Here is a 57,671-nt window from a genome sequence, read left to right on the forward strand (position 1 = left end):
TAAAGGTAGCGCCAAAAATTAACTATTGACGCCATAGTCTCTTGTTATATTATTTCACCATAGATGGGCACTTCTGCTTCCAAACCAAGTTGTCTGATTTTGAAATTTCAGAAATAATAGCATTTACTAATTTTTTACTCCCTTCAAATGGCAGATAGATCCCTACAATTCTTGGAGATTTTATGGTTTCCTCGTCATAAAGTAATGTTTTGATTTGCCCTACAGCAACGATTGAGTTTTGTGCTGTAGTTCGATTGAGTTCGCTTTGAATAGGTAGAGCTGCTGATACTGATTTGCCATTGATGCCCAATGTTTGGACAACGAGAGCTCCCTGTAATGCATTAGACTCAGCCTCTATCCCAATAACACCTAAACCAGAAATGTTAGATGTGGAAGCTAGAACTTGAATATTGGCAGTAACTCGTAAGCCAATTCCAACATAGACCGGTACGTTATAATCGACATATTTATCTTTCGCGCTTATTTCTGATTCATCAGCATCGTTCGGAGTTATTTTCATTTCTGTCTTATTCATCCAGGAGAATGGGAAGCTCTTATTTTTCTCCTTCTCACTCTCATCCAGTCTTGCTAGGGACTCACCACTAACAATAATGTAAGAAACTGATTTAGGTTCATAAACTTCAGTGTTTAAAATTTCTAATGGATGTACAAATTCGTTAATTCTAAGCTGCTTATTATATGCAGTTTTCCTAATTCTAATTGCAAAATTAGTAGTATCAGAATTTACGTAATCGACCGTAACTCTATACCGTTCGCCTTTAACACCTAAACCCGATGCAGCATAAGACACGTTACCATTAGCAGCAAAGCTCTCAACTGACATGCGAACAGCATTATCAGGTAGTGATGAAAGTAAATTACAATTAACCTTAGAATTATCGCTTTTATCCACTTTCACAGCAAAGGGATCCATTGGTATATACGTATATCCTGACACTACAGTTGCGTCTGATTGCGCAATTAATGCTTCACTATCGTTAAATTTAGTGCCCACACAGCCTGTTAAGCTAACAAATAAGCATGACAACAATATTTTTTTCAAAACCATAATAACTCCTTGTTCACCTGGGAAATATAACGCCCAATTAAGTAGCCCGAAACGCTCTGGCTAACCTTCCGCATTGCTCGGCAACACAAAAGCCGACGCAAACCAAAAATGCCACGCGTTGAGGGTCTGCTTGAATTGTTTGTTATGTTTTACCACAAACGACTGATTTATTTGGCAAAGAACTGTGTTGTTAAACGTATTTCAAGAAGTGAATCACAAGCCAAACCTCACTTGACCGCCAGACGCACGGAACACCAAGCGCGTAAGTCCACTTCCCTGCCCAATGAGGCAACCCGATAAACGTTCAACAAGCGCCCTCTCTTTCCAACCACAGCGCAGAACAATGGCAAGTTGCCGAGGCAACTGCCAAATTGACATGCTACTTGGCAAAGAAGCTAAAAGCGACTTTGAGCCAGTGGAATTTGCAACCAACCGCCACGACCTGAAAATGAAGCAACCCGCGAACATTGACATGTTTTACGGGTTGAGAAATTCACGAATTGAGGCCGACAATGCGGATTTGCTGAGGAAACTCGGACGAACTGCCAAAGGGGCAAAGAACACAGATCGAAGAAGCTTTAAGCCACTGAAATACAAGTAAACATAACGCTAAGCTAAGTGGCTAACAAACCTGCCACCCTACTAAATTTGAACACCTTAAACACACAGCTTAACCAAACCAAAAATGCCGAGCGTTTGTTAGTCCGTCTTAAGCGCTTTGTTAGTTTGCCACCACGATGAAACCAGAGGTTTAGCGCCAAGATGCTGAATTAGCTATGAAAGTACTGGCTTTGAACACAAAAGTAAAACGGACAGCTCAGAATTTAAACCCAACCAACAAAACGCACTTGGCAAAGAAGACTTTCGTAGATGCCGACAGCCACAAATACCATCTTTCAATGCTCCCGCTTAACTTTCAAAACCAAAGAAGCAGCGTGCAAGAATATTGAGAAATGAACCTTACTAACACGAAAGAGATGAGTAACACGGAAGCCACTTAACCGAAAAACGGGCTACGCGAGATGCCTATTTCGATGATAAATCTTTGGGAAATAACAGGTGAATAGCTAGAACGTAGAACAAAGCTTTTAGACCACAAACGCTTTTCTGCCCTTTGCAAACTAACAGTTATTAGACCGAGAAATTCTACATTTTATCCCTGAAACTATTCTGTCTAGTCACCTATCCAGATCAGCTCGAGTCTAATAAGCTATTTAATAACAGTACCTTACTGATTAACTCACGCAATAGATGTGACTAAATACAGATTTTATCTATAAAACATCAGAAAAATGCAGAAAACGAATGACTAGGTCGCAGTGTGACAATGAACGATTACGCCTTCGGTGCCGTGTACCCCAAATAATAGCAACATGATTGTCGACATTACGCTATAAATATGAGCGGCTTAGAGATAGTCTCTAATTTGGGCGAGTAGCCGCAATATATAGACCCTTGGGGTATTGCTCTATATTACGAAGGTGTCCTCTACTTCGCCATGGTGCTCAAAAATTCGGCTTCGAATTCTTCATCGGCTTCTCGGGTTAGGCACTCCACCAGCCAGTTGATGCTTTCATGATCTAGGTTACTATTTACCACGAACGCCTGTTTCACGCCAAACTTACCAAGCTTGGCTGAACCATAGTTCTTGAATGATTTATTGCCGTGATAATGGAGTGATTTGATCGCCTCCGTGTTAGGTTCTGGTAAGGCATCAAGGGTGTTGGCAAGCTGAATCACCAACTCCATAGGGTTCTTAGATGATGAGATGCGATACAGAAAACCGCCCTCCACTCTTTGGCGTACCCAGTAATCAAAACCGCTGCAATCCATCACTTTGTCACTGACCAGTGCGGCTTCACTGCGATAGCCACACGGCTCTACCACAACAGGTGTGTGTTTGAATTCTGGCTGACCAGATGCGGCATCGGTATGAGGCAAGATCAAGTCACACGGTTTGCTGTCTTTGGCGGTCGGTGCGTTCCAGTGGATAGGCATGAAAACTTGTTCTCGGCGCATCTCTTTGGTCACCACTAATCGCGCTTGGCACTCCCCTTGTGCGCTGCGCACTTTCACCACTGGATTAATAGTGGTGTGGTTGAACGCATCTAGCCCAAATTCATCCAAGTTCAGTTCTGAAACGGTATCTGGGTGCATGGCTACAAAGGGTTCTGGTGTGTGTTCGCCTAAACCTGCGGCCAAGCCTGTGCGGCTCATGGTGTGCCATTGGTCTCGGATTCGGCCTGTGTTCATGATAAGTGGGAATTCAAGGCTGGTATCGGCAATCGGTTTGTCGTGCTCAACTGCAATAAACTGCGCTTTGCCAGATTCAGTAAAGAACTCACCATTGGTAAACATGCGCTGCTCAATAATCTCTGGTTGATACTCTAACACTGGCCATTGCTGTGGAGTGAGTTCGCCATAGCCTTTCTCATCCAGTTGCGTGAGTCCGATTAAGCACAAATCACGCGCTTTACCTGTTTCATTGCCGAGCGCTGTCATCTCGCAATACTCTTTGAAGATCTCACCTTCGTGGCGGAACTCGAACTGCTCTTTGAATCCCATTTTCTGTGCCACTTCTTTCAATATCCACCAATCGGGTTTGGCTTCCCCTGGGCTTGGTAACACGCGGCGTTGGCGTGAGATTCGGCGTTCAGAGTTAGTCACAGTACCCGACTTCTCGCTCCACCCTTGCGCGGGCAGCACCACATCGGCCAAGCGCGTGGTTTCAGTGTCGGCAATACAGTCAGATACCACCACAAATGGGCACTTCTCTAATGCCGCTTTGATCTTTTCACTGTCAGGCAGGCTCACAACTGGGTTGGTTGCCATAATCCACACCGCTTTGATTCTGCCTTCATTCATGGCATCAAATAGGTCGATGGCTTTTAAGCCTGCGCGAGTAGCTAAGCTGTCAGTTTCCCAAAATTCGCTGACGATTTGATGTGACTGTGGGTCACCAAATTCAAAGTGCGCCGCTAAGGTATTGGCTAAGCCGCCTACTTCACGCCCACCCATGGCGTTCGGCTGACCCGTTACAGAGAATGGCCCCATGCCCGGCTTGCCGATTTTCCCGGTGGCTAAATGGCAGTTAATAATGGCATTCACCTTGTCACAACCTTGTGTCGATTGGTTCACGCCTTGGGAGTAAATAGTCAGCACCTTCTCGTTCGATGCAAACAAACTGTAGAACTGTTTTAGCTGCTGCTCTGTTAACCCTGTGATCTCAGGAACGCTTTTGTCGCCCCAGCCAGCTTCGGTATAGCGGTATTGGGTTGCAGATCGAATCGATTCAGTAAAGCCTTGAGTGTGGTTTTCTATGTAGTCTGCATCTAGCTTGTCGTTATCGTCGAGGTAGCCTAATAAGCCGTTAAACAGCGCCACGTCTGAGCCGGATTCTAATGCCAAGTGAATGTCTGCGATTTCACAGGTGTCGGTATAACGCGGGTCGATGACGATGACTTTCAATGCTGGGTTGGCTTGTTTCGCGGCTCTTAGCCTTTGGAAAAGTACCGGGTGACACCATGCTAGGTTGGAACCTGTAATCACGACTAGATCAGCTTGCTCGAGATCTTCATAGCAAACCGGCACTGTGTCTGCGCCAAATGCTCGCTTATGCCCGACCACGGTTGAAGCCATACATAGCCTAGAGTTACTGTCGATGTTGCCACTACCAATGAAGCCTTTCATCAGTTTATTGGCAACATAGTAGTCTTCGGTAAGCAGCTGACCAGACACATAGAACGCAACCGAATCGGCCCCAAATTCTTCGATGGTTTGATTGAATTTGTCTGCGACCAACTGAGTGGCCCTGTTCCAATCCAGCTGTTGTTTTTGCTCATTCTGAATATAAGCAGGCTGTGTAAGACGACCTAAAGGCGTGACGGTATCACCAAGCGCAATTCCTTTAGTACATAACTTTCCATAGTTTGATGGATGATCTTTATCACCACGTACTTCAAGTTTTCCTAGCGATGTCGGTCTCGCTTCTATTCCACACCCTACACCACAATAAGCACAGGTCGATTTTATCCAGCCGCTGTTTGAATCGGTCATCCGTTTTTCGCTCAATTATCCATAATTGTAATAACTCAAACCAAGCAAATAGCACGCCACTTAATAGCAGCCCTTTATTCTCAAATATTTTAATTTAAAAACAACAAGTTAATAAAAATACAAATATCAACAACGAACCAATCAGAATTTAATGAAGACAGAAACTTAATTTTTGCACCATCTTGCGGAAAGTTGCACCACAAACGCTCATTTATATAAATCTAACAAAAAATTTACATACCACTTTAGGGGTATTTGCGTGCCACTACCAAGTTTTAAGCCACTGAAAAATATAAATTATATTTTATTTAAATGGACAATCTGCAATCTGGCACCCTCCTTGCTCCACTAGAAACCAAGACTTAGAAAAAACATTTTTGTTTTTCTTGATGATTATGAATTGAGTGGAATCTCAACCCGGTATTCATCTGCTAACGACTAGAAATGAGATGATGGTGATGCCGAGAATAAGGAATGGATTATGAGCAAGAAGAAAATCGTCGTTGTGGGTAACGGCATGGTTGGACACAAATTTATCGACAACATCCTACAATCAGACAGTGATGAGTTTGATGTTATTACTTTCAGTGAAGAGCCAAGGTTAGCCTACGACAGAGTTCAGCTGACGGCTTACTTCAAGCGCGGAAATGCTGATGACTTGGCATTAACCAGCGAAGAGTATTATCAAAGCAATGGCGTCAATTACCTTCTCAACGCGAGAGTCGCTCAACTGGATACTGAAAATAAGTGCGTTGTGACTGAATCGGGACATACCGAGAGTTATGACACTTTGATTCTGGCGACCGGTTCATTCCCTTTTGTTCCCCCAATTCCCGGTAACGACCAGGAACACTGCCACGTTTATCGCACTATCGAAGATCTAGACGCCATTGAACTATCTAGCAAAGGCAGTAAATCTGGCGTCGTTATTGGTGGTGGTCTGCTTGGCTTAGAAGCGGCAAACGCAGTCAAAAACCTTGGTTTGGAAACCCATGTAGTTGAATTCGCGCCTCGCCTAATGGCCGTTCAATTAGATGACGGTGGCGGTGCCCTACTGCGCAGAAAAATTGAAGACCTTGGTGTGCAAGTTCACACCGAGAAAGCGACCTCTGAAATAGTCGCGGGTGAGAACGCTCGCTACAGAATGAACTTTGCAGACGGCACCCACCTTGAAACCGATATGATCGTGTTCTCTGCAGGTATTCGCCCTCAAGATGCCCTAGCTCGCAGCTCTGATATCGCCATTGGTGAACGTGGCGGCATCGTGATTAACGATCACTGCCAAACCAACATCGACAACGTCTATGCGATTGGTGAATGTGCGCTTTGGGACAACAAGATCTTCGGCTTAGTCGCGCCCGGTTATTCCATGGCGAAAGTCGCGGCTTCGCATATTGTCTCTGACGGTACTGACGACGCTGCGTTCACTGGCGCTGACATGAGCACCAAGCTCAAGCTGCTTGGCGTCGATGTGGCCAGTATTGGTGAAGTACACGGCAAGACGGAAGGCGCTCAATCGTATACCTATAACGATGAAATTGAACAAGTTTATAAACGCCTGATCATCTCGGCAGACGGCACAAAGATTGTCGGTGCAGTATTGGTCGGTGATGCAGAGGCTTACGGTTCGCTACTGCAAATAAAGCAAAATGACATGCCTCTTCCTGAAAACCCATCAGTGTTGATTTTACCTAACGTGGCCGATGATTCAGGTTCGGCAATGGGTGTTGAAGCTCTGCCCGATAGCGCAGTGATTTGTTCGTGTTTTGATGTGACCAAAGGCGACATTAAAGACGCCGTTTCAGCAGGCTGCACCACGATGGCTGCATTGAAAGAAACCACTAATGCTTCAACAGGTTGTGGCGGTTGTTCTGCCCTTGCTAAACAGGTTCTCGATAGCGAGCTAAGTAACCTAGGTGTCGAGGTTTCTAACGATATCTGTGAGCACTTTGCTTATTCTCGCCAAGAGCTTACCGACATCATCAGAGTCAACAAAATCAAAACCTTCGATGAGCTGTTAGATTCTCACGGCAACGGATTGGGCTGTACCGTGTGTAAACCGGCTGTCGGTTCGATTCTGGCTTCCTACTGGAACGATTACATCCTCGAAGATCAACATATCGAACTGCAAGACACCAACGACATCTACCTAGGTAACATGCAAAAAGACGGCACCTACTCTGTGGTTCCGCGTATTGCTGGCGGGGAAATCACTCCAGATAAATTGATCGTGCTTGGCGAAGTCGCTAAAGAATTCGACCTTTACACCAAGATCACCGGTGGTCAGCGTGTCGACTTGTTCGGCGCACAACTTAACGAACTGCCAATCATCTGGAAAAAGCTAATCGATGCTGGTTTTGAAACTGGCCATGCCTACGGTAAATCGGTACGTACCGTGAAATCGTGTGTCGGGAGCACTTGGTGTCGATACGGCGTCGACGACAGTGTTGGCTTAGCGATTCGACTAGAAAACCGCTACAAAGGCTTACGCTCACCACACAAGATCAAGTTTGCGGTTTCTGGCTGTACGCGCGAATGTGCAGAAGCCCAATCAAAAGATTTTGGCATTATCGCAACCGACAAAGGTTGGAACCTTTACATCTGTGGTAACGGCGGTATGCGCCCTCGCCATGCTGACCTATTCGCCACAGATTTAGATGAAACCACACTCCTTAAATACATCGACCGCGTTTTGATGTTCTACACACGTACTGCAGACCGCTTACAGCGTACATCGGTATGGATGGAGAACCTCGAAGGCGGCATTGAATACCTCAAACAAGTCGTGATTGAAGACAAGCTCAATGTTGCTGAAGAACTTGAAGCTGACATCGCTCTCAACATCGAAAAATACCAATGTGAATGGAAAACCACCATCGAAAACCCTGAAAAAATGAAGCGTTTCCAGCACTACATCAACAGCGAAGAAATGGACACTAGCCTGTCATTCATCAAAGAACGAGAACAGCGTTTTCCTAAGCCGAGCTTGAGCTCTTCTTCAGATTCACAACGCGATGAAATACTAACCAAGGCTGACCAAATCGAAGTCACGGAAGTTTCGTAAGACGAATTGCTGGTGAGTGAATCAGTAACAACTAAACCCAATATCGATAGTCGACAGTGGCGCAGCCCAAGAAAACTGCTGTCGGCTATCACCCTAATTAAATTGATTATTAGTTTTATGTTTTGACTAGGAGAAAGTCATGGAAAATTGGACAACCGTATGCAGCACCAGCGACCTAACCCCAAACGGGGGGATTTGCGCCAAAGTAGACGATAACCAAGTGGCTATTTTTTACTGCAAGCGCAGTGACACGCTTTATGGACTCTCTAATTACGATCCTGTTGGCAAGGCGAATGTGATGTCACGTGGTATCATTGGTTCATTAAGCGGTGAGCCTTACGTAGCCTCACCCTTATACAAGCAGCATTACCACTTAGAAACTGGCGCGTGCCTTGAACAACCCGATCTCAAGCTCGTGAAATTTGAAGTTCGCAAGCAAGGAGAACAGGTTCAGGTTCTCGCACCGCTTGCTATCGCCAGTTAACTAAACGCCGACATCATCATGTAAACGCTTTATCAGCGTGAGCAATTTCGGCACAGGGTTTAGCCACATTAATGCGTTCGAATTTCGGAAGTAACGCACGAGCTAAAGCCGGGTAATTTTCCAGATTTAAAGGATTTAAACCATGGATAACACAAAATTTTCGCTGCTTTCATTTACGGGTAAGATAAAAACCTTACACCTAAGTTGGATGGCCTTTTTTATCACCTTTGTTGTGTGGTTCAACTTTGCCCCACTACTGCAAATGGTAAAAACTTCGCTTGGTCTTTCTACTGAAGAGATCAAAACACTGCTTATTCTCAACGTTGCATTGACCATTCCGGCGCGTGTCGCCATTGGTATGTTGACCGACAGATACGGCCCAAGGTTGGTCTACTCTTCGCTACTCGCGGTCTGTTCAATCCCTTGTTTCATGTTTGCTATGGCAGACTCTTTCATTCAAGCGGCCATCGCTCGTTTTCTACTGGGCTTCATTGGTGCAGGTTTCGTTGTCGGTATTCGTCTTGTGTCTGAATGGTTTCCACACAACGAACTGGGTACAGCAGAAGGTATTTACGGCGGTTGGGGTAACTTCGGTTCAGCAGCAGCAGCGTTTACCCTTCCAACTCTCGCTCTAGCGTTTGGTGGTGAAGACGGCTGGCGTTATGCGGTTGGTATTACTGGCGTAATGAGCTTAGCGTTCTCGTTTATCTTCTACAAAAACGTGTCAGATACACCAAAAGGTTCGACTTACTTCAAGCCTGCTCAAGTAACAGCAATGGAAGTGACATCAAAGGGTGACTTTTTCTTCCTACTTATTATGAAGATCCCGATGTATGCCGCTTTAGCGCTACTGACATGGAAGCTATCACCAAGCAACATCAACATGCTGTCTGACATGGCGGTTAACTCGGTTTACGCAGGTTTGGCTGCGCTTTACGTGTACGAAGTGTCGCAAGTTTGGAAAGTAAACAAGAACGTATTTAAAGAAGAAGTGCCAGAGATTCACCAGTACAAATTCAAGCAAGTTGCGGTACTTAACGTATTGTACTTCGCGACATTTGGTTCTGAACTGGCTGTTGTTTCTATGCTGCCGTTGTTCTTCTCTGAAACCTTTGAATTAACACCGGTTCTTGCAGGTATGGTTGCATCGGCTTACGCCTTTATGAACTTAATGTCTCGCCCAGGTGGTGGTTGGATTTCAGATAAGTTCGGTCGTAAACCAACACTGCTTATTCTGACGATTGGTCTTGCTGCGGGTTACTTCGCAATGGGGCAAGTCGACAGCACATGGCCTGTATGGCTAGCGGTTGTCGCGGCGATGGCGTGTTCTTTCTTCGTGCAAGCAGGTGAAGGTGCGGTGTTTGCGACAGTGCCACTGATTAAGCGTCGTATGACAGGTCAGATTGCAGGTATGACCGGAGCTTACGGTAACGTGGGTGCGGTAGTTTACCTAACTGTGTTGTCATTCGTGAGCTACCAAACGTTCTTCTTAGTGATTGCTGCAACAGCGGTACTTGGCTTTGTAACTCTACTGTTCATGGAAGAGCCTAACGGTCAAATCGCCGAAGTAAACGACGACGGTAGCGTGACCTTGATTAACGTATCGAGCTAACCACTCATTGAATCGGGAGTAGTACCGAGGTGTGTTTCACCACTTTGGTACTGCGTTCAAAGGCTCTAGGTTCACTAGGGCTTTTGTTCTTCCTAGGATGTTCTGTCAAGGAAGCGGGAAGAAGAGCAGTAAAGAAGAAGACCAGTTATGACAATTTCATTCAGCCAAGGGCAAGTTATCACGCCAGAATCCAACAACCAGTTAACGCTTAAGTTTGGTGGTTATTCGAATAAAGGCATACGTGATGAAAACCAAGACGCCATCATTGTAAAGCACCCCAAAACTCGTACTGAGCAAGAGTTGAAAGGCAGTGTCGCCTGCATAGCAGACGGGGCAAGTTGCAGTGAACACGGCCAGAAAGCCAGTCACACTAGCGTGATGCAGTTTATCGACGACTATTACGCCACGCCAAATAGCTGGAGCATTCAGCGTTCGGCGCAAAAGGTCTTAACGTCCCTCAATTCTTGGCTCTTCAACACGTCTGTTTCTAATATTCATCCCGCACAACAAGTGAACCACAATGCCCTCGTTTCGACGTTCAGCAGCGTGATACTCAAATCGAACACCGCACATATATTCCACGTTGGCGACAGCCGTATCTACTTACTAAGAGATGGTGAATTACGCCAACTGACCCGCGACCACACCCGTAAAAATATGGGGCAGAAGCATTACTTAACACGCGCCTTAGGCATGGACAACCAACTCAACGTTGACTATCAAGCCCTACCCATCAAGAAAAACGACTGCTTTATCCTCACTTCGGATGGTGTGCATGAATTTGTCTCCCCCAACACATTCAATGAACACATCGATAAGCCTGGAGCGGATTTCGAATACGCTGCACAAACCATCTGTAACACTGCTTTAAGCCACAATAGCTCAGACAACGTGAGCTGTTTGATTGTGCAAGTCAGCCATCTACCTAAACCTTCGCTCATTGAGTTCCATGAAAAACTGGCTAAACGAGCCATCCCACCCGCGTTAAAGCTCGGGCAAAGTATCGACAACTTTATGGTACTTGAGGTGTTGTATGCAGGCTCTAGAAGCCATGTGTACCGGGTGATGCAGAAAGAGACACAAACCGAGTTCGTGCTAAAAGTCCCTTCCGTTCAATATCACGATAGCCCTTCGCAACTCAGAGCTTTCTTTAATGAACAATGGGCGGGGATCTTGTTAAAAAACAAGAGAGTAATGAAGGTTTACCCGACGCCAGAGCATTCGCAATTCTTATATCAAATCTGCGAATGGGTAGAAGGCATCACGCTAAGACAATGGATGTACGACAATCCAAAACCGTCACTCAATGAAGTACGCGACATACTAGAAAAGATCACACAAGGTATTCGAGTATTACAACGCGCAGACATGGTGCACCGAGACTTAAAGCCCGAGAACATTATGCTTCAACATGATGGTGAGATAAAAATCATCGACCTTGGCGCTGTATTAGTCAGAGGACTTGAAGAGGGAGAGCTCGCAGACAAAGACGACACTCCATTAGGTGCGGTCAATTACATTGCACCCGAGACCATCAAGCACAACAGCGCGACCACCAGCTCTGATCTGTTCTCTATCGCTGTGATCGGCTATGAGATGCTAACCGGTGAATTGCCCTACTCTGAAATGACCGCACAATCGCTTAAGCAATCTCGTCATCATCAGTGGAAATACCAACCCATCACCCAGAAACGAGCTGACTTACCAAGCTGGGTGGATTTGGTGTTACAGAAAGCCTGCTCGGAATCGCCAAGCGAACGTCATCAAGTGTTGGGAGATTTTGTGGCAGACCTTTACACACCAAACCAAAGCTTGGTCAAAAGCAAAGCCAAGCAACCTTTGATAAACCGAAACCCGATCCAGTTTTGGAAAGTGTTGGCTTTGTTGCTCGGCATTGTTGCCATTGTAGAAATGGGCTTATTGCTGAGTTCTAGTTAATTACAGGTTCGAGTTAAAACCAAGTGCGGATTAAAAACCCAAGTTCGAGCTAAACGCGAGGCTTCTAGCTAACCGAAAAGCTCGAGCTAGCCTCGTTTCACTAAGCTTCTTGGTACGAGTTCAATACCCGCTTGGTAACGCTTAGCCGATGCATTTAACGCCAAAGCAAAGGCACTATCGGCAATCACTTCAAACTGCTGGGGCAGTGAGTGGACTTTGAAAGGCAAGAAGTCGAGCAGTCGGTTATCACCAAAGGTCGCCAACTTCACTTGATTAACCAGTTCTGGCTTTTCGACCATCACATCCAGCACACCTTCTAACAAGGTGTAAGACATGGTAACAATTGCATCGGGCACCGTGCCTTTGGCAATCCAACCCTCAAAAATCTCACGCCCAGATTCTCTGTCAAAATGCGCGCCGTAACCCACAACGGTAGGTTTGTCTTCTGACAGTCCGATTTGTTGACCATACGCTTTGTTTGCCGCTTCGAAACCCAACTGGCGTTCACGTGATATGTTTAGATCTGGCAATGCACCTATCAAACCAACACTATCAATACTGTCATCGAGAATCGAATGCGTCAGTTCAAACGCAGCTTCAAAATCTTCACTGAGTACGCAAGCAAAGTGCTCGTCATCTAACGGACGGTCAATTGCGATCACAGGCGTTCCTGAGTTTTGCAACTTTAAGTAGAACTCGTTGGCGTCTGGCATGGAACTCGCCACCAACAAGGCATCGATACGACGACTCACCAAGGCTTCCGCAACTTTACGTTCGGTTTCAGCGTCATCATCTGAACAACCAATCAAAATCTGGTAGCCCACTTTACGTGAGTTCTGCTCTATCAGTTTTGCTAAACGCGCGTAACTGCTGTTTTCCAAATCCGGAATAATCAAACCAAATGAACGGCTATTACCAGCACGCAGCGACGACGCTGCATGGTCTGGACGGTAGTTGTACTCTTCCACCACAGCCATGACTTTCTGCTGAGTCTTCTCGCTGATTCTGTATTTCTGCGCCTTGCCGTTGATCACATAACTGGCTGTGGTTTTCGATACTCCAGCCAATTTAGCAATTTCATCAAGTGTCATATGGGTGACCTGTATTTTGTGCGTAGGATCATATAACCAATGATCTGATCCTCGGATTAGTTGAATTATAGGCTGAATCGATTCAGTATGAAAGCTGAAAGGATTCAGCAAAATCTGAAAAGTGACTTCAATCATCCTTTTGTATGGGTTGAGCGTCATTTGTTGTGATTCAACTTCTCGTTATTAACGAAACTGAAATTACGACACGCAGCAAAACTATTTTGAAAACCAAAATCGGCTTTGCTGAATTTTTTTACACTGAATGCTGAATCGATTCAGCCAACGTCGAACAAAGAGCAAAGCAACGAGAAAATATTGTTCTAGACTGAATCGTAGCGATACACAAATTCTCAAGCTATACGCTAAAGAGGCACCATGCTTAAATTATCAAAATCTGACATCACTCTAGGCCAATCTGCCGAAGACAAATTCAAAGCAATTCAAAACATTGCTGGCGACCTGACAGCTAAAGGTTTAGTTGACTCTGGTTACGTTGAAGGAATGCTGAACCGTGAAAACCAGAACTCTACGTTCCTAGGTAACGGCATCGCGATTCCTCACGGAACGACGGATACTCGTGGCCTAGTAAAAGAGACAGGCGTTGCGGTACACCACTTCCCTGAAGGTATTGATTGGGCAGACGGCAACCGTGTTTACGTTGCGATTGGTATTGCAGCTAAATCTGACGAGCACTTAGGCATTCTTAAGCAACTGACCAAAGTTCTAGCGGCTGACGGTGTTGAAGAGAAATTAAAGCAAGCGAAATCAGAAGACGAAATCATCGCCCTACTTAACGGCGAAGTTCAGCTAGAAGCCGACCTAGACGCTTCTTTGGTTCAACTACTGTTCCCTGCAAGCGACATGATTCAAATGTCTGCTGTAGCGGGCGGCCTACTTAAAAACACAGGTTGCACAGACAACGCATTCGTTGCTGACCTAGTAACGAAAACACCGACTCACCTAGGCCAAGGCCTTTGGTTGTTGGGCAGCGATAAAGGCGTAACTCGCACTGGCGTATCTTTCGTTTCAACAGCGAACCATTGTGAATTCGAAGGCACACCAGTGAAAGCATTGGTGGCATTTGCAGCTTGCAACAGCGCACACCAATCGATTCTAGCAAACCTAAGCAAGATGGTTTTCGAAGGTAAACAGCAACAACTGTTAACCGCTGACGCAGCGCAAGTAATTGGCCTTCTAAAAGGTGAAGCGGTTTCTACAGCTTCTCAAGACGATGACAACTGCGCAGTATTCAAAATCAAAAACGCACACGGTCTGCACGCTCGTCCGGGTGCAATGCTAGTGGCTGAAGCGAAGAAATTCGAATCAACGATCCGTGTTTCAAACCTAGATGGCGACGGAAAAGAAGTGAACGCGAAGAGCTTGATGAAAGTCATCGCACTTGGCGTTAAACATGGCCACCAGCTTCAGTTTGTTGCTGAAGGTGAAGATGCAGCACAAGCACTTGAATCGATTGGTAAAGCTATCGCTTCAGGCCTTGGCGAAGGTTAAGGAATCGATATGTCTAATCAACAAATCAAAGCCGTTACCGTTACGCTAAACCCTGCTCTAGATCTAACTGGCGCTATCGACGCACTTAACGTGGGTTCAGTGAGCCTAGTGAACAAAGGCTCTCTACATGCGGCAGGTAAAGGCGTAAACGTAGCAAAAGTGCTTTCAGAGCTTGGCGCTAAAGTGACCGTAACTGGTTTCCTTGGTCGCAATAACGAAGAAGCATTCTGCCAACTGTTTGAACAGATGGGCGCAACTGACCGCTTCATCCGTGTTGATGGCGCAACTCGTATCAACGTGAAACTGGTAGAGAACTCAGGCCAAGTTAGCGACATCAACTTCCCAGGTGTTCCTGTTGATGCTGACGCTATCAAAGCGTTTGAAGAAACCTTGCTAGAACTGGCTGAAGACCACGAATACTTCGTGATTGCAGGCAGCTTGCCACAAGGCGTATCGCCAGAGCTTTGCGCTTCTTGGGTACAGCGCTTGCGTGACCTAGGTAAAAAGGTGTTGTTCGACAGCAGCCGTGACGCACTCAAAGCCGGTATCAATGCACAACCTTGGTTAATTAAGCCAAACGATGAAGAGCTGTCTCAACTGTTCAATGCCGAACTGACAACACGTGACCAGTGCCAACACGCAGGCCAAGCCCTAAGTGAAAAAGGCATCGATAACATCGTGGTATCACTTGGTGCAGAAGGCGTGATGTGGCTTAACCAAGATGAATGGCTACATGCTCAACCTCCGCGTATGCAAGTGGTAAGCACGGTAGGTGCAGGTGACACATTAGTCGCAGGCCTATGTTGGGGTCACATGCAACAGATGCCAAAACCAGAACTTATTAAATTCGCAACCGCCCTATCTGCTCTAGCAGTTTCACAGGTAGGCGTGGGCATCACCAGCCAACAAGAGCTGGATTCAGTACTACAAAATATCCAATTACAGTCGCTTAGTGCTCCAACTAGCCAGTTAGACACAAGCAAATAGGACAAAAGGTTTATTATGAATATTACCATTATCACAGCTTGCCCTAGTGGCGTAGCAAACAGCATCATCGCCGCAGGCTTGTTAGAGCAAGCGACAAAAGCACTGGGTTGGAACGCCGCTATTGAATGTCAATCAAGCGTGCTACCTGACTCAACCGTATCGCAAGACACTATCGACAGCAGCGACGTCGTGGTTATCGCAGCTAACACCAACGTTGATAAAGCGCGCTTTGTCGGTAAGAAAGTGTACCAAGCGGCTATCTCTGAATGCACAGCTGATACAAAAGCATTTCTAGAGAAAGCGGTAGCTGAAGCAACGGTACTAGATGCTTCTCAAGTTGAAGAAACGGTTGCAGTAACGGGTACTTCTCCAAACTCTTCTACAACAGCAAGCACGGGCAGCAAAAAAATCGTAGCGATTACCGCTTGCCCGACTGGTGTTGCACATACCTTTATGGCAGCTGAAGCGCTTGAAGCAGAAGGCAAACGCCTAGGTCACCAAATCAAAGTGGAAACTCGCGGCTCTGTAGGTGCGAAGAACCAACTGACAGACCAAGAAATCGCAGACGCTGATCTGGTTATCATCGCAGCAGATATCGACGTTCCACTGGATCGTTTTAACGGCAAAGCGCTATACAAAACAACAACAAGCCCTGCTTTGAAGAAAACAAAGCAAGAGATGGAAAAAGCATTCGCAGAAGCTAAACCATACCAACACACAGCTTCTTCAAATTCAGCGCCTGCTGACGAGAAGAAAGGCGTGTACAAGCACCTAATGACAGGTGTTTCTCACATGCTCCCTGTGGTTGTTGCGGGCGGTTTGATCATCGCATTGTCTTTCGTATTCGGTATCGAAGCGTTTAAAGAAGAAGGCACACTGGCTGCAGCACTGATGACTATCGGTGGTGGTTCTGCATTCGCACTGATGATTCCTGTTCTGGCTGGTTTCATTGCATTCTCAATTGCTGATCGTCCGGGTCTGGCTCCAGGTCTAATCGGCGGTATGCTGGCTAGCTCAACAGGCGCAGGTTTCCTAGGTGGTATCGCAGCGGGTTTCATTGCCGGTTACGCTGCTAAATTCATTGCCGACAAGGTTCAACTTCCACAATCCATGGAAGCCCTCAAGCCAATCCTGATCATTCCGTTTATCGCGAGTTTGTTCACCGGTCTTGTGATGGTTTACATCGTGGGTGGCCCTGTATCTGGCGTGATGAGCGCAATGACAACTTTCCTAAACAACATGGGAACGTCTAACGCGATTCTTCTGGGTGTGATTCTAGGCGCAATGATGTGTTTCGACCTTGGTGGTCCAGTAAACAAAGCAGCTTACACATTCGGTGTTGGCCTACTGGCTTCGCAAACTTACGCACCAATGGCAGCAATCATGGCAGCAGGTATGGTTCCAGCTCTAGGTATGGGCCTTGCGACTTTCCTAGTGAAAGACAAGTTTGAAGCGGGCGAACGTGAAGCGGGTAAAGCATCATTCGTTCTTGGCCTATGCTTCATCTCTGAAGGTGCGATTCCATTCGCAGCGAAAGACCCAATGCGTGTTATCCCAGCTTGTATGGCAGGTGGTGCACTAACTGGCGCTCTTTCAATGATGTTTGGTGCTCAGCTAATGGCTCCACACGGCGGCTTGTTCGTACTACTGATTCCTGGTGCTATCTCTCCAGTTCTTATGTACCTAGTGGCGATTGCAGCGGGTACAGCAGTAACAGGCTTTGGTTACGCAGCTCTTAAAAAGATGAGCGACTCTAAGGCAACTGCAGAGGCTTAATCCCCTACTCTGGTTAACGGTTCAACCCGATAACCAGAGGCTCTTGATAACCGGTTTCTTGGTAAAACGGCTCCTTAAAACAAAGGCTCCTCATTTGAGGAGCCTTTTTATTGGAACTATCTAGAAACGCTCGCTCTGGAGTTACTTTTCTGAGGTCGCTAACACAGGTAACTGGAATGCAAACGTCACACCTTCGACATCATCCGTGTCGATCTGACGAATCATCTCTACCAAATAACCTTGCACATCTAACTTCAAACCTTGTTGCTCAACCGCCTTAAACAGAGCTTCTAAGGCCGTGCTATACGCCACATCCGAAACCAGATAAACATCGCTACACAAGTAGTAGCCTTCTGGAATGATCTTATCGTAACGGTCTTTAGCGACTTGCCAGTTTCCAATTTCAACGTCGATGTCGTCCCACTTATTTCTCATTTGTTTAATCGGTGTGGTGCCCATCAACTGAGTCGACTTCTGACCATACATCTCAAACACAGTGTCCCAGTCAGGATCGTCTAGTTTAAGCTTCTGCATGCCACGCTCTGGATACCAAGCCAATTCGGTAGGCATCGACTTAACCAGTTCTTCTTCCATTGAAGACTGCACGCCCGGATGGGCCAATTTCTGAATGAAATCTGCCGTTTCTTTAGGTGTCGCGTTATAGCCCATTTCTCGAATGTGCTTCGCCGTGACGCCAAGTTCACGCTTGAGCGCCTTACCTAACGACTGTGACGATGAAAACCCGCAATACTGAGCAATTTCAATAACGCTCCACGGCTCATCATTGAGCAACAAACTGACCGCGACTTGCAGCCGAACTCGACCTAAATATTGGCCCGGCGTTTCGTTGAACAGCTCAGTAAACTGCCGATGAAAGTGATAGGGAGAAATCGCACTCTCGGTTGCTATCTCCTCCCAAGTACGTCGCTCACCCCACTCTTCATGCATCAAATTAAGCGCATGTGAAAAGCGTTTTTGAAGATGTTCTGGCAAAGATTCAATCAATGCAATCTCTGGCACGAGTTTGAAACCAGGCACCAATTGATAATCAGGTTTGTTCTCTTGCTTCATACGGTCTTTGTTCTCAGGTACATTGGGTCTGATCTCGGATAGCTTGACTTCACTATCGTCTTTGTCCTTTATAAAATCAATCACGATCGCCCCAAAGTGAGTTCTTCTGATAAATCTTGTTCGCCCGGTTCTTTTTCAATTAAATTTTCAAGTAAAGGTGGCTTACGGCAAAACAAACCAAGCAGTACGGGAATCAAAATCAGCGTTACCGCTGTGGCAAACAACTCACCAAACACTAACGACACCGCCGCAGGCTTTAAGTATTGTGCTTGTTCCGCAGTTTCGCTTAACAAAGGCAACAACCCACACACAGTGGTAATCGTGGTTAAGAAAATCGCTCTCAAACGGCTAGTACCTGCGATTACTAACGCTTTCTGTAACGGCACGCCTTGGCGATATTCAACATTAAAACGCGTGATCAGCACCAGCGAGTCATTAATCACAATCCCCGTCATGGCCATCATACCGAACATTGAAAGAATGCTGATTGGCAAATCCATCAAGTAATGACCAAAAATCGCGCCTGCGAATCCGAATGGTATTACCGCCATGATGATCATTGGTTGCCAATAAGACTTCAATGGCACCGCCAACAAAATGTAGATCATGATAAGCGTTAGTATCATCGCTGATTTGAAGCCGTTTGACACCTCACCGATTTCTTCAAACTCGCCGCCCGCTTTGATGGTCACGCTTGGAAACTGTAAGTGCAAAGATTCAATTGTATCTTCGAGTTGCTCACGTGTTTTCTCTGGGGATTGTAGGTCACGGTTCTGCTTCCAATACAGGTTGATGACTTGCTCTCGGTCACGGCGGTAAACCACTTGCGGCTCTTGCTTGTGGCGGAACTCAGCAATATCGCCAATCATCACACTACCACCATTCGGCAACATAATAATGGCTTCTTCCAACTGAGCTAAGGTTCTACGCTCATCCCTTGGATATTGCAGCAGCACCTTAGTTTCTTGCCCGTTTTCCAACAGACGATGCACTTCTCTTTCGCCAAACGCTTCTCCTGCGAGTTGAGCTAGCGTGGCTTGAGTTAACCCAAGCTGTTGCCCATATTGATTTAACACCAAGCGAACTTGCGGTAAACCGTCCTGACCATCGTCGTAAACATCCGAAACGCCTTTCAACGACGCTAATGTATTGGCTAACTGCTCGCTTACTCTTGATGCAAGCTCACGTTCATTGGAAGAGATCGTTAAAAATGTGCCACCAGCAGGCTCCTCAGCTGCGCTGAATTTAACCGAGTAAGCGCCTTCAATTTGCCCAGTATTTTCTCGCCATCGCTTCAACAGTAGGTTACCCGGCAATAAGCTCAAAGATTCATTGGTGAGCTCGGCAGTGACTTCAATTTCACCATAGCCATCAGACCAAGCGAGCAGGTTCACAACAGGCTTCTCTTGCAACGGATAATTTTCCATTAAACCCTTTTCGACCTGCGTCATTGCTTGCTCTACTTGCAACAAAGCTTGGCGCTGTAAAGGCAACGGCGCGCCATCTTCTAGCTCAATAACCGCAGTGATGTAACGCCCCGGAATTTCAGGGAACAACGCACTGCGAATCGCACCATTCGACCACATGCCATAAGCCAGTGAAATAACCGCCACAAACCCAAGCAAAGACGCCACTTTGTAGCCAAGAGCAAACTCCAATACCGGCTTATAAATGTTGAGATTGAACCACTGCAACCCGCCTTGAGCAGCATTCTGCACCTTGGCAAAGATACTTGTTGATGGCTTTTTCACTGAAAGCTGTGCCAAGTGTGACGGCAGAATAAATTTGCTCTCGATAAGTGAGAAGATCAAAGCGAAGATCACTACTGCAGAAAACCCCGCAAGCACCTTGGCTAACTCATTGTTAATCCATAACATTGGAGAAAACGCTGCGATGGTTGTCAGCACACCGAATACAGTTGCCACTGACACGGAGTGCACGCCTTGCCAAGCGGCTGTCTTCCCGTTTAGATTTGAGGAGCCGTTTATATTTGAGAAACCATTGGTATTAGGAGAATAGCCGACGTTACCCGTCCGTTTTTCATGTATCGCTTCCCCGACAACAACTGCATCGTCCACCAGCACACCGAGCACCAAGATAAAGCCAAACAGGGTGATGTCGTTGATGCTGTAGTTAAACCACTGCATTGCGGCTAGCGTTCCAGTCAGCGCAATCGGAATCCCCATTGCGACCCAAAACGCGAGCCTAATTTCAAGGAATACGCCAAGCAAAATCAGAACTATTAACAAGCCTTGCCATGCGTTCTCACTCAGGCGAAATAACTGGTCTTCGATGTAAGGTGCCATGTCGGCCATGGTATTCAACTCAATATCCGACGGCAAAATCGCGCGTTGTACAGCCAATGTTTCGCTAATCGCTTCACTGACTTTAAGCAAATTGTCGGTTTGGCTAGTGCTGACCAATAAGGCGATGGCGTTAGAGCCGTTGTTACGCACGATAGAACCACTGTACTGGTAGCCACGACTTAACTTGGCGATATCACCCAACAGTATTTTTCCGTTGCTTCCCGAAATTACGACAAGCTGATTCAGCTTCTGTAGATCATCGGCATAACCCTCACCACGAATCACCATTCGGCCTTTGTCACTGATCAGTTCACCGCTACGAGTCTCAAGCGAACGCTGCTCAACGAGCTCTGCGAGATCTTCTAAACTCAACCCCAACGCTTTCAGTTGGTCAGGATCTGGCTCGATAACCAATTGAGATGCGCGAGTTCCCCAATTTGATACTTTCGAGATACGCGGGTTCTTCTTCAGTGCTTGTTCAAGTTGCTTGGCGATAGGTTGCAGTTCGTCATCGGTTCTTGGCCCAGACACCACCACAAACGCCGCTAAATTGGTAAATTCGTTACGCACGACTTGCGGCCTTTCTGCTTGCACGGGAAAGCCATTGATGGCGTTAACTTGATTACGAATGTCATCCAACAGCTTGTCTAAATCTGCGCTGCTGGTTTTACGCACCACGACTCTAGAAACGCTAGCACTCGACTGACTGGTGATCTGTTTGATGCCTGGAATACCGCTGATCGACTCTTCGATTCGCTGGGTCACGCTCTCATCGATCTGTTGCGCTGTACCGCCGGGGTAAGCCACGGTAATGCTGATTGAAGATGGTGCAATTTGTGGAAACGACTCAACACGTAACAGCCCAAATGCCAGCACGCCACTAATAACAATCGCCATCATCAACAAATTAGCGGCGACTGGATTGTTAATAAACCATTTAGTCATCCAACTCATTAGTTTGATTCCTTAATCTGTGCTGCATCAGATTTGCCGGCAAGCATTGCTTCAGAGCGTCCTTCATAGAATCTAGGCGCGACTTGTTTACCAATTAGCATCGAATAAAGCGGATATTGCACCACACGGCGAGCCTTATCACTTTGATCATTGAAGCGAATATCGAGCTGTTGGCTGCCTTGTCCAATGAGCGCTACCGACTCTTTTTGTAAACGATCTTCTTTGTCTAACGTCCACACATACCCATCTCGGGTCATCGCGCTCAGAGGTACGCTTACTACGTCATCTTTTAGACCTAAGTTAACCACGGCTTGAATCTGCTGATTCGGAAACAGTCTTGGCTTGTTTTGGTAAGGGTCTTCAACCAAGAGTACCACCTGTCTTTGACGAGTCACCGAATCCACTTCCGGAGACACATAGCGCACCTTCGCCGGCCATTGATTCCCAGAACGACTGACGACACGAATACTTGGCTTAACTAAGGCGGCTTGTACTTGTTGCCAGTGCATTTCAGAGATAGGCAGCTCAATATCAATCGAATCACTGGCAGCTAATTCAAAGGTCACTTGCCCCGACTCTATCCACTCTCTCGGGCTAATGTGGCGTTTCATGATGACCGCATCAAAAGGCGCGGTAATCACCGACTCTTCCAGTAGTTTCCGCGCGCTTATGTAAGCCTGTTTTGCTTGTTTTAGATTAGCTTTCGCTGCAAGTAATTGAGGCTCTCTGCGAGCAAAGGATGAACTTGTTTTTGGGTTAAGCATTTTGAGAGCGACCGTTTGTTCATGCTTAGCCTGTTTCAACTCAAGTTCCGCTTGTTTCAATGCACTTAACGCTTGCGCCAAGTTCGCATCGACGGCACTGGTATCTAGCCTCGCTAACACATCGCCTTTGCTAACCAACTTTCCCGGCTCAATGTTTTCATTCAGCCATTTCAATTGCGCACTTCTCGACGCTTTCAGCTGAATCGGCCAACGAGCAGCGGTCAAGCCTAATACCGTTAACGTCGATTCGTGTTGTGATGGCGTCACCTCCAACATGGAAACGGGAGCCAGTACCGCTTGTTTCTTTACGGGCTCTACCGCCTCGGGTTCTAATTCATCGACAACAACCAAAGCAACAAAGATAGCCGCACAACCGACAAGTACTGAAAGTGGCTTTTTAAATCTCATAAGGCATCTCCTTGGTAGCCTGTTGAACGGAGGTGTGATTAAGTCGCTGACTGATTTCAGTAAGACGAGAAAGGGTTTGTAATGTGATTGGCAGCATTACGGCAGTTTCAACAAACTCCAGTGAATAGGTAACAATGGAGAACACTTGCCCCGCGGTTGGCCCAATAAGCCGGCTCACCATCCACAAATTGCCGACTACCGCGCCAAACAACACAGTAAAGATCAGCCCGTAGACTAAGCATCACGTTTTCAGCCAATATCATTAACCAAGTCGCGGCGACCTGTAATGGATTAAGACGAATAATCGTCAGAAGAGAGATGGGATGTTTGAATAGCATTATTGAGCCCATAAATGAATATGGCGTCAGTATTACCAATTCGGCATGGGAAAAAGTGTCCCAAATTGCTGTGTTAGGTAGGTAGTTTACAATAAGGGAGCTTTTATTTACCAAAACTCCCTTATTGTCACTCATAAGAAACGTTAGTGTGGACAGTGGTAACTATCGAGATATGTATCGCTATTTGATGGTGAGCCTAATCAACATATTAATGCACTAGGCGCTGCAGTTGTGGCGTGTTATTACAGGGGAATAGCTAGTGAAACTAACATTTCAATAAGAAGTCGATGAGCAAAACGAGGGGTGTACCGGCACACCCGACAGTACGTTTATTCGTTACGTATTGTCGGGCGAAAAATTGAATTAACTGGTTAGCGCTTCTTCAAACACACCTAACTCGCGACCAAGCCACGTAGCACGAACGGTATGATCTAAGGTCTCTTCGCCCCCCGTTACTGGGTGAATCAGCACTGACATATCTCCTCGTGCTTGCTCAAGCCACTCAACAAATCCAGATTCTTTATTAACAAAATGGACCTCAAACATTGGCATTTTATGTGGGCCTACCAAGCGCTGTATCAATGGATAAACTTCTAATACATCCTTACGCTCTGTAATAATTTTCTGACGTAGTGTCTCAGCTTGCTCTGCAAATCGCAGAGGGAAATAAACGTGACCGTGGTACATGGCACCATCCTTTAGAATTATGATATCGCGATTTTATACCTAAACCGCCTTCAATAGCTAAATCTAAATAAGTGGACTTACTTTCAAAAGGATCCATAAGAAACAAAAATAGAGTTTGAGTCAACGTTGGCCGGTAAAACAAACTCTATAACGTGGTGTCGACTATCGCTTTGAAGACCTACGGGCGTAGTTTTAAAACACGATCAATATCTTCAGCAGAATGGCGCTCTGGTACTTGCTCCCACTCTTCGCCAAATGAGCGGTTAACGACTCGGCCGCGTTGGAAACCTTCACGCGCTTCAAGTTGCTTCGCCCAACGAACGACATTGGTGTAAGACTCAACTTGTAGGAACTCAGCCGCATCATACAGCTTGCCTAGTACAAGGTTGCCATACCAAGGCCAAATCGCGATATCAGCGATGCTAAGCTCTTCACCTGCAACAAATGTGTTGTTTGCTAACTGTTTATCTAACACGTCTAGCTGGCGCTTTGCTTCCATCGCAAAACGGTTAATTGGGTACTCTTGTTTTTCATCAGCGTAAGCGTAGAAGTGACCAAAACCACCACCTAAGAATGGCGCTGAACCTTGTGCCCAGAACAACCAATTGATAGTTTGCGTTCTTGCCGCTCCTTCTTTGGGTAGGAAGTAACCAAACTTTTCAGCCAGATGCATCAAGATAGATGCCGATTCGAAAACATTAACGTCTTCATCACCAGACTTGTCGACAAGTGCTGGTATTTTAGAGTTTGGGTTCACACCAACAAAGCCAGAAGAGAACTGATCAGCCTCACCGATATTGATCAAGTACGCATCATATTCAGCTTCTTTAACACCCACCGCCAACAGCTCTTCTAGCATGATAGTGACTTTCTGGCCGTTAGGTGTGCCAAGAGAATACAGTTGCAAAGCATGGTCACCAACAGGAAGCTCTTTATCAAATCGAGCGCCAGATTCAGGGCTGTTAATGTTTGCCCACTTATTACCACCAGCAGTATCGTTAACCCAAACTTTTGGCGGTGTGTATTGTTGTGACATGATATTTCCTTATTAATATAGGGTCTCACAAACTGATATTAGGTCACATGTCCTTGGTTAAAACCCCTGAATACGATTTATTTTCAAACTGTTAAGCATGGCTTATTCCTGAAAGACATAACCCGTTTACCGAGAGGATTCATATAAAAGGTAAGCACCTATTCTAATCTTGTTTCGAACCTCATTTAATGTTGGTCAGTCTAGAGCATCATTTAGCAACGACAGTCCTACCCGTTCCAGAAAGCTGTGATAAAATCGGGAGATTACAATTGATAAGGATTAGGCAATGTCTTCTGATTACACAGGCTCGAGTGCTGCGTACGCTCGCCAAGAGAAAGGCTACCGCGAAAAAGCACTGAAACTGTACCCTTGGGTTTGTGGTAAATGTGCACGTGAATTTGTTTACTCAAACTTAAGAGAGCTTACCGTTCACCACGTGGATCACGACCATACAAACAACCCTGAAGATGGTAGCAACTGGGAACTACTGTGCTTGTACTGTCACGATCATGAGCACTCAAAATACACGGATCATGACCGTTACGGTGTTGATGCAAAAGCCCGTTTAGACGACCATCAATCAGCAACGCACAATCCCTTTGCTGATCTAGCGAAGTTGATGAAGAAGTAACACACGTTAAGACCTGTATTTGCTAGATGATAGCGGCTAGAGACTAGATAAATAACAAGAACCCCAAGTATGTCGCCATACTGGGGGTTCTTTTATCTGCCCTACAAATTCAGCGAGGCAAGATCAAAAAAGCCTTCCGAAGAAAGCTTTTTAAGAATCAAATTGAATTACGCTGCTGCTTGTTTGCGAGACTCTTCTATCTGCTTAGCGCGCTTTTTTAGCGTCAATTTATCGCGGTATGCAAACCAAACGTAAGACACAACCACTAAGAAGAACAGGTATGACAATGAGAAAATAAACGGCGATTGAATGATATCGTTCGAGATCCCCCAAGAAACACCGATAACCGTCACAGCGATTTTCGCGAAGAAGCCACACATTAATAGCATTAAAGCCAACTGCGGAAAACGCGTGCTGCGAAATGCAAGCCAATAGCAACTACCCACCGCTAATGCAGCAATATAGAAGCCAAACAAGAAAGAGTGAATATGGTCAGCTGCCGCCAAACCACCAGAAATTGACATCAATAGAATTAAAAACAGTTTCATAATACTCGCCTCGCCATAAGTTGGAAACGCATCCTTTCAAATTTGGAATCTTTGTTTATGTGCTATTTTCCCACTTTCTCTCGACAACACAACCCCTTGTATCGGACAAAATGTAAGCAAAAGTACCCACAAAAACCACTATTAACAAGTAATTAACAACTTGTTTTTGATTGTACTCCGTTACTCCTTGTCTCATATAAACAAAGCGCTATTTTGATTTATTTTGTTACACAAAGTTAACTTTATAAAAAATTTAAAATAATTCTAAAATTTGTGATATCCGCACGCAATACAAGGCTACTCAGAAACCATGACGAAAAAATCCCTAAAGATAAATAAGATGACAGCACTAAAAAAACAAAATAGAAAGGTGTTGAAAACAATTTAAAAACCAACAAAAAACACCCTGTTAACAAAGAAAGCTTAATTGACCAAAAACGGAAAAATAGATTCCAATCACATTTTTATTGGTTATAATCCGCGCTCTTTTGCGTCACCTGTTGAAAAACGCAAACTAATTTTGAAGAAATAATCACAATAACCCGTCATTAGTTAAGTGACTCTCCACATAATTGATGACAAAACTGAGAATAAAAATGAGCAAGATTGATAAAGCAACACGTATCCTGCTGGCAGGCTTCTGTATCAACCTTTGTCTTGGCATCCTGTATGCTTGGAGTGTATTTAACAAGGCGCTAGTGACTGAAGCTGGTTGGAGTGCTGCTGAAGCATCTTCACCTTACGCTATTGCAACTATCACATTCTCTGTTTGTCTTCTTATTGCAGGCATCCTACAAGACCGCATGGGGCCACGTAAGATCCTTATTCTAGGTACAGCACTTACAGGCCTGGGCATGATTGCTTCTGGTTTCGCGACAACTCCTATGATGCTAAACCTAACGTTTGGTGTGATGACAGGTGCTGGTATCGGCTTCGGTTACGCCTGTCTTTCTCCATCTGCAATGAAATGGTTCCACTCTTCTAAGAAAGGTATGGTTAACGGTCTAATCGCAGCGGGCTTCGGTCTTGCAGCTATTTACCTAGCGCCAGTAACTTCTGCGCTAATCAACAGCATGGGTATCCAAACAAGCTTTATGATTCTTGGTGTTGGTGTACTTGCAATTGCAGTACCTCTGGCAGCAACGATCAACAACCCACCTTCGGATTACACGCCAGCTGAGCCAAAAGTAAAAGCAGGCCAAGCACCTAAAGCGGTTAAGAAAACTGAAGACCTAACTTGGAAAGTAATGCTGAAGACTCCTCAGTTCTACTCTCTATGGATCATGTACGCATTTGCTGCGTCTGTTGGTCTTATGATCATCGGTAACATCACTACGATTGCTAGCGTTCAAGCGAACCTACCAAACGCCGTTTACTTAGCGTCTATCCTTGCTGTATTCAACTCAGGCGGCCGCGTTGCTGCGGGTATGCTTGCAGATAAAATCGGTGGCGTACGTACTCTACTGCTAGCGTTCATCCTTCAAGGCGCGAACATGGCTCTATTCGCTACATTCAACTCTGAATTCACGCTAATCATTGGTACGGCTATCGCAGCTGTTGGTTACGGTACGCTTCTAGCCGTATTCCCAACTCTAACTGCTGAGTTCTACGGCCTGAAAAACTACGGTACAAACTACGGCGTGCTTTATACAGCATGGGGTATCGGCGGCGCTATCGGTGCAGCGGTTGTTGGTTACTCAATGACGAATGGTGAAGGTTACGGCCTAGCTTACACAATCTCTGCAGTTATGATGGCAGTGTGTATTGTTCTAGCAATCATCACTAAGCCTATCTCTGAAGCTAAAGTGTCTGAACTAAAAGCATCTCAAGCTTAATCGTCAGAAAAGATTGAATTTGTTACTGAAGAGCTTAGCCTGAGGGTTAGGCTCTTTTTGTATCAAACGACAATCGAACCCGAGTCCTCATCTCTCTCCTACTGATTAACCCTATTAACCACTTTGTCCGTAACATTGTTAGAACATAAGCCTTTTCGATATAATTGGAAAAACTCCTAATATTTAAATACCTATGAATTTGAAAAAAATATTCATTTTAGCTTTCGTAAGCGTCTTCTCAGGTTGTGCCGTATACGCGGGTTTAAACTTCGATGAACTATTTGGTGAACAGCAAGTTCGTAATCGCCAAGTTCCTATTCTTTCTGCTCAAGCACAGCACTTCATTGACGAAGTAAAGCCCATCATTAATAACCGATGTGTGGTGTGTCATGCGTGCTACGACGCACCTTGCCAACTCAAAATGTCTTCGGTGGAAGGTATCGATCGTGGCGCAAGTAAGGCACTTGTCTACCAAGGCACTCGCTTAACCGCCTCAGCCCCTACTCGTTTGTTTGAAGACGCGTTAACCACACAAGAGTGGCGTGATGCGGATTTTCATCCAGTCCTCAATGAACGTATGCAGAACTCAACGGCTAACCTCGACGCAGGTCTTGTTTCTCGTATGCTGATTCAGAAAGAGAATCACCCTCTACCCGATCAAACCCAGCTTGAAGGTTTCGACTTTTCAACCGATCGTGACCAACGGTGTCCAACCATTGAAGAATATCCTCAATATGAAAAAGACTACCCGACTTGGGGGATGCCTTATGGCATGCCAAACCTCGACAAGACGGAGTATGCGACATTAATGAGCTGGTTAGAAAACGGGGCATTGATGAACGAGCATATTCCGCTAAACGATGCCGAGAAAAGGCTTGTTAACGTCTATGAAAGCTTCCTGAATAAAAACTCGAACAAGAGTCAGCTCTCCGCGCGTTACATCTACGAGCATCTGTTTTTATCGCACGTCTATTTTTCTGATTTAGGTATGCCAACACGTTTCTTCTCAATCGTTCGTTCCGCAACACCACCAGGCGAAACAGTCCAGCGCATTACGACTCGTCGCCCTTACGACGACCCAAAAGTCGCCCGTGTCTACTACCGATTAATTCCAGAGCAAGGCTCGATTGTTGACAAGACGCACATGCCCTTCGCGCTAAATAAAGAGCGCCTACAAAAATGGAATACGTGGTTTGTAGATGCTGATTACCAAGTCAAACAACTTCCTAGCTATGACATAGATGTTGCAGCCAACCCTATGACTTCTTTCGAAGCGATGCCGGTAAACTCACGTTTCCACTTCATGTTGGATAACGCACAAAACACCATCATGGCCTTTATCAAAGGACCGGTGTGCCGCGGTCAGCTCGCACTGAATGTCATTAATGACCGTTTTTGGGTATTTTTCATTGACCCAGATAAAGCCGATTTACCGGAAATCAACGCCTTCTATGCCAGTCAAAAGAAAAACTTAAAGCTACCGAGCGAATTAAAAAGCAATACCGTCCCGGCGACTAATTGGGTACGCTACTCAAAGCAACAAGCACGATATCTCAATGCTAAATCCGATTTCACTAACCAATGGTTTGCAAGTGGCGTCAACCTAGACATTGGCATCATATGGGACGGCAATGGCATTAACCGCAATGCCGCTCTAACCATCTTTAGACACTTTGATAGCGCCTCTGTTGTCCAAGGCTTGGTTGGCCCTCAGCCGAAAACGGCATGGGTTCTTGACTATGCTCTTTTAGAACGAATTCACTACCTTCTTGTAGCAGGATTTGATGTGTATGGTAACTTTGGCCACCAACTGATTACTCGTATGTTTATGGATTTCTTACGCCTTGAGGGTGAGAGCAATTTCTTAACCCTTCTTCCTAAAGACTTCCGACATATAGAGCATTCAAGTTGGTACCAAAATCAAAGCGTACAATTAAGTGACTTTTTGCAGCGTAATATTGCTCCTTTTGAGCAGCCAACCAGCGTGATTTACAAAACCGACGATCCGAAGCGTGAACTGCTGCACATGCTCAAAGATAGACTAGCACCTGTACTCGATAATCGCTTTGATATTGTTGAGACTGGGTTTGGTAAGAAAAACGAGGCTCTGCTTAATCAAGTGAGTTTGATTCGGGGCGAAGGCTTACGTCATGTACCACAACTAGTGATGATTATGATTAAAGGCAAAAACGGCGAGGACCAGTTGTTCACCATGATTCATAACAACGCTCACAGCAACATTTCGAGCCTTTTTGATGAAGAAAGTAACCGTGATTACGCCAATGATGACTTAACGCTCGTCCGTGGTGTGTTGGGCAGCTACCCCGAAGCTTACCTATCATTAACAGAGAACGAGATTCCGAACCTGGTTAAAACACTACAAAACTTGAACACAGAAGAAGACTATATAGCGTTACTTGATAAGTTTGCAGTACGACGCAGCTCTCCGGAATTTTGGTCGTTCAGTGACCGTGTGCATCGTTGGTATCAAAAAGATCAGCCTATTGAGTTTGGCTTGTTGGATTACAACCGCTTTGAAAATAGATAATAAGTGATAAGCCTTAGTTTTAGTTCTAGCTCTTGGGAGAGATTAGTTTTAAGAGGCTAGTCGTTCTGAAAGAAGATTCACTTGCATGATATAAAAAATCCTCTGACGATATTCGTACAGAGGATTTTTTGTTGGTCTTGCTGATTGGGTATTGCTTAAAACAAATCTACACCATTAAGCAGAAACATAAGGGAGGAGAGCCTCTAACGAATCTTTAACCAATTCAGATAAAGCTTGGTCGTTATCTCTGTACTGCAGTAATGGGGCTTCGCTTGCTTCAATGCTCTGACACAAACTGTACAGGGCAGATAAACCCAAGCTACCCGCAGATCCTTTAAGCTTGTGCGCCAAAGACTTCACTTCTCGTCCACTATCGGCTTCACTCGCCTCAACTAATTCATTCAAAGTAAGGTTGCTGCTCTCCTCGAAAAGCACAACGATTTGCTTCATTTTCTCTAAACCAAGAATCGATAGGTCACCCTCTATCACCTTGGAATCAATCAGTTTCACCGGAGTGTCTCCTTCATCTAAAGCGTCAGTTGTCGTCGCGCGTTTCGTCAAAACATCAGCCAACTGTGTCGAGTGCAGTTCATCATAGTTGCTCTTAGTAACACGGTTACCGTTTTGCTTACAAACGGTATCGTTTGGATCGGGCTGAGGCAGCAACAGCGTGTGGCCGTCCAACTGCTCAACAATCAATTCCGACAAGGCTTCCTTCTCTAACGGCTTAGGTAAGAAACCATCGAAGCCAGACGACAAGTAGCTTTCTACTTCTTCGTTAAACACATGAGCCGATACTGCGATCATTGGTGGTACTTTTCGAATTACGTCTTCTTCACTCTCATGCTGAAGCGCATCGTCTTTGAGTTGTTGAATTAACTCGACGCCATCGCAGTCCGGTAAGTTAATGTCCACCAGCGCAATATCGAACTCTTGCTCACTGAATATGGCTCTCGCTTCTTGTCCTGTTGTCGCGATCACAACCTCGTGCCCCAAGTTATTCAAGAAGCCTTCAGCAACGATGCAGTTTACGGGGTTGTCTTCAATCAGAAGTACCTTAGCTCGAATACACGCTTCAATGACCGGTACTTTAGTTTCTATCTTCTCACCGGCTTCAAGTGGCAGTGAGAACCAGAACTGGCTACCCTCGCTTTCTTCAGAATGAACACCAATATCCCCGTTCATTGCCAGCATGATGCTTTTGCTGATCGCTAATCCAAGCCCTGTGCCACCGGTTTTGTTGCGACCGCTGTCGGTTTGAGTAAAGGCATCAAACAGACAAGCTTGTTCGCTAGCATCAATACCGACACCGGTATCTGACACTTCAAACATCACTCGATTTTCATCTTCGATATCTAAGCTAATAAAGATATCGACCGAGCCACTTTCCGTAAACTTAATCGCGTTACCGACCAAATTATTCAAGATTTGACTGATTCGCGTTACGTCACCACGCCAATAGCGTTGCACGTCGCTTTCAATATGGAAATCAAAATTCAGCTTCTTCTCACCGGCTCTCCCTTCCATCAACTGATAAGTATCTTGAACCATTTGATGGAGGTCGAAGGAAGCGACTCGGATCTCCAAATGACCCGCTTCAATCTTCGAATAATCAAGTACATCGTTTAAAATCGCTAACAGGTTCTTACCACTGCGGTTGATGATATCAGCATAACCAGACTGTAAAGGATTTAGGCCAGTGTCTTTAAGCAATCTCGCTGTACCTAACACCCCATTCATTGGTGTTCTGATTTCGTGACTCATGGTCGCTAGGAAAACTGACTTTGCACGGCTCGCTTGTTCTGCAGCGTGACGAGCTTTGGCGTGGTTACTTACTTCGACATTCAGTTTTTCGTTAGTTTGTTGCAATTGATATGTGCGTTCAGTGATTAACTCTTCAAGATGCTCTTTGTGCTCTTCAAGTTCTCGTTTCGCTTTAGCTTCGCCCACAGCAACCACTTGCAACGCTTGAGCCGTATTTCTGGCAGTGATGATCGCCTCGCCCATATGAGCCAACTCATCATTACCCTTTACCGATATATCAATATTCAGGCGACCTTGTGCGATAGACATCAAAGCCGATGAGTATTCAGCAAGACGCTTAACAACCGAGATATACACCACTCGCCACACGATCAATGCGACGATAACCAAGCCAATAACCGAAATCACAGACAGCGACCATTGAGCCAAATTCAACGTACTAGTCAGCTCATCAACCGCTTTTTTGGTGCTTCGGTTTGAATCATCAACCAGTTGGTTAACCGTTGTATTTAACTTAGAGAACAACTCCAGCGTATTTTGCATCAGAAACTCTGACTTTTTGGTGTTTTCATATTGTTCTAACGAAATATCGAACACGACTTGGCGTTTTCTGAGCTCTTCTAATAGCTGAGACATCTGCGCTGAACGAGTAGGATCTTCGACCGCTTTAACGCGGCGCGCCATGATTCTTAGGTTGGATTCAAATTCAGATTGGATTTGATGAATACGCTCTACGTTGGTAACGGTTTGCGTTTCTTCAATTTGATTAAGCATTTTGAACGCCAGCAAATGCAATTCGTGTAGGCGTTCAGACAAATCAAGATCAACCTCTACAAGCGCGTCTAGGGCTTGGTAGGCTTTATCCGTTTCTTTGGTTTCTAGCAGGTCATAGATATGCGTGACGTTAGCAACCGCAATGGTAGCCGTATTTAAAACTTGAGTACGAGTTAATTGCTCAAGCTCTTCAGCGAGTAAACGCATCTCTTCAACACGAGACGACAGTTCTTTGGCGAGCCAAAGCTTACGCTTTACAGAGACACCAAGCTCAGCCAATGTATTGATAACACTTTGAACATTGTTTTCAAGTTCATCAAGCAGCTCGGAGTCAAAACTGTCACTCCCTAGTTCCTTGATATGTTGTAATAGCGCCTCAAGCTGATCAAACAAAACAGTGCCGGCTTTTTTTCTCTCTGCTTCATTTCTTGCATTGGAAAGTGTTTGTACAGACGAAATGATGCGATTACTCAATCCGGAAACCTGACGAGCTTCAATCATCGCAGGCAGTGCCGAATCAACAACGTTTCTCTCTGTTTTTGCTACAAAGCTAAATCCAGAAACACCGATCAATGCAGACAAAAGAACGAGCATCGCCATCACTAAAAATGAGGCTAGTAGCTTGCGTCCAATACTTGCTGAAGCTAATAACATAAAATCTAAACCTTAAAACGTTCTTCTCTACCCCTGCAGAATACGCTATATTTTGCAGTGTTTCTTATCTAAGACCAACAAAACGGCAATCCATGCTATTTAAACCTTTCGCTTCAAAACTTCTCCTAGCTTTGTTTACTGTAATAAGCAGTAACGCTAGTGCTAGCATGCTTCCAAGCCCGATAGAATCGGCTACCGCTGTAATCAAAAAAGAGAAAGTTTGTGCCATTTATCCGCACCTGAAAGACTCTTATTGGTTGTCCGTTAACTACGGTATGGTCTCGGAAGCAGAAAAACAGCAAGTCGAGCTAAAAGTTTTGGAAGCAGGCGGTTACCCCAACGCAACTAAACAAGCTTCACAACTGGTGCTTTGCACTCAATGGGGGGCCGACGCCATAATTTTAGGAACGGTTTCACCTGACGCTTACCACGATAACCTGACCGATTGGGTCGGCTCAACGCCCGTTTTTGTGACGGTCAATGAGCTTACCGTCAATAAAATTCAACAGAAGATATTGAAAGGTACAGTGGGCGTTGATTGGTATCAGATGGGCTTTCAAGTTGGGGAGTATTTAGCGAAATCACACCCTAAAGGTTCCGGCAAAACCCCCATCGCTCTGTTACTTGGCCCTCAAGCTAGCGGAGGCACCAAGCCGGTTGCTCTCGGCTTTTATGATGCGATCAAGACGAGCGATGTCGAAATCGCGATCAGCTATTGGGCTGATAACGATAAAGAACTACAACGAAACCTTGTCCAGCAAGTCATTGAGCAGCCTAATATTCAATATATTGTCGGAAGCGCGGTTGCTATCGAAGCGGCGATCAGTGAACTCAGAGCAGCAGGAAAAACAAATGAAATAGGTCTGATTTCGAGCTATTTGAGTCACGGTATCTACCGCGGTTTACTGCGTAATAAAGTCCTTTTTGCACCTACGGATAAAATGGTCGAACAAGGTCGCTTGTCACTCAAGCAAGCCATTAATTACTTGAGAGGGCAACCTTATGAGAAACACAGTGCTCCAGTTATTGAACCTCTCACTCCTGCCACATTAAAAGATCAAATTATTGCCGATTCATTGTCACCTTCTGAGTTTCGACCAGTATTCAGTGTGAATCCATAGTGATATATTGAGTTAAGCACTCAATAACAATAAAAATACGAACAATAATTAGGGAACATTCATGCAAAAAACAACACGTACTATGCCAACGCATAAGAATATCGCTTTGGTTGCTCATGACCACTTCAAACCAGAGCTACTAAGATGGGTTAAGGAAAACAAAGAAAAGCTGCAAAGTCATTTTCTATATGCAACGGGTACTACGGGTTCTCTACTCAGCAAAGAAACAGGCTTAGCAATCAAAAGTATGATCAGCGGCCCAATGGGCGGCGACCAACAGCTTGGCGCGCTTATTTCAGAAGGAAATATCGATATGCTGATTTTCTTCTGGGATCCACTCAATGCTGTACCACACGATCCAGATGTGAAAGCACTACTTCGTATTGCAAGTGTGTGGAACATTCCTGTTGCAACCAACCGTGCTACCGCTAACTTCCTATTTAATTCTTCATTGCTTGAAGAAGAAGTGATCATTGAGATCCCAGATTACGAAGCGTATCTAGCTGAGCGTACGTAATCGCACGTTACATGTGCTCTCTACTGAACAGACTAAAAAGCCTGCATTATCGCAGGCTTTTTTATGTCTCGTTTTCAGACATTAAACAGTTCAGTGAGTCTCTCTACTTGTCACTCCACACCGCCATCTCATTGCCACTTGGCTCTCTAAAATGGAAACGTCTGCCGCCGGGAAAGCTAAAGATCTCACGGTTTATCTGACCACCAGCATCAATCACATCGCGCTCGGTTTGCTCAAGATCTTGGCTATAGAAAACCATCAGCGCCGCGCCGTTCTCCGTATTCGACGCCAGATCTGCCAAATAGAAGCCCCCCATTAAACCTTTACCTTCGAAAGCAGAATACTCTGGGCCATAATCTTCAAAACTCCAGCCAAACACAGCACTGAAAAATGCCTTAGTTTCGGCCATATCTCGTGCAGCAAATTCAATGTAGTTGATCGAGCCATGTTCCATATCGCATCCTTCTATATTCAGGTTTAAGATCTAATTTTAGACGATAACGACAGGGTATATTACTTTTTGCGTATCACAGGGTAATCAGAACCGTGAAGCTCTTGCACAAAACCAGAACCATCACCGCTATGCGTAATCCATACCTTCTCTTTAGCACGCGTCATTGCCACGTAAAATAGGCGTCTCTCTTCGGCATAAGGAAACACATCTGATGACTCAGTCAACGCGCCATCAATATGCAGTTGTTTCTTTTTCGCCGGAAACTGCCCTTCATCAACACAAAGAATAATCACGAAGTCGGCTTCTTTACCCTTACTCGCATGACAGGTCATAAAATGAAGATCGATCGAGGTATAGATCTTTTTCCAATCATCTAACAACTCTGGTTTGTGATAGTGGTTGCGACCAAGCAGCATCACTGATTTTTTGGTTTTACCTTTAGATTGACGGTTCAATTGGTCAAGGATCTTCTCAACTTCTTTACTTGGCGCACTGTACACCGCTTTCTGCTTCTGTTGCTTGAAGCTGTTCAGTTCTTTCGGAATCTGAATTGGATTTTCTTGTACAAAGCGATTGGCAACCGCACCGAGCTGATTGTTAAATCGATAAGTGGTATCTAGGTGATGAATAGTCGAGCTTTCAAAGCGGTCCTTAAAGCCCGTTGTTAAATCAACATCGGCCCCCGCAAACTGATAAATAGACTGCCAGTCATCGCCCACAGCAAAAATAGACGCTTGGTGCTGAGCTTGCGACTGATTACACAGCGCTTCAACCAAAGCAAGACGATCGGGTGAGATATCTTGGTATTCATCGATCATGATGAACTTCCATGGTGAGATAAATTTACCCTTTTCGACGTATTGAGTCGCACGGCTGATCATGATTGAGAAGTCTATATGATTCTGTTCTTTCAGTTCCTTTTGCCACGCTGTCACACATGGCCAACACAATGAGAGTTCACTATTTAAGCGCGTATAATCTCGGTGGTCGATGAGCTGCTGCTGTACTTCTTTCTTCGATAAGCCCGACGCGTTAAGCTGCTCAAGTTGTTTTTCTAACCAAGCAATCAATTTAAGATTCGATACGTGACTGCCAAGCTCATCATCACCAGTAAGATAAGCAATTGGCCATTTAGACAGGTGCTTTTGCCAACGCTTGAAATTAGTGGGTGTCATCCAGTGCTTTTTCAACCAATCAATACACCATGCTTGGCGTTGATTGTCGTCTAATGCCAGCGGAGAAATAACGACACGTTCAGTTTCAACTTCATTTAGGATCTTCAAACCTAATTGGTGGAAAGTACTAACTTGTACCTTCTCCGCTGATAATCCAATCTTGCTGGCGAGCCGCTGTTTCATCTCATCAGCGGCTTCACGCCCAAATGCAAGTAATAGAAGTTCTTCAGCTTGAGCTTGGTGGCTTTGCAATAGATAAGCAACACGAGCGGTTAGAACACTGGTTTTACCCGAGCCAGCACCCGCTAGAATAAGGTTATGATCATCGTTCATTAATACTGCGTATTGCTGCGATAAGTTCAGAGGAGATGACTCACACTGAGCAAACAGCACTTCCCAATTTTTTCTTTCTGTCTCTATCCATTGCTGGTTTCTATCAGCTTGCTTGCTCTCAGTTTCAGACAACCATGGCTGCATTCGAGCGATGCGGTGCGGCATACGTTGAGCGGCTTCTTCTAGCGTCATGGGCATACTTTGTAAATCCGAGTGAACCATGTCGACCCAGGAGTTAACTTTTGAATGAGGAAGAAAAGCAGGAAGTTGCTCAAGGCGTGTCAGTTCTGTTTCCCATTGAGGGACGTGTTCAGCAAGTTGCTCACACTGTGTATTATGCCACTTCTGATACGCGGCAACCGATACACGTGCAAATTGACGACACTGCTCCCAAGGTAGGCCTTGTACTAACCAACTGCGCTGTTTGCCATCTTGCTGATTCGCAAAGAACTGCAATGATCCCCAAAACAACCCGCGCTTTATCGCGACCTTGCCACTCCAAATAGTAAACGGGATACGTTCTTCACTGCCTACTGAAGATAGCAATAGGCGTGGACCATCAAGTTCAACTTGATGATATTCATTTTGAATAAAAAACTGTGCAGTCTTGTTAGCGCTTAGCTGCATTGGAGCGTGCTCTTTAATTGGGAATGTTGAATTTATATCATGATGCAAAGAGAATTAATAATGTCTCACATCTTATCGACGTTTTCATGACCACCTAGGGACAATTATGGATAAGTATCAAATTCTTGTGCTTGATTTCTGTTAGGATTATGGTTTTAGTGTATTAAGTGAGCGACTGTGGACTTCTCTGTCAAATTACGCCTCTATTGGGCGAATAAAACCATCAATTACAGCGTGTTAATTCTCATCACTCTACTGGGTGTTGTTATTCCTGCTTGGTATTATGAACTAAACACACTCATCACGCCTTTAATTTTAGGAGTTATTGCTGCCGCACTAGCTGAAAGTGACGACAGCTTTACGGGCCGCTTAAAGGCACTCACTCTTACGTTTATCTGTTTTGCGATCGCCGCCTTTTCCATTGAGCTACTCTTCAACACACCTTGGTTGTTCGCATTAGGTCTTTTCGCATCAACATTCTCGTTCATTATGCTTGGCGCTATTGGACCGAAATACGCAAGTATCGCATTTGGCTCTTTGTTGATAGCCATCTATGCAATGCTTGGCGCCCACGAAAGCACTAACCTATGGTTTCAACCACTGCTGCTATTAACGGGGGCAGCTTGGTATTACTTTATGTCTATGATTTGGCAGATTATATGGCCAATGCAACCGGTACAGCAAAACCTTGCAACGGTATTTGATCAAATTGGAACCTACATGGACTCTAAAGCAGAGCTATTTTACCCTGTTTCTGACCTTATCCCTCAGCCACACCGTATTATCGAGGCCAAGCTGAATGCCAGTACCGTTAATGCACTCAACATGTGTAAAGCGACGTTGCTTAACCGCTCAAAGCGTGGACACATTGATGGCCCGAGTGACCGATTCTTAAATACTTATTTTATCGCGCAAGACATTCATGAGCGTGTGAGTTCCACCCACTATCGCTATCAAGAACTCGCGAAACATTTCGAACGATCTGATGTGTTGTTCCGCTTTAAATATCTACTAGAGTCACAAGCAACCGCATGCAAAGAAGTGGCAAGTTCACTCAAGGTTGGGGCTGTGTACCAGCATGGCAATAAGTCTGTACTGGCACTTGATGAGCTGATGTCTTCACTCAATCATTTACACCAACAGAACAAGACAGAATGGAAACTACTGCTAAACCAACTAGGTTACTTATTCGATAACCTAGCAACCGTTGAAAAACAACTGTCGAATATCAGCAACCCAGACGCCGAAAAGTTAGAGGAAGGAGTCTTGGACGATACGAATCCACACACATTAACCGCAATGTGGCAGAAAATCAGAGCCAACCTACACAAAGATTCCATGTTGTTTCGTCACGCAATTCGGTTGGCAATCACTCTAACGCTCGGCTATGGCATCATCCAAGGCTTTGATATTGAACGTGGTTATTGGATCTTACTTACTACATTGTTTGTGTGCCAACCAAACTACAGTGCCACACGAAAAAAGCTGACGGCCCGCGTGATCGGAACTGTGGCTGGCTTGTTGATAGGCGTTCCACTACTGACCTTCTTCCCTTCTCAAGAAAGCCAGTTAGTATTCATTGTTATCAGTGGTGTTATGTTCTTTGCGTTTCGCATCAATAATTACGGCTTCGCAACAAGCTTCATCACATTGCTGGTATTATTCTGCTTTAATCAGCTCGGCGAAGGTTATGCCGTGGTACTGCCAAGGCTAGCGGATACGTTTATTGGGTGTGCCCTAGCCGTGCTCGCAGTGGTATACGTGTTGCCAGATTGGCAATCAAAGCGACTGCACAAGGTCATGGCCGATGCTCTCGATTCCAATAAAAATTACTTAGACCAAATCATTGGCCAATACCGCGTCGGAAAAAAAGACACTTTGAATTATCGTATCGCTCGTCGCAGTGCACACAATAACGACGCTAATCTAACTCTGGTAATTAGCAGTATGCTAGCTGAGCCTGATAAATATCGCACTTCTGAAGACGATAGCTTTCGATTTCTGACCCTCAATCACGCTCTGTTGAGCTATATTTCTGCATTAGGTGCTCATAGAACTCGTATTGATGACGAATCCACACATAAACTTGTGTTGGATGCACATCGTGTCATACATGATCACCTCGACGCTCTGAATGACCAGCTCTATTCCTACCATGAGCAATGTGAAATCAAAAATACCTATGATCCTGAACTTGATAAGCGCTTGAGTGAGTGGCGAGAAGAAGATGAGGGGTCTGTTAGAATGGTTCTACAACAGCTGCATTTAATTTATCGAATGCTTCCGGAACTGCATACTTTAGCGACCAAGTTTGCATTTAAAGTCAACATTAATAAATACATCAACAAGGAAACTTCTTGATGAACAAAGTGCTGTAAAAATAGACAGATAGCACCAATCGCTCAAATTTCAATCATTACGTATAGTTATATATTGCTCTACCAACCCCCAAAATAGGTAGAGCAACAACTTTCCTACCCTTGTTGTGAAAGGGCTGAATCGCTTTTACATTATAAATAATTTTTTGATTTTAACTGACAAAACTATAACTTTGCCTAACACTTCCCGGACAAAAAACGACCAAATAGATTTATAGTTGTCTTAATTTTAGGAAACTGCAAACTTCAAATAATATTCACTTAATCTTGTTTGATTTCCTGAATCAATAGTCTATGCTCAATGAAGCATATGGATTTGAAGCAAGGTCACATTATGAATACACAACAATTTGAAGCGTTCAAACAACAGATACAGCATCTTAACTCGCAGCAATTAAAGGCGCTGCAAGAGGAGATCGATGGTAATCTTGAAACGGACAAGCAAACTCTTCTTACCGATGAAGAGCTAAATGTACTAAACGACCTGTTCAGTTAATAGACTGACCTCACTATTTTAGCTTAAGTATACCGTTTCACTATAAATATCATTCCTTAACCATTGCGCTCAAAATATAGTCCACCTAGACTTAATCAATACGTCAATTAAAGGTCCTGCTATGTCGATATCTGGTATTCAATCTGATTACGCCATTATTCAGCAGTCAACCAAAATGGCTGAAGAAGCCGCTATCGAGCTCAACCAAGCCTCCGAAAACGCTCCAAACTCCGATGATTCTTTCAAAAGCAGTGATCTCAGCTTTAACCAATTAGAGCCTGAGCAATCCACTTCGTTTAAAGACAAAGAACCGGAACCCGTTTCGCCCTCGAATGATGCCTTGCTAAAGCTGACCCAAAGTGCCAATTATAACCGTGTTGGTGCGAGTGTCGTTGATCGTCAAAACGAAGCTATCGGCAGTCTTCTAAACATCCATATCTAAACTACACTTACATTTCGTACTTTTTTGATGTTCTAAACCAGTTTGATTCAACGATTTTTGACGCTTTTTGACACGATAAGCACACAAACTGTAACTCATTATATCTGACGCTTGTTTCTGGCTTATTACTCGGTAGAATCAGCGCAAACCAATTTGCTGCACAAACTTCACTTCATACTATTTATGCCAAAACTAAATCTGCATCGCCGTGACTATGTTTCTATTTTAGGAGGCGACATCTCCGCAGACGAATTAGAAAAAAAGCTTCAACCTCACTTTGAAAAGCCATTAAACAAGCTGACACCAAGCCCCTATCTGACAGAAAAAAACCTTACACGTCGCTGGGCGGCCCTTAATAACGCAGAATCACAACAAGAGCTGCTCGATACTCATACTGAAAGTCAGATTCAAGCTTACGAAAAAAACATCGAGCACTTTATTGGAACAGTGAAAGTGCCTGTCGGTATATCTGGCCCACTAAGAGTGAATGGTCTGTTTGCTGAGGGCGATTATTTGGTACCGCTTGCAACGACGGAAGCTGCACTTGTTGCGTCTTACAACCGTGGTTCAAAGCTGATCACCGCTTGTGGTGGCGCAAGTGCAATGCTGCTCAATGAAGGTGTAACACGTACCCCTGGTTTTGCATTCCGAGGGTTAGTTGAAGCGGGACAGTTTGTCGCTTGGGCTGTTACTCAATATGAACAGTTTAAAGCCTTGGCAGAAGCCACCACTTCACATGGCAAACTTACCGACATCAATATCAACATCGAAGGCAACCACGTTTACTTGGTGTTTGAATTCCTAACTGGAGATGCTTCTGGTCAGAACATGGTGACAATTGCCACTAATGCAGTGTTTGAGTACATCATAGAAAACACGCCGGTTAAACCCGAGCATGCTTTCCTTGATGGTAATTTGTCGGGTGATAAGAAAGCCAATACCCAAACCTTACGCAGCGTTCGTGGTAAAAAGGTAACCGCTGAAATCAATATTCCTGCTGAGGTTATCGCAAAGTATCTACACACCACACCAGAGAAGATGGTCCAATTTGGCCAAATGACTACAGTGGGTGGCGCTTTGAGTGGTACTATCGGTATTAATGCCCATTATGCTAATGCACTGGCTGCACTTTATATCGCTTGTGGCCAAGACGCGGCGTGTGTTGCTGAATCTGCGATTGGTATGACGCGTATGGAGCTAAATAAAGAAGGCGGACTTTACGCTAGTGTTACACTGCCGAACTTGATGCTGGGTACGGTTGGTGGCGGTACAAGCCTCCCTAGTCAAAAAGCTTGTTTAGATCTATTAGGGTTACATGGCAACGGAAAGTCACAAGCGTTAGCAGAAGTTTGCGCGGTGCTGTGTTTAGCAGGAGAACTTTCTATTGTCGGTGCTTTCTGTGCGGGTCATTTCTCGCGAGCTCATCACAAGTTAGCACGCTAATTTCGGTTACAAACCTTAAAACCTAAACTGTCCAAGTATTAAGTGAGTTGTAAATGGATTACTTACATTTATCGAGAGTGAACCTTAAGCACCTCACTGCACTTCATATTATGCTGGACACTCATAGTGTTACTCAAACTTCTGAGCAGCTTTGTGTGAGCCCTTCAAGTGTGAGTAAAAACCTTTCTCAACTGCGTGACATCTTAGATGATGAGCTATTCTATAGAGATGGCACCAAGTTGATTCCGACACCATTTGCACTGAAAATCGCTCCTACTGTACATGCAATTCTAGCCAGTATGAACGGCTTACTTCATCAAAAAAGCTTTGCCCCGCAAGATTACCAAGGCAACTTTTCACTTTCGATGCGTGAAAGTACCTTTGAGGTGTTCGCCTCGAAGATAAGCAGAATAACGACGGAACTCGCCCCCAAAGCCAAGCTAACTATCTATTCAAAACAACAACTCGGCTTCGATGCATTATTAAGTGGCAAGATCAATTTGGTTCTACTGCCTCATGACATTTCTCAACCCCCGACAAACAACAAAGAATTAGTCTGGAAAACCATACTTCAAGATGAAATGATTTGCTTGATGGGCGCACACCACCCACTTGCCCGACAGGAACTGACTATTGAAGGTTACTTAAACCATAAACATATTGGGATCCTAGACAACGAACTGTCTCAGCCTTACTTTGAACAAAATCTAGTTCAATGCCACCAGCCAAGAAAGGTGGCAATATCGGTAGCAGATTTCGGTGCTGCGGCGGTGTTATGTCACCACACACCGTTCTTGTTCACTTGCTCTAAACAATGGGCTGAAAATGCAAAACAAGCACAAGGCTTAGTGAGTAAGCCACTTCCTTTTGATTACGGTAAGGTGGCGTACAGCCTAGTATGGAACAAACCAAACATGAATGACCAAGCGATCAAATGGCTGTGTGACTTGTTCTTAGAAGCCTAGGATTGTGCTAGAAGCCGATCTAACTAACGAGACTAGTGTTTATAAAAGACTCGATTTTAATAAAAGATTAGGTATAAACCTCAGGTGTTTGCATCTGCCTTTGAACGATAGCGTAGAGCTTGTCGTGAAAGCTCTGCATTTGTTGCTCTGTACATTTAGACCACTCTAATGCTTCACCAATTACGCCATGATGTTGAAAGGCATTCAATCGAATACGAACATCACTTGGCAAGCCTTTTAAGTAATAACCGACCTGCTCTACCTCAATATCGAGGTCACTTTTATTGGGGATATGCAGCAACCTAACTTCGTGTAGTTTTCCTTTATCTGCAAGGTAGTTAATGGTTTCAAACACCCTATGATTCCCTCTGCCAACTAACCATAGATGGGTTTCCGATTGCCATGACTTTAAGTCAATCATCGCGCCATCAAGGAAAGGCAACACTTTTTCCCACCCTTGTTGTGGCAGCGAACCATTACTGTCAATAAAACACGTTAAGTGTGCTAACTGCGAATCGCTTTTGATTGCTTGAAACAATTCGATAATAAACGGCAGTTGCATGGTCGCTTCACCGCCCGAAACGGTAATACCACTCAAGAAAAATTGATTGTGCCTAACGAGTTCAAGTACCTCCGAGACCGTCATCGATGTAATTCTCGGACTCGATTTATGATTACAGATATCAATGCACTGATCGCAATTGGTACAGGCAGACGGAGCCCACTTCACTTTGCCATCAACAACGCTTAGTGCACCGCTTGGACACCCGCTGACGCAGTCCCCACAATGATTACAGTGATTAATGGTGTGTGGGTTATGACAAGTAATACAATCAAAATTACAGCCTTGTAGAAACAGTACTAGACGATTTCCCGGCCCATCAACACAAGAAAAGGTCAGCACACGGCTGACCTTCGCTTGTTTTTCTGTCTTATTGTTATTAACCCTAGCCATTTGAGTTGTTAGATCAGAAATTTTCATTATTGATATTGTTTGGTTATGGATATAGTTAGATTAAGGTTTTATTCGTACATTGGCGACATCTCTAAGCTCGCCACACGAGGTTTACGCTCTAAGATACCCGTGTTCTTCGCAGCTTCGGCTCCTAAGAAAGTCGTGTTAGTGCGAGAGCCTCGCTCGTCATATTTAGCAATGTCTGAAAGCTTAATCATGTAACCCGTCACACGAACCAAGTCGTTTGATGCCACGTTAGCGGTAAATTCACGGTAGCCCGCTTGAATCGCGCCTTTACACAGGTTGAACATCGCTTCAGGGTTAGATTTCACTGTTTCCTCGATGGTCAGAATGTCACTGATACCCGAGGTGTAAAACTTGTGGTGATCTGCTGTAGCACGAACATAAGCGACAGGATCTGGCTCCGAACCATAAGGAATACGCACACCTGGTGTTACATCTTCATCTAAGCTGATACCGCCTTGAGCGTGCAACAGAGCCCGGCCTTCCAGCCCATACTTCACTTCAGAGCTATCAACGATCTCAGCCAGTTTTTCAGAGATACGGTAACCGAGTTTATTAGCCTGTTCATCGTGGCCATAGCGCCCTGCTTTGCCTTCTTTTTCCATCAAGATGTTAACGGCTTCCGCCATGCCATAAATACCAAACATTGGCGCAAAGCGGTCTTCTTCGATCAAACCTTCTTTGGTCAAGAAACCTTCGAAGAAGTTAGACTCTTCATGTAAGAAACGGCTACGCGCGTTCATCAGTTCGACCATGATGTCACTGTAGTTAGGCAATACGTGCTGTAAGAAATCATCACTATCCTGACACTTCAACGCCACTTGCTTAAGGTTCATACGCACTAAGGTGTTTGAACCACCCGCTAAAGGCAGAGAGTTATAGCAGCTTACAATGCCAAAACGCTTGTCGCCGTAAGCTTCGGCATGCGCTGGATAGTTGGCAATGTGCGGTTTACTGCATTCACAGATATTGCTCGCCGCGTGACGAAGCAGATCATCAGGAGTGACAGTTGGGTCATACATAAAGGTCAGGTTTGGCGCGATCTGCTTCAGTTCAGCATCTACGCGCAAAATCGTACGGCAAATAATATTATCTGTCGGGCCGATATTGACGTGCATGAAGGCATCTGGCAGTGTGCGATCCAGCATGATCCAGAACAGCTTAAGCTTTTGATAAATCTGCTCTTCCGTTAAGTCGCCAACGAAAGGCATCAATACATCGTCCAGTTGACCTAAGTAAACCGGAATGGAAGTCACTGATGGAACGTGATGATAAAGGATGGTCAGCATGTTCAATGCTTCGTCGAAATTAGTTGCCGCGCTAAGCTCTAAATACTTTGAGCCTTGATGTAAGTATTTAGAATAGTCTGGAAGTACATAGCGCGGCTTAAATGGGGCGTGACCTTCAAACATGTCACATAGCACACCTTCTTGTAAGGCTTGCTCTACTTCATTGCTTACCGACATATACGGCAGGCTCGCTTCAGCTTCTAAGGCAAGATAGTGCGATTTCTGTTTTGGAGACAGATTGGCATCTGAAATGATAGTGCTAAAGCGTTGTTGTTGATCTGAAAGTGGTGAAGAAGTAGATGGCGCAGGCTGGTGGCTCATGATTAAACCCTCTATTTTATTATGGGTTTATTCTACACCTATATTTTAAGTTTCCACTAATGAAAGGTATGAAAGACTATATTTCCAAAATGGAAATTCGGTATTATTGAATAGAAAAATAATGAAAGCTAAACGAATAAACAACAGAGCTCTGTAAGTACAAATCTAGTCATTTATCTTGAAACACAAACGGGTCAAAACAAAAAACCCACATAACTGGTCATGAGACCGTTAATGTGAGCTTTGTTATTTATAGTTCACGCTATAGAGAAAGAGACGAGAGACAGTATCTGTTAAAGGTGAGGGAGCACTTGTTTACGACCAACCCCCATCAATACCTTTAAAGGTCCTTGCGGAGTGTCAATTGAGAACGGTGTTGATACTTCAACAACAGAGAAACCAGCAGCACCTAGAACATTTTTTGAACGCTCTAGACTGATGCCATAATCTTCATCGTCGTTTTCAAGGTGCCAATCCCAGTGAACAAAAATGCCATCGTTTTCGAGCAACGTATAAATCAAACTGACAGTGTCTTGTAAATTCGGAATAAAACCACATACCGAAGACGCTACGACTACATCAAATTGATTTCTGAAGGCTGGATGCTGCGCCGCAAGCCCGCGCGATAGAATATCGACAACAGCTTCAACATTGGTTAGCTCTTTTTTATCTAGCTCTTCGATCATCCCTTCAGAGATATCAAGCGCGATGACCTCTTTTGCAAAAGGAGATATTTTTTGGCTGAGTAGTCCTGTACCACAACCAAAATCAAGGACACGGGTTCCGTTCAAATCAACGAGCTGTGTCAACTGGTCAAATACGGACTGTGCGAATACTACAGTTGCGGGATCTTTATCCCAGTCAGGTGCGTACTCGTCCCATTGTTTCGCCATCATGGCCTCCATCTTTACTTCTTGTAGGTTCGGAACACGCACAGAATAAACCAAATTAGCCAATTCGTCATAGAGTTATCATGCAAAGATGGACTATTTCTAAGATAGTCAGCACAATATTCAGATAATATGTGCCTACTCCCGCTCAATATGGAAATGAAATGAACCTTTCTCAAGTCCAAGCCTTTTGTTCTGTTGCTGATTTAGGATCCGTCTCTGAAGCTGCACGTCAGTTAGAATGCAACCGAACTAAACTTAGCATGTCGATTAAAGCCTTAGAGAAAGAGTTAGATATCGAACTGTTTGTGCGCAGCGGAAACCACGTTGAGCTTTCTGAAGCAGGCAAAGCCATCTATAAAGATTGCGAAGGCATTTTGGTGACGGTAGCTCGCATTAAGCAAACTTGTCTCTATGTATCAGGTGAATTCAATGCGGAGATATGGATCGCTCGCGACGATTCATTACCCGATGCAATGTGGCAGGACTTATCCCATGCACTCAACAAGAAGTATCCTTCCACCTCATTCAACTTCGTTCTTGCATCGAGTGGTGACTTAGCCAACCTAGTCGAAACCCAGCAAGTCGATTTCGCGTTTGGTGTCGATTACGAGCGTGTTGATGATCCAAGAATAATCTACAACCCACTTGGTAAGATTAGAATGATGTCTGTATGTAAAAAAGGACACGACCTGAGTGTGATGCGACGTGTATCTGATGAAGTGTTGAGAAATTCGATGCAAGTAACAATGGTTTATCTCAATGAAAAAGATAACCCTGAGCTTGAGCCCTTCTCGCGTCGCCACATCGGCTTTTCTAGCTTCGACTTTATGTTGGATACTATTCTACGTGAAAACGCTTGGGGCGTATTGCCTGAACCATTGATTCGCCACTTACTTCGTGAACAAGAGTTAGCTGTTATTAAGCATACTTACGGACTAACGCAAGAAGATTACTGTATGTTTACAGCTGCGGGAATGGCTGAGCATCCAGGTATGAGTTGGTTAGCGGATCAAATCAGTGATTATCTATTTGATTTCTAGGCTACCAGGTTTTTTTCTATCTCAATACGTAAAATTATACGACAGCTAACACGTCCTCTCCTTAGAAAACCATAACGTGATCAACCATGTAACGTCCATCTTCTTCAACCAGTACCATTTCGGCGACAAACTCGCCTTTAGCAATGGTATACGCTTGCTTCCAAACAAAGGCGATGGAATCAGATCGTCTGAATAGCGCAACGGGCTCACGTTCAGCAAAAAATCCGTTGCTGTGCTGATAATAGCGACACACCTTTTCCAGATATTCAGGCGTAACAATATCCTTCATCCTCTGCGTAAAATCTCGGCTGTGCTGTGCATGATCAATTTTTGTTGAGCCCTCCATCAGGTTATCCATAATTGGTTTAGCAATGCCCCATAATTCACTATCGCTAAGATTGTCAAACTTCATATTTACCCATTCCTTTGAAATTCATACCATTTCGTTAAAGCTTGAACAATTTATTGATCGCGCTCTAACCCTGAGCCTTTATTGGAGTATCGCTTAATTTTCTAGAGCTATACAACATTTGCCAACGATATGTTTTATTAATCATAAATGTTCCCATTTCAGTTGTGCTGAATCATCAACAAACACTCAGCGTCAATATAATTGGCACCACAAATCAATATTAACTATTTGAATTTTAATGATTTATAATTAAAGATTAGATAAAAACTGTCAACTTCACTATATAAGGTTTGTAAAGTTAGCTCAATATCAGAACAATGAGGCTATTAAAAACATCTGGAAAATTTTATGTGTGACAGGAAAAGCCAAAACGAAAATCGAGTACTATTATTCTCAGCCCTTTTAGCATCAGGCTTCGCTATTGGCGGATTGGTGTTGGGTCTTATCGTTGGCTCTCTGGTCATAGTCTTTGACGGTGTCTACTCTCTTATAAGCTTACTGTTAACTTTATTGTCACTAGCTGCTTCAAAATATATTAATCGCCCTTCAGATAGAGAGTTTCCGTTCGGTCGAGCTATCATAGAACCGATTGTTATTGCGATAAAAGCCCTAGTCATTCTGCTTGTGGTTGGTTACTCACTTTACTCTGCGATTGGTGCCCTTATGACGGGTGGCCGTGAAGTTGATACTTCTATCGCAACTCTGTTCGGTATTGTCAATGTATTAGGTTGTGGTTACGCTTGGTGGTACATCACCAATAAGAGCAAAAGTATCTCTTCCGGCCTGATTCAAGCCGAGTCAAAACAATGGCAAATGGATACATTGTTGAGTGTGGCTGTAACCGCGGGGTTCGTAGTTGCTTGGCTAGTTACTTTTTCTCCACTGTCAGCATATGCGGCTTATGCCGACCCAGTGATGATGTTGATCATGTCTTTCTACTTCATCAAAGTCCCGTTTGACATGTTGCGCGAAGCAATGCGTGAACTTCTAATGATGTCGGCAACCAAAGACATTTGTGACGCGGTGGATAAGAATGTTGTCGAGGTAAACAAAGAAGCGGAACAAAATTTAGAACTGATGGGGGTGACTAAAGTTGGCCCAGAACTCAGAATTAACGTTGATATTCATACCAACGACCAACAAGCAATTGCGTTCGATGATATTGAACGAACGCGCCGCAAACTTAAGCGACGCTTATCTAAGATGCCTTATGAGCTTCAATTGAACCTCAATGTCGCGAGTTAAGTTTTTACCTAACAAATGAGGACAAACCTCACGTACAAAGTGAAATCAGATTAAAGGGAAGATTGAACCTCTTTAGAAGCCGACACCTTTGATGTCGGCTTTTCTCTGGTTACCCACCAGCAAGCGAGCGAACCAATCGTCACCATACACACGCCCTGCCAAAACGTGATGCTCAATGACAAGCCGAGAATCACGGAAGACAGTAAGGTCGCGAAGATTGGCGTAAAGTAAGACATGGTTGCAAGAAACACCATATTCCCCCCCAGAATCGCCGTGTTCCAAAGCGCGTAACCAGCGCCCATACAAGCCCCAGCAAGCATTAGGTCAATCGCAGCACTTGAAGTCATCACCATGCCGGTTTCATCACTCAATGCGTATTTGATCCACAGAGTGACCGCAGTAGCGATAAAGAAAAGCACAATCGCATTCTGCCCTTTAGCAACGCGTTGGGTGTAATTGCAATATACCGCCCAAATAATCGCGCCGAAGAATGCCATCGAATAGGTTTTAGGGTTGGTTGCAATATTAGCCGCGATTTGATCGACAGAAAGCCCCTGCTCGCCGCTGATACTCCAAGCCACGCCAAAGAACGCCAAGACGATACTTGGATAAACCAACCAGTTGATCTTTTTGTCACTCAACAGCACCGCAAACAACACCGTTAGTGCAGGCCATAGATAGTTGATAACGGCCATTTCTAAGGCTTGATGTCGGCTATTTGCCATTCCTAAAGCCAGAGCCAAGAAGATTTCGTAGCAAACGAATAAGGCACCACCGATCATCAAATACGATTTAGAGAAGCGCGACAGCTTAGGTAGACCCATAACACAGACTAACAACAGTGAGCTCACTGTATAAAGACTGGCTGCACCACCAATTGGGCCCAGTTGTTCTGACACACTACGAGACAATGCAATTAAGCAGCTCCATAGTAAAATGGCAGCAATGCCGTAGCAGCTATGGCGATGAGATTTCAGCACGCCTCTTCCTTCTTTTTATTGTAATTAGGTAATCAAAGCGAGCTTAAGCAAAGGTAGGCTTAAACACTACTATCGATAAGTTGCAGTAAGTAAAAATAAGTAGCCGATCACATAACTGTACTCGGCTATCAATCATTTACTCAAAAATCTAAAAGCAGTTAGCAGTTATGCCAACAAAAGTGTTTGTAGGTCAGCCAGAGACTTAACCTGATAATGAGGGTTAATTCCTGCTGGCGTCGCTTTCTCTTGGCTGTTCAACCAACAGGTCTCAATACCAAAATCCAAGCCACCTAAAATATCAGAGTGTGGGTTGTCCCCTACCATCAATACTCTTTGCTTTGATGGCAATCCAATCAGCTTGTGTGCATGTTCAAAAATTTCCGCGTCTGGTTTAGCGACACCGACTTCCTCAGAAATGATCACATGGTCAAAGTAGTCTGTCATTCCTGTTCGTTCCAAACGGATTGACTGCAGCTCTGTGAAACCATTGGTGATGATACCCATGTTCACTTTGCCTTTTAACGACTCCATCAACTCTTTTGCACCAGGAAGCAGAGAACAGATGTCTGCCATTGCGGCTAAAAATGCACTGTTTAGTGCAGCCGTTGTTGTCTCTAACTTTGTTGCCCAGCTTTCAAAACGCGCGTGCTTCAGTTGTGCCGCTGTAATACGGCCATCTTGGTAATCGACCCATAACGGCAAATTAACCTCTTGATAAACTGAATAATCCTGTTCGCTAAAGTCAACACCAAAACGGGAAAACATCAACTTCATCCCTTGAAAAGCATCAAAGTGAAACAAGGTTTCATCCGCATCAAAGAATATCCAATCGTACTTCATTTTATGTCCTCTTACTCGCGCTGTTTTGTCGTTGTTTTTATCGTTGCCTCAAAGGGCGGGTCATCACTTTACTCTCAATTTTGTGAGTCTGTATATAAATCTAATAATTTATAGAAAACAAGTCGCAAGTCATGATATATCGCAAATTCTGCCACATATTAAACCAATACCATACAATAAAAATCCATTTAAGTACCGGGAGGTACTATGAAGCACTTCTTGCCATCATCCGTAATGCTTACTCCTTTTGTGGTCAAACACTACGATGAAGAACCAAATAAAAATGAAAATCCAGAAACAGAGCATAAGAACAGTTCAAACCAATGTAAAACGAGTTTGGCATCTTCTAAAGCAGACGAATCAAACTAATGATACTCATTTGTTAGCCACTCAATTGACCATCACCTCAACATATTCTTCTTAATTTAGTTTTTTCTGTTGATAGTAAACTCACATAAAACCATAAAAACGATTGCCATATGCATCAAGCTTAATACATAATCACAAAGTGGTAGTTCGGGGTCAAGCTTATCTAAGATCGAAGGTTTTCCTAATATTACCAACAACATAGAACAAATAAAAAACTATAATTAACGGAGTTTCCCAATGTCTAGCGCGTTTTACATCCCTACAATAAACTTCATGGGTACCGGCTGTTTGAAAGATGCTGCTGATAGCATTCAGTCTCAAGGCTTCAAAAAAGGTCTGATCGTTACGGATAAGATTCTTAACCAAATTGGCGTGGTAAAGCAGGTACAAGAGCTTCTTAGTCAACGTAGCGTTGACGCAGTTGTCTTCGATGGCACCCAACCAAACCCAACCATTACTAACGTTAATGACGGTCTTGAGCTACTTACAGACAATGATTGTGACTTTGTTGTTTCTCTCGGAGGTGGCTCTCCTCATGATTGCGCAAAAGGTATTGCTCTTATCGCATCTAATGGTGGCAAAATCTCAGATTACGAAGGTGTTGATCAGTCTGAAAAACCAATGATGCCATTAATTGCTATCAATACCACAGCAGGTACTGCATCTGAAATGACACGCTTCTGCATCATCACTGATGAAGAGCGTCACATTAAGATGGCTATCGTAGATAAGCACACAACGCCGCTTATCTCAGTAAACGATCCTGAACTGATGCTGGCTAAACCAGCATCACTAACGGCTGCAACTGGTATGGACGCGTTAACACACGCAATCGAAGCCTACGTTTCTATCGCAGCAACGCCAATCACAGACGCAGTAGCCATTAAAGCTATTGAGCTTGTGCAAGCGAACCTAAGAACAGCCGTAACGCACGGCGAAGACATTGAAGCTCGTGAACAAATGGCTTATGCACAGTTTATGGCAGGAATGGCATTCAATAACGCTTCTCTTGGCTATGTTCACGCAATGGCGCATCAATTGGGTGGTTTCTATGACCTTCCACACGGTGTATGTAACGCTATCTTGCTTCCACACGTTCAACGCTACAACGCGCAAGCTTGTCCAGAACGTCTACGTGACGTTGCGAAAGCAATGGGCGTAAATGTTGAAGGAATGTCACCGGAGCAAGGCGCAGAAGCAGCAATTAACGCAATTGTTCAATTAGCAAATGATGTAAATATCCCAACAGGCATCGCACAGTTAGGCGCAAAACTAGAAGACATTCCAACTCTGTCAGACAACGCACTGAAAGACGCTTGTGGTTTCACTAACCCTAAACAAGCCACGCACGAAGAAATTTCAGCGATCTTCGAAGCAGCGATGTAATCTAGCTACACGTCACTTGTTCTAAAAACAGGTCAAAACAAACACAAACGGGCTCACCTTCTGAGCTCGTTTTCTTTTATCAGTCGTATCACATCAAGCCTTTGCCTCCGGCACCGTCGAATTAGATACTAGATAGACACTACGACGTAAAAAAGCACATCATACGATGTGCTTTTCAGTTCAATTAAGGCGTAGACTACAATCTTAACCTTTGTAGTTTCTTACTCGCGCCGCTTCTGCTTCACGTTTATCGACAACCGTCTTACCGATTGGCGCCAGTGAGATAACCGCTAACTTTAAATGCTGGATAGCAAACGGAATACCGATGATCGTAATGAAGCACGCCACTGCTGACATGATGTGACCCATCGCAAGCCAGATTCCCGCAAATAAAAACCAAATGATATTCCCAATCACACCTAACGGACTCGTGCCTATATCCATCTCATTAGTCAGCTCATCACGCGAAATCGCTTCTTGTCCGAATGGGAAGAAAGAGAAGTTTCCCATTACAAAACACGCTCTGCCCCAAGGGATACCAACAATGGTGAGGAATGCAAGTAGCCCAAAGAACCACCAAGCCAGTCCCATAAATACACCACCGAACAGAAACCAAATGATGTTTCCTATTGTTTTCATTCTGTATTCTCCAAATCTTGTAATGCTGTTTATTTCATATGCCGAGTAAGGCAATACTTGTTCTAATAGGTTCATTATTGTTGAACCTTTATGAACCGTTTATGAATCACTTACATTTTATGTGATTGATACACGCCACGAAACGTCAAATCCGCATAGGGCTCATCGATTTTATTTGATACCATGCTCTTAGATTTTTAGTACCACAAAGCTAAACAGCTACAATAGCTACAACAACTAATTGAAGGCCGAATTTATGAACAACACTGAGCAACCTAAAAAGAAAATGAAAAACTGGGTGCCAATCGTCTTCTTCGGACTTCTCAGCACAGTCCCAGTGTTCATGTTCTTAGTCGACGTGTACATCAACCAGTATATGTAACAGAGCCGGACATCCTAGCTATATAAATGGATATAAGAACCCTTTCCTGTATCTATTTCAGTTCCAATTAGATCAGTTCTTCTTCAGTCAGCTCTTCTGTAATCAACTCAACTCTTCCGTGATCAAATCAGCTCTTCGCTAATAAAATCTAGAATGTCTATCAGCTCATGATCAGGCAAATTTAGTAGGTTATCCCCTACATACCATTCAATCTTACATTGGTTTGGCAACTCACTGATCGCTGGGTTTCCTATCCAAATCTTGTGTTTCTTCGCGATGTTATCCCTCACAATAATGCCGTCTTCGTAGCTCACAGGTAAATAGAGGTGAAGCATGTTGACCTGCGGTTGTTGTGGGTTAACGGTAAACTGAGGGTAATCTTGTAGGATTTGATAAACCTGTTTGGTTCGTTCGTATAAAGCAGGCATCAGTTCTAATCGCTCATCAAACTGCATTGCCGCTGAAACCACATAAGGCGTTCGGTGATAAACATTGCCGCCTTGACGCTTCATCCACGCAGATGCTTTCGCCACAAAGGCTTTATCACCCAGTAACAGTGAACCACCGAGGCCGTTCAGCCCCTTATAAAGCGAAACATAGGCACTATCAAAACCCTTGGCAATCTCGCTGTATGGTTTTTGGTAATACGCGCCGCATTCCCACAAACGCGCACCATCCATATGAAGGTGAATTGATTGTTCTTTGCAGTACTGCTTGATCGCTTCAAGCTCATCCCATTCTGGTAATTGGCCGCCGATTTCACGCATGGGTAATTCATATAGAGCGGCTGCAACCTCATCAGGCCACGCCTTTAAGTCATCAACATTCCAAGTGCGAAATACGTTGCCAACGGGAAGTACGTTGAAGCGGTTTTGGAGCTGATACCCTTGGCGTTCATGACGCATAATATGACTCGATTCATGCATCGCCACTACAGGGTTTCTTTTCTCTTGGCACGCAATTTCTAATGCTGTTGGTTGATTCATGGTGCCGGTAATCACAAATACAGCCGCTTCATAACCTAGCAGTTCCGCGACTTTGTTTTCGAAGCTCTCGATAAACTCACCATCGCCGTAGCTATCATGGCTCACATTGTGTGTCTCACACCATTCAGCCATCTGAGCGAATGTTTGTGCTGGAGTCGGTTCTAGGTGACCGGAAAGCAACAAATCACATTGTTGACGCAAGTCCATGCTCATAGTTTTTCCTTTATTCATTATCGTTCTATGTAGGGTTATTGGATTATTTACGTTACCCACCAACGGTGACATAAAATGCCCATATTCGCTTTTACTATTCGTGAATAATTAGTTTTACTCAGTCATCGGCGGCTTGTGCCAGGAATACTCAAATTGACGGATGTTTTATATAATTAAGTACCTAAAATCACACGCATCTAAATAGATAAGTATGGGCTAATTCGTTGTTGTTCAACCATTCTTCTATTATTGTATATCTATAATTCCAATAAATATTATTCGTTAATGGACAAAGAGGGCTATATGTCGAAAAATCGAGTCTTGGTGCTATTCGCTCACCCTTCTCAACATCGTTCTGAAGCAAACAAACCCTTATTTGAACAAGCCAAACGCGTTGACGGTGTTACCTGTGTCGATCTCTATGCCGAGTATCCGACATTTAAAATCAACATCGACCGTGAACAGAAACGCCTGTTAGACCATGACATCATCATTTTTCAGTTCCCTTTGTATTGGTACTCAACACCGGCAATTCTTAAAGAGTGGCAAGACCTTGTTCTTGAATACGGCTTCGCCTACGGCGCCGATGGCAATGAACTACAGGGCAAGAACTTGTTATGTAGCATTACTGCAGGAGGTAAAAAAGATGCCTACCAAAGTGATGGCTATAACCATTTCACGATTCGAGAACTGCTTCACCCAATCGAACAAACCGCTTCTCTGTGCGGGATGAACTATCTCGCGCCCTTTGCGCTATTTGGCTCGCGTACCGCTTTGGAAGAAAACCGCATTCAAGAGCATGTCGATAGCTATAAAGTGCTGTTAGAGGCGTTAGTTGCTGGCAAGATCAATATCAAGAAAGCCAGCAAAGCAGAAAAACTCAACCACTACGTAGAAGAACTAATGGCAGAGGTTAAATAATGACGGGATATTTTCTACAAGCGTTTATCTACTTAGTCGCAGCAGTTATTGCCGTGCCTATTGCCAAAAGACTTGGTCTTGGTTCTGTATTGGGTTATCTCATTGCTGGTGTTGTGATTGGTCCAATCATTGGCCTAGTGGGTGAAGAGACCACAACGATCCAACACTTTGCCGAGTTCGGCGTGGTTATGATGCTGTTCTTGGTCGGCCTTGAACTTGAACCTAAGATGCTTTGGGCAATGAGAAACCGACTTATGGGGCTGGGTGGACTACAAGTTGGTGGCACGACCGCGATTGTAATGGGTATAGCCCTTTTCTTCGGACAACCTTGGACCATTGCGCTGACTATCGGTTTGATCTTCGCCCTGTCATCTACCGCGATTGTTCTCCAAACCTTTAACGAAAAAGGGCTATCCAAAACAGAAGGCGGCAAGAACGCTTTCTCAGTCCTACTGTTCCAAGACATTGCCGTCATCCCTATGTTGGCATTTATCCCTCTTTTAGCCTTGCCAGAATTAATCGAAGCTGCACAAAGCGCGGTTGCTTCGGCTTCTGATCACCATGAAGAGTTAAGCCTCGTCGCTGGCCTACCCGGTTGGGCTTATGGCCTTGTGATCACAGCATCTATTGCGATTGTTGTGGTCGGCGGACACTTCTTGAGTCGTCCACTGTTCCGCTTCGTGGCAAGCTCAGGCCTACGTGAAATCTTTACTGCAACCGCACTGATGTTGGTGATTGGTATTGCTGCACTGATGAGCCTAGTCGGCCTATCACCGGCTTTGGGTACCTTCCTTGCGGGTGTGGTATTGGCGAACAGTGAATTCCGCCACGAGCTTGAGTCTAATATTGACCCGTTTAAAGGGCTGCTACTTGGCTTATTCTTCATAACCGTAGGTGCAGGCATCAACTTTGATGTTCTAT

General features: G+C 44.6%; 44 protein-coding genes and 1 pseudogene (1 of these 45 running past the window's edge). 24 read left to right on the top strand and 21 right to left on the bottom strand.

Features of this window, described 5'->3' with window-relative positions:
- Positions 1-49: 49 nt before the first annotated feature.
- Positions 50-1,069 (bottom strand): hypothetical protein, encoded by a 1,020-nt coding sequence (locus WR49_RS10350; RefSeq protein ID WP_046223929.1) that lies wholly within the window; start codon positions 1,067-1,069, stop codon positions 50-52.
- Positions 1,070-1,412: 343 nt separating this feature from the next.
- Here WR49_RS10350 and WR49_RS10355 point away from each other — a divergent pair, with 343 nt between their 5' ends.
- Complete coding sequence (locus WR49_RS10355; RefSeq protein WP_046224034.1) at positions 1,413-1,670, top strand: hypothetical protein; 258 nt, start codon at positions 1,413-1,415, stop codon at positions 1,668-1,670.
- Between the two features lie 887 nt (positions 1,671-2,557).
- On the opposite strand, the gene WR49_RS10360 is transcribed toward WR49_RS10355, so the two are convergent.
- Entirely contained in the window at positions 2,558-5,140 is a 2,583-nt protein-coding gene (locus WR49_RS10360) for a molybdopterin oxidoreductase family protein (protein WP_046223930.1), read from the bottom strand.
- Between the two features lie 466 nt (positions 5,141-5,606).
- Here WR49_RS10360 and nirB point away from each other — a divergent pair, with 466 nt between their 5' ends.
- From nirB to WR49_RS10380, 4 genes are all read left to right on the top strand, one after another.
- The gene (gene nirB, locus WR49_RS10365) at positions 5,607-8,189 is read left to right on the top strand and encodes a nitrite reductase large subunit NirB (protein ID WP_046223931.1); all 2,583 of its coding nucleotides are present in this window, start codon (positions 5,607-5,609) and stop codon (positions 8,187-8,189) included.
- Between the two features lie 139 nt (positions 8,190-8,328).
- Positions 8,329-8,673: a nitrite reductase small subunit NirD gene (gene nirD / locus WR49_RS10370; RefSeq protein WP_046223932.1), complete on the top strand. Its 345-nt coding sequence runs from the start codon at positions 8,329-8,331 to the stop codon at positions 8,671-8,673.
- 142 nt (positions 8,674-8,815) lie between these two features.
- Positions 8,816-10,285: a NarK family nitrate/nitrite MFS transporter gene (locus WR49_RS10375; RefSeq protein ID WP_046223933.1), complete on the top strand. Its 1,470-nt coding sequence runs from the start codon at positions 8,816-8,818 to the stop codon at positions 10,283-10,285.
- A gap of 147 nt (positions 10,286-10,432) precedes the next feature.
- The gene (locus tag WR49_RS10380) at positions 10,433-12,223 is read left to right on the top strand and encodes a bifunctional protein-serine/threonine kinase/phosphatase (RefSeq protein ID WP_046223934.1); all 1,791 of its coding nucleotides are present in this window, start codon (positions 10,433-10,435) and stop codon (positions 12,221-12,223) included.
- A gap of 86 nt (positions 12,224-12,309) precedes the next feature.
- Here WR49_RS10380 and cra read toward each other — a convergent pair whose 3' ends face one another.
- Entirely contained in the window at positions 12,310-13,314 is a 1,005-nt protein-coding gene (gene cra / locus WR49_RS10385; RefSeq protein WP_046223935.1) for a catabolite repressor/activator, read from the bottom strand.
- Positions 13,315-13,689: 375 nt separating this feature from the next.
- On the opposite strand from cra, the gene fruB reads away from it, so the two are divergent.
- Genes fruB through fruA form a run of 3 tightly spaced genes read left to right on the top strand, consistent with a single transcriptional unit; the run spans position 13,690 to position 17,586 of the window.
- The gene (fruB, locus tag WR49_RS10390; protein ID WP_046223936.1) at positions 13,690-14,823 is read left to right on the top strand and encodes a fused PTS fructose transporter subunit IIA/HPr protein; all 1,134 of its coding nucleotides are present in this window, start codon (positions 13,690-13,692) and stop codon (positions 14,821-14,823) included.
- A gap of 9 nt (positions 14,824-14,832) precedes the next feature.
- A complete protein-coding gene (gene pfkB / locus WR49_RS10395) occupies positions 14,833-15,810 on the top strand; it encodes a 1-phosphofructokinase (RefSeq protein WP_046223937.1) in 978 nt (325 codons plus the stop codon).
- 15 nt (positions 15,811-15,825) lie between these two features.
- Positions 15,826-17,586, top strand: coding sequence for a PTS fructose transporter subunit IIBC (fruA, locus tag WR49_RS10400; protein WP_046223938.1), 1,761 nt, complete (start codon positions 15,826-15,828; stop codon positions 17,584-17,586).
- Between the two features lie 141 nt (positions 17,587-17,727).
- Here fruA and WR49_RS10405 read toward each other — a convergent pair whose 3' ends face one another.
- The 6 genes and pseudogenes from WR49_RS10405 to yghU form a co-directional block, all read right to left on the bottom strand.
- On the bottom strand, positions 17,728-18,741 hold the full coding sequence (locus tag WR49_RS10405; protein ID WP_046223939.1) for a helix-turn-helix transcriptional regulator: 1,014 nt from the start codon (positions 18,739-18,741) through the stop codon (positions 17,728-17,730).
- The gene (locus WR49_RS10410; protein WP_046223940.1) at positions 18,738-21,917 is read right to left on the bottom strand and encodes an efflux RND transporter permease subunit; all 3,180 of its coding nucleotides are present in this window, start codon (positions 21,915-21,917) and stop codon (positions 18,738-18,740) included. The genes WR49_RS10405 and WR49_RS10410 overlap by 4 nt, the downstream gene beginning before the upstream one ends.
- Positions 21,917-23,089, bottom strand: a complete 1,173-nt coding sequence (locus WR49_RS10415) for an efflux RND transporter periplasmic adaptor subunit (protein WP_046223941.1) — start codon at positions 23,087-23,089, stop codon at positions 21,917-21,919. The genes WR49_RS10410 and WR49_RS10415 overlap by 1 nt, the downstream gene beginning before the upstream one ends.
- Positions 23,079-23,327 (bottom strand): annotated as a pseudogene (locus WR49_RS21595) (ABC transporter six-transmembrane domain-containing protein); the annotation flags it as partial. The pseudogene WR49_RS21595 and the gene WR49_RS10415, both read right to left, overlap by 11 nt.
- 463 nt (positions 23,328-23,790) lie before the next feature.
- Positions 23,791-24,114 (bottom strand): DOPA 4,5-dioxygenase family protein, encoded by a 324-nt coding sequence (locus tag WR49_RS10425; RefSeq protein ID WP_017058518.1) that lies wholly within the window; start codon positions 24,112-24,114, stop codon positions 23,791-23,793.
- A 178-nt stretch (positions 24,115-24,292) separates the two neighbouring features.
- Positions 24,293-25,150 (bottom strand): glutathione-dependent disulfide-bond oxidoreductase, encoded by an 858-nt coding sequence (gene yghU / locus WR49_RS10430; RefSeq protein ID WP_046223942.1) that lies wholly within the window; start codon positions 25,148-25,150, stop codon positions 24,293-24,295.
- A 286-nt stretch (positions 25,151-25,436) separates the two neighbouring features.
- On the opposite strand from yghU, the gene WR49_RS10435 reads away from it, so the two are divergent.
- Positions 25,437-25,781, top strand: a complete 345-nt coding sequence (locus WR49_RS10435; protein WP_004730279.1) for a YajD family HNH nuclease — start codon at positions 25,437-25,439, stop codon at positions 25,779-25,781.
- Between the two features lie 167 nt (positions 25,782-25,948).
- Here the strand turns inward: WR49_RS10435 and WR49_RS10440 are convergent, their stop codons facing one another.
- A complete protein-coding gene (locus WR49_RS10440) occupies positions 25,949-26,329 on the bottom strand; it encodes a hypothetical protein (protein ID WP_017058520.1) in 381 nt (126 codons plus the stop codon).
- A gap of 596 nt (positions 26,330-26,925) precedes the next feature.
- Here WR49_RS10440 and WR49_RS10445 point away from each other — a divergent pair.
- Complete coding sequence (locus WR49_RS10445; RefSeq protein WP_017058521.1) at positions 26,926-28,164, top strand: L-lactate MFS transporter; 1,239 nt, start codon at positions 26,926-26,928, stop codon at positions 28,162-28,164.
- A gap of 193 nt (positions 28,165-28,357) precedes the next feature.
- Entirely contained in the window at positions 28,358-30,712 is a 2,355-nt protein-coding gene (locus WR49_RS10450) for a fatty acid cis/trans isomerase (protein ID WP_046223943.1), read from the top strand.
- A gap of 174 nt (positions 30,713-30,886) precedes the next feature.
- On the opposite strand, the gene torS is transcribed toward WR49_RS10450, so the two are convergent.
- Positions 30,887-33,904: a TMAO reductase system sensor histidine kinase/response regulator TorS gene (torS, locus tag WR49_RS10455; protein ID WP_046223944.1), complete on the bottom strand. Its 3,018-nt coding sequence runs from the start codon at positions 33,902-33,904 to the stop codon at positions 30,887-30,889.
- A gap of 92 nt (positions 33,905-33,996) precedes the next feature.
- Between torS and torT the strand changes: the two genes are divergently transcribed.
- Complete coding sequence (gene torT / locus WR49_RS10460; RefSeq protein WP_046223945.1) at positions 33,997-35,025, top strand: TMAO reductase system periplasmic protein TorT; 1,029 nt, start codon at positions 33,997-33,999, stop codon at positions 35,023-35,025.
- Between the two features lie 61 nt (positions 35,026-35,086).
- Complete coding sequence (locus tag WR49_RS10465; RefSeq protein ID WP_017058525.1) at positions 35,087-35,542, top strand: methylglyoxal synthase; 456 nt, start codon at positions 35,087-35,089, stop codon at positions 35,540-35,542.
- A gap of 103 nt (positions 35,543-35,645) precedes the next feature.
- On the opposite strand, the gene WR49_RS10470 is transcribed toward WR49_RS10465, so the two are convergent.
- Both WR49_RS10470 and helD read right to left on the bottom strand, forming a co-directional pair.
- Positions 35,646-35,996: a VOC family protein gene (locus WR49_RS10470; protein ID WP_046223946.1), complete on the bottom strand. Its 351-nt coding sequence runs from the start codon at positions 35,994-35,996 to the stop codon at positions 35,646-35,648.
- Between the two features lie 59 nt (positions 35,997-36,055).
- Positions 36,056-38,131: a DNA helicase IV gene (gene helD / locus WR49_RS10475; RefSeq protein WP_046223947.1), complete on the bottom strand. Its 2,076-nt coding sequence runs from the start codon at positions 38,129-38,131 to the stop codon at positions 36,056-36,058.
- 177 nt (positions 38,132-38,308) lie between these two features.
- Between helD and yccS the strand changes: the two genes are divergently transcribed.
- The 5 genes from yccS to WR49_RS10500 all read left to right on the top strand — a co-directional run bounded on the left by yccS (position 38,309) and on the right by WR49_RS10500 (position 43,855).
- Entirely contained in the window at positions 38,309-40,492 is a 2,184-nt protein-coding gene (gene yccS / locus WR49_RS10480) for a YccS family putative transporter (RefSeq protein WP_046223948.1), read from the top strand.
- 327 nt (positions 40,493-40,819) lie between these two features.
- The gene (locus WR49_RS10485; protein ID WP_046223949.1) at positions 40,820-41,005 is read left to right on the top strand and encodes a hypothetical protein; all 186 of its coding nucleotides are present in this window, start codon (positions 40,820-40,822) and stop codon (positions 41,003-41,005) included.
- A gap of 121 nt (positions 41,006-41,126) precedes the next feature.
- Entirely contained in the window at positions 41,127-41,447 is a 321-nt protein-coding gene (locus WR49_RS10490) for a hypothetical protein (protein WP_046223950.1), read from the top strand.
- Positions 41,448-41,630: 183 nt separating this feature from the next.
- Positions 41,631-42,890: a hydroxymethylglutaryl-CoA reductase gene (locus tag WR49_RS10495; protein ID WP_046224035.1), complete on the top strand. Its 1,260-nt coding sequence runs from the start codon at positions 41,631-41,633 to the stop codon at positions 42,888-42,890.
- Positions 42,891-42,943: 53 nt separating this feature from the next.
- Positions 42,944-43,855 (top strand): LysR family transcriptional regulator, encoded by a 912-nt coding sequence (locus tag WR49_RS10500; RefSeq protein ID WP_046223951.1) that lies wholly within the window; start codon positions 42,944-42,946, stop codon positions 43,853-43,855.
- A gap of 67 nt (positions 43,856-43,922) precedes the next feature.
- Here WR49_RS10500 and WR49_RS10505 read toward each other — a convergent pair whose 3' ends face one another.
- From WR49_RS10505 to WR49_RS10515, 3 genes are all read right to left on the bottom strand, one after another.
- Positions 43,923-44,837: a YjjW family glycine radical enzyme activase gene (locus tag WR49_RS10505; protein WP_046223952.1), complete on the bottom strand. Its 915-nt coding sequence runs from the start codon at positions 44,835-44,837 to the stop codon at positions 43,923-43,925.
- A gap of 41 nt (positions 44,838-44,878) precedes the next feature.
- Positions 44,879-46,444, bottom strand: coding sequence for a YjjI family glycine radical enzyme (locus tag WR49_RS10510; RefSeq protein ID WP_046223953.1), 1,566 nt, complete (start codon positions 46,442-46,444; stop codon positions 44,879-44,881).
- A gap of 293 nt (positions 46,445-46,737) precedes the next feature.
- Positions 46,738-47,337, bottom strand: coding sequence for a class I SAM-dependent DNA methyltransferase (locus tag WR49_RS10515; RefSeq protein WP_046223954.1), 600 nt, complete (start codon positions 47,335-47,337; stop codon positions 46,738-46,740).
- Positions 47,338-47,498: 161 nt separating this feature from the next.
- Here WR49_RS10515 and WR49_RS10520 point away from each other — a divergent pair, with 161 nt between their 5' ends.
- Positions 47,499-48,377: a LysR family transcriptional regulator gene (locus tag WR49_RS10520; protein ID WP_017058536.1), complete on the top strand. Its 879-nt coding sequence runs from the start codon at positions 47,499-47,501 to the stop codon at positions 48,375-48,377.
- A 61-nt stretch (positions 48,378-48,438) separates the two neighbouring features.
- On the opposite strand, the gene WR49_RS10525 is transcribed toward WR49_RS10520, so the two are convergent.
- A complete protein-coding gene (locus WR49_RS10525) occupies positions 48,439-48,789 on the bottom strand; it encodes a hypothetical protein (RefSeq protein WP_017058537.1) in 351 nt (116 codons plus the stop codon).
- Between the two features lie 348 nt (positions 48,790-49,137).
- On the opposite strand from WR49_RS10525, the gene WR49_RS10530 reads away from it, so the two are divergent.
- Positions 49,138-50,034: a cation diffusion facilitator family transporter gene (locus tag WR49_RS10530; RefSeq protein WP_046223955.1), complete on the top strand. Its 897-nt coding sequence runs from the start codon at positions 49,138-49,140 to the stop codon at positions 50,032-50,034.
- A gap of 50 nt (positions 50,035-50,084) precedes the next feature.
- Here the strand turns inward: WR49_RS10530 and yddG are convergent, their stop codons facing one another.
- Both yddG and yjjG read right to left on the bottom strand, forming a co-directional pair.
- The gene (gene yddG / locus WR49_RS10535; RefSeq protein WP_046223956.1) at positions 50,085-51,014 is read right to left on the bottom strand and encodes an aromatic amino acid DMT transporter YddG; all 930 of its coding nucleotides are present in this window, start codon (positions 51,012-51,014) and stop codon (positions 50,085-50,087) included.
- A gap of 165 nt (positions 51,015-51,179) precedes the next feature.
- A complete protein-coding gene (gene yjjG / locus WR49_RS10540; protein WP_046223957.1) occupies positions 51,180-51,854 on the bottom strand; it encodes a pyrimidine 5'-nucleotidase in 675 nt (224 codons plus the stop codon).
- Between the two features lie 207 nt (positions 51,855-52,061).
- Here yjjG and WR49_RS21465 point away from each other — a divergent pair, with 207 nt between their 5' ends.
- Positions 52,062-52,223 (top strand): hypothetical protein, encoded by a 162-nt coding sequence (locus tag WR49_RS21465; RefSeq protein WP_170960274.1) that lies wholly within the window; start codon positions 52,062-52,064, stop codon positions 52,221-52,223.
- A 237-nt stretch (positions 52,224-52,460) separates the two neighbouring features.
- Entirely contained in the window at positions 52,461-53,609 is a 1,149-nt protein-coding gene (gene yiaY, locus WR49_RS10545; RefSeq protein WP_046223958.1) for an L-threonine dehydrogenase, read from the top strand.
- 204 nt (positions 53,610-53,813) lie between these two features.
- Here the strand turns inward: yiaY and WR49_RS10550 are convergent, their stop codons facing one another.
- Complete coding sequence (locus tag WR49_RS10550; RefSeq protein WP_046223959.1) at positions 53,814-54,248, bottom strand: YccF domain-containing protein; 435 nt, start codon at positions 54,246-54,248, stop codon at positions 53,814-53,816.
- 504 nt (positions 54,249-54,752) lie between these two features.
- Positions 54,753-55,829 (bottom strand): threonine aldolase family protein, encoded by a 1,077-nt coding sequence (locus tag WR49_RS10555; protein WP_046223960.1) that lies wholly within the window; start codon positions 55,827-55,829, stop codon positions 54,753-54,755.
- Between the two features lie 303 nt (positions 55,830-56,132).
- Between WR49_RS10555 and WR49_RS10560 the strand changes: the two genes are divergently transcribed.
- Complete coding sequence (locus tag WR49_RS10560) at positions 56,133-56,750, top strand: NAD(P)H-dependent oxidoreductase (RefSeq protein ID WP_046223961.1); 618 nt, start codon at positions 56,133-56,135, stop codon at positions 56,748-56,750.
- On the top strand, positions 56,750-57,671 hold the 5' end (the start) of the coding sequence (locus tag WR49_RS10565; protein ID WP_046223962.1) for a monovalent cation:proton antiporter-2 (CPA2) family protein. The gene runs 1,004 nt beyond the window's last position; 922 of the gene's 1,926 nt are visible here — the first part of the coding sequence; the start codon lies at positions 56,750-56,752; the stop codon falls past the right edge of the window. The genes WR49_RS10560 and WR49_RS10565 overlap by 1 nt, the downstream gene beginning before the upstream one ends.

Origin of the sequence: Vibrio sp. ECSMB14106 (genome assembly GCF_000972265.1) — a bacterium.
GTDB lineage: Bacteria > Pseudomonadota > Gammaproteobacteria > Enterobacterales > Vibrionaceae > Vibrio > Vibrio kanaloae.

Coding starts and splice junctions, on each gene's coding strand:
- yjjG (WP_046223957.1), bottom strand. CDS start 51,854: ATGAAGTACGATTGGATATTCTTTGATGCGGATGAAACCTTGTTTCAC.
- cra (WP_046223935.1), bottom strand. CDS start 13,314: ATGACACTTGATGAAATTGCTAAATTGGCTGGAGTATCGAAAACCACA.
- WR49_RS10355 (WP_046224034.1), top strand. CDS start 1,413: ATGGCAAGTTGCCGAGGCAACTGCCAAATTGACATGCTACTTGGCAAA.
- WR49_RS10465 (WP_017058525.1), top strand. CDS start 35,087: ATGCAAAAAACAACACGTACTATGCCAACGCATAAGAATATCGCTTTG.
- WR49_RS10500 (WP_046223951.1), top strand. CDS start 42,944: ATGGATTACTTACATTTATCGAGAGTGAACCTTAAGCACCTCACTGCA.
- WR49_RS10470 (WP_046223946.1), bottom strand. CDS start 35,996: ATGGAACATGGCTCGATCAACTACATTGAATTTGCTGCACGAGATATG.
- WR49_RS10350 (WP_046223929.1), bottom strand. CDS start 1,069: ATGGTTTTGAAAAAAATATTGTTGTCATGCTTATTTGTTAGCTTAACA.
- WR49_RS10560 (WP_046223961.1), top strand. CDS start 56,133: ATGTCGAAAAATCGAGTCTTGGTGCTATTCGCTCACCCTTCTCAACAT.
- WR49_RS10440 (WP_017058520.1), bottom strand. CDS start 26,329: ATGAAACTGTTTTTAATTCTATTGATGTCAATTTCTGGTGGTTTGGCG.
- WR49_RS10520 (WP_017058536.1), top strand. CDS start 47,499: ATGAACCTTTCTCAAGTCCAAGCCTTTTGTTCTGTTGCTGATTTAGGA.
- WR49_RS10485 (WP_046223949.1), top strand. CDS start 40,820: ATGGATTTGAAGCAAGGTCACATTATGAATACACAACAATTTGAAGCG.
- torS (WP_046223944.1), bottom strand. CDS start 33,904: ATGTTATTAGCTTCAGCAAGTATTGGACGCAAGCTACTAGCCTCATTT.
- fruB (WP_046223936.1), top strand. CDS start 13,690: ATGCTTAAATTATCAAAATCTGACATCACTCTAGGCCAATCTGCCGAA.
- WR49_RS10495 (WP_046224035.1), top strand. CDS start 41,631: ATGCCAAAACTAAATCTGCATCGCCGTGACTATGTTTCTATTTTAGGA.
- WR49_RS21465 (WP_170960274.1), top strand. CDS start 52,062: ATGAAGCACTTCTTGCCATCATCCGTAATGCTTACTCCTTTTGTGGTC.
- WR49_RS10490 (WP_046223950.1), top strand. CDS start 41,127: ATGTCGATATCTGGTATTCAATCTGATTACGCCATTATTCAGCAGTCA.
- WR49_RS10515 (WP_046223954.1), bottom strand. CDS start 47,337: ATGGCGAAACAATGGGACGAGTACGCACCTGACTGGGATAAAGATCCC.
- WR49_RS10415 (WP_046223941.1), bottom strand. CDS start 23,089: ATGAGATTTAAAAAGCCACTTTCAGTACTTGTCGGTTGTGCGGCTATC.
- WR49_RS10445 (WP_017058521.1), top strand. CDS start 26,926: ATGAGCAAGATTGATAAAGCAACACGTATCCTGCTGGCAGGCTTCTGT.
- WR49_RS10410 (WP_046223940.1), bottom strand. CDS start 21,917: ATGAGTTGGATGACTAAATGGTTTATTAACAATCCAGTCGCCGCTAAT.
- WR49_RS10530 (WP_046223955.1), top strand. CDS start 49,138: ATGTGTGACAGGAAAAGCCAAAACGAAAATCGAGTACTATTATTCTCA.
- yiaY (WP_046223958.1), top strand. CDS start 52,461: ATGTCTAGCGCGTTTTACATCCCTACAATAAACTTCATGGGTACCGGC.
- WR49_RS10550 (WP_046223959.1), bottom strand. CDS start 54,248: ATGAAAACAATAGGAAACATCATTTGGTTTCTGTTCGGTGGTGTATTT.
- WR49_RS10510 (WP_046223953.1), bottom strand. CDS start 46,444: ATGAGCCACCAGCCTGCGCCATCTACTTCTTCACCACTTTCAGATCAA.
- fruA (WP_046223938.1), top strand. CDS start 15,826: ATGAATATTACCATTATCACAGCTTGCCCTAGTGGCGTAGCAAACAGC.
- WR49_RS10375 (WP_046223933.1), top strand. CDS start 8,816: ATGGATAACACAAAATTTTCGCTGCTTTCATTTACGGGTAAGATAAAA.
- torT (WP_046223945.1), top strand. CDS start 33,997: ATGCTATTTAAACCTTTCGCTTCAAAACTTCTCCTAGCTTTGTTTACT.
- WR49_RS10555 (WP_046223960.1), bottom strand. CDS start 55,829: ATGAGCATGGACTTGCGTCAACAATGTGATTTGTTGCTTTCCGGTCAC.
- nirD (WP_046223932.1), top strand. CDS start 8,329: ATGGAAAATTGGACAACCGTATGCAGCACCAGCGACCTAACCCCAAAC.
- WR49_RS10380 (WP_046223934.1), top strand. CDS start 10,433: ATGACAATTTCATTCAGCCAAGGGCAAGTTATCACGCCAGAATCCAAC.
- WR49_RS10525 (WP_017058537.1), bottom strand. CDS start 48,789: ATGAAGTTTGACAATCTTAGCGATAGTGAATTATGGGGCATTGCTAAA.
- WR49_RS10435 (WP_004730279.1), top strand. CDS start 25,437: ATGTCTTCTGATTACACAGGCTCGAGTGCTGCGTACGCTCGCCAAGAG.
- WR49_RS10450 (WP_046223943.1), top strand. CDS start 28,358: ATGAATTTGAAAAAAATATTCATTTTAGCTTTCGTAAGCGTCTTCTCA.
- WR49_RS10425 (WP_017058518.1), bottom strand. CDS start 24,114: ATGTACCACGGTCACGTTTATTTCCCTCTGCGATTTGCAGAGCAAGCT.
- nirB (WP_046223931.1), top strand. CDS start 5,607: ATGAGCAAGAAGAAAATCGTCGTTGTGGGTAACGGCATGGTTGGACAC.
- helD (WP_046223947.1), bottom strand. CDS start 38,131: ATGCAGCTAAGCGCTAACAAGACTGCACAGTTTTTTATTCAAAATGAA.
- WR49_RS10505 (WP_046223952.1), bottom strand. CDS start 44,837: ATGAAAATTTCTGATCTAACAACTCAAATGGCTAGGGTTAATAACAAT.
- yghU (WP_046223942.1), bottom strand. CDS start 25,150: ATGTCACAACAATACACACCGCCAAAAGTTTGGGTTAACGATACTGCT.
- pfkB (WP_046223937.1), top strand. CDS start 14,833: ATGTCTAATCAACAAATCAAAGCCGTTACCGTTACGCTAAACCCTGCT.